Source organism: Xanthobacter sp. BG11Y11_SDJG (genome assembly GCF_057364445.1).
Genome location: NZ_JBNFNU010000005.1, coordinates 1 through 41696, shown reverse-complemented (window position 1 = coordinate 41696; position 41696 = coordinate 1). Strand labels below are relative to the sequence as shown.

Below are 41696 nucleotides of genomic sequence, written 5' to 3'. Positions count from 1 at the left end.
GCACCTGCTCTTACGCACCGCGAGGCCAGCGCGCCGGCGCCCGCGAGCGCAGCACCTCCCGCAGCAAGGCCGGTCCCAACGGCTGCACCCGCGCCCAGCTGCGGCGCGCCGGTGATCAGGCCGGTGGCAATCCCAGGCCCGAAGATGCCGAGACCGAGCAGCGCCAGTGCCGCCAGCACGGCGGACAGGGCCTGGCTGATGGTCGGCTGGGCATCGCCATAGGAGGTTGTGAACTCAGAGAACAGCCCGGAGCCGATGCCGACGATGACGGCGAGAACCATCACCTTGACGCCGGAGGCGACGATGTTGCCGAGCACTTTCTCGGCGAGGAAGGCGGTCTTGCCGAAGAAGGCGAAGGGAATGAGGACGAAGCCGGCGAGCGTCGTCAGCTTGAACTCGATGAGGCTGACGAAGAGCTGCACCGCCAGGATGAAAAAGGCGATCAGGATCAGCAGCCAGGAGATCAGCAGAACGGCGATCTGCACGGCATTGACAAAGAGCGCCACGGGTCCGGTGAGCTGGCTCGCCGCATCGAGCAGCGGTTGGCCCGCGGTGAGCCCCACTTCCGCGAGGCGCCCCGGCCGCAGGAACTCCGCCGTGCTGATAGTGGAGCCGCCGGCCTTGAGGCCGAGCCCAGCGAAGCTCTCGAACACGATCTTGGCGAGTGCGTTGAAGTTGCCGATGATCCAGGCGAAGAAGCCGATAGCGAGGGTCTTGCGCACCAGCCGGCGCATCACGTCCTCGTCCGCGCCCCAGGCCCAGAACAGGCCGGCGAGGGTGATGTCGAGGGCGATCAGGATGGAGGAGAGGCCCGTCACTTCGCCCCTGATCAGGCCGAAGCCGGAATCGATGTAGCTGGTGAAGGTGTTGAGGAAGGTATCGATGACGCCGACATCGTTCATGGCGCAGCTCCCTCCACGGGCTTGCCGAAGAAGCGGCGGCGGTTGGCTTCCCAGAGCGCGGCGCACCGCGGGTCGATGGCATCGGCCATCTCAACCGTGGCGCAGCTCTTGAGATCGGCCGAGGAGACGTCACCTGCCTTCACGCTGATCGCAGTGACCGGCTCCGTCTCCCGGCCGGCAGCCATGGCCAAGGCCGCGATCACCGACCCGACCAGCCCGGCAACGACGAGGGTTCTGAGTGCGGTGCTTTGGTCCATGGCCGCCCCTCAGTTCCCGCGGAACATGGTGACGGCGGAGGGCTGGTAGCTCGACCGGGTGGAGAAGCGCCGGTAGCGCTCCTGGCCCTCCGAGACCGCGGTGGCGCGCTCGGCCTCGGACAGGGCCTGTGCCCGGCCATTGGCAGCGACCACGGCGGTGAGGTCGGAGAGCTGCTGCGCCTGGAGCGCCTGGAGCTGGTTGCCCGCCTGCATGGCCTGCAGGGCGCCGCTCGCCGCCTGGCTCTGGCCGACCAGTGTCGAGGCCTGCGAGCGGCCGATGTCGAGATTGCCGACGACGCCCGCCTGCACCCGCAGCGCATCCTGGAGGCCGGCGACCGTGGTCTCCCAGCGGCTCTTCGCCTGGGTGACAAGGGCGGCATCCGAACTGCTCAGGGAGACCGAGCCATACTGGCCCTGAAACGCCCGGTCGATGGCGGTGACGTCATAGGCGATCTTCTGGGCCTGCCCGAGCAACTGCTGGGTGCGCTGGGCCGACTGCTGGAGCGCGCTGAGGGAAGAGTATGGCAGGCTCGCAAGATTGCGGGCCTGGTTGATCAGCATCTGCGCTTCGTTCTGCAGCGAGGTGATCTGGTTGGTCACCTGCTGGAGGGCGCGGGCCGCCTGAAGGACGTTCTGCGCATAGTTGGAGGGGTCGTAGACCACATATTGTGCCGCGGCCGGCGCGAGCGGACACACAAGGAGCGGCGCGGCGACGAGCGCCGCCCGCAATGAGCCGCGGATCATGTGCGTGTCTCCAGATTGTCGAGGGTGGGAATGAGGTCGGCGGCCCAGCCGAGGCCGCGATGGCGCAGCCAGGCGGCAAGGAAGCCGTCGCGCCCGTACTCGGCAAAAATCTGCGAGAGCGCGGCCTGATCGGTCTTGGACGAGGTGGCACACAAAGCGAGCGCCACCTGCGACAGGCCGAGCTCGAACAGGCGGTTTCCGCGCCGGGACTGGCAGTAATAGTCCCGCTTCGGCGTCGCCCGTGCGAGGATCTCGATCTGCCGGTCGTTGAGGCCAAAGCGCCGGTAGATGGCGGTGATCTGGGGCTCGACGGCCCGCTCGTTGGGGAGCAGCAGGCGGGTCTGGCAGCTCTCGATGATGGCCGGGGCGATGGCCGAGCCGTCGATATCCGAGAGGGACTGAGTGGCGAACACCACGCTGGCGTTCTTCTTGCGCAGGGTCTTGAGCCATTCCCGCAGCTGGCCGGCGAAGCCCGGGTCATCGAGGGCGAGCCAGCCCTCGTCGATGATGAGGAGGGTTGGCGATCCGTCGAGCCGGTCTTCGATGCGGTGGAACAGGTAGGAGAGAATGGCCGGGGCCGCGCTGGTGCCGATCAGCCCCTCGGTCTCGAAGGCCTGGACGGACGCCTGCCCCAGATGCTCGGCCTCGGCATCGAGCAGCCGGCCATGGGCACCGCCGATGCAATAGGGCCGCAGGGCCTGCTTCAGGACATTGGATTGGAGCAGGACGGCGAGACCGGTCAGGGTGCGCTCGTCTACCGGGGCCGAGGCCAGCGAGGTGAGCGCCGACCAGACATGCTCCTTCACCTCCGGCGTAACCGAGAGGCTTTCGCGGGTCAGGATCGTTACGATCCAGTCGGCAGCCCATGTCCGCTCGGGCAGTTCGTCCACACGGGAAAGTGGCTGGAGCGCGATGCTCTCCTCGGCGAGGCTTCCGCCTAGATCGTGCCAGCCGCCACCCATGGCGAGGGCCGCCGCCCGGATGCTGCCGCCGAAATCGAAGGCGAACACCTGCGAGCCGGCATAGCGCCGGAACTGCAAGGCCATGAGCGCCAGCAGCACGGACTTGCCAGTGCCGGTCGGCCCCACCACTAGGGTGTGGCCGACATCCCCGACATGGAGGGAGAAGCGGAACGGGGTCGAGCCTTCCGTCTTGCCGTAGAACAAGGGCGGCGCCGCAAAATGCGCGTCCCGTGCATCGCCCGCCCAGACCGCGGAGAGCGGGATCATGTGTGCGAGGTTGAGGGTGGAGACGGGCGGTTGGCGGACATTGGCATAGACGTGCCCCGGGAGGCTGCCGAGCCAGGCATCCACCGCATTGAGAGTCTCGACCATGACCGTGAAGTCCCGGCCCTGGATCACCTTCTCCACCAGCCGAAGCTTCTCATCCGCGATACGCGGATCGACGTCCCAGACCGTCACCGTGGCGGTGACATAGGCGATGCCGCCAAGGTCGGCGCCGAGCTCCTGCAGGGCGAGGTCGGCGTCCTCCGCCTTGTTGGCGGCATCCGAGTCCACCAGCACCGAGGCCTCGTTGGTCATCACCTCCTTCAGGATGGCGGCGATGGACTTGCGCTTGGCGAACCACTGCCGGCGGATCTTCGTGAGGAGCCGGGTGGCGTCGGTCTTGTCGATGAGGATGGCGCGGTCGACCAGCGATAGGGAAAGGCGAGCCGATTGAGGTCGTCGAGGATCCCCGGCGTCGTCGCCGTGGGAAAACCCACGATGGTGAGGACACGCAAGTGCTCCGTGCCCAACATGGGCTCCAGCCCGCCGGTGAGCGGCTGATCGGCGAGGAGCGCGTCCAAGTACATAGGCGTCTCGGGGACACGGACGCGCTGGCGCCGGGTCGAGACGCAACCGTGGAGATAGGTTAGGGTCTCGGCGTCATCGAGCCATCGGCACTCCGGCATGAAGGCTTCGACCAGCCGGAGTACCCGGTCCGTGCGGTCGACGAAGGCGCTAAGAGCCTCATGCGGATCGACGCCGTCGTGTGCGCGGCCCTCATAGAGCCAGCGCTCCGCCCGCGCCGTATCCTCCGCCGGCGGCAGCCACGCGAAGGTGAGGAAATAGCTCGACTCGAAGTGGCTGCCGGCCTCCGCGAAGCTTGCCTTGCGCTCGGCATCGACCAGCGCCGAGGCGGGATCGGGGAAGATGCTCTCAGGATAGGTCCCCGCCTCATGCCGCTGGGCTTCCACGAACAGTGCCCAGCCGGAGCCGAGGCGGCGGAAGGCGCTGTTAAGGCGGCCAGCCACCGCCACCAGCTCGGCCGGCACAGCGGAATCAAGGTCCGGGCCGCGGAAGCGCGCCGTGCGCTGGAAGCTGCCATCCTTGTTGACGACGATGCCTGGGGCAACGAGGGCCGCCCACGGCAGGTAGTCCGCGAGCCGGCTCCCGCGTCGGCGATACTCGGCGAGGTTCATCATGGTGTGCGCCCTCAGACCGACAAATGGGAGGGGATGCGCAGATGCCGGCGCACCACGTCGACGAAAAGCGGATCGCGCTTGGCGGCCCAGACCGCGGTGAGATGACCAATCGCCCAGAGCGCGAGGCCCACGAGCCAGAGCCTCAGCCCCAGCCCGACGGCGCCGGCGAGCGTGCCGTTGAAGATGGCGAGCGCCCGTGGCGCGCCGCCCAGTAAGATCGGCTCGCTGAGCGCCCGATGCACCGGGACGGAGAAGCCCGGCACATCGCCGGCATTGCCCGCCATCAGACCAGCGCTCCGCCGCTGAAGGAGAAGAAGGACAGGAAGAAGCTGGAGGCAGCGAAGGCGATGGAGAGGCCGAAGACGATCTGGATCAGCCGCCGGAACCCGCCCGAGGTGTCGCCGAAGGCGAGCGCGAGACCGGTCGAGATGATGATGATCACCGCGATGATCTTGGCCACCGGCCCCTGGATGGACTCCAGGATGGACTGTAGCGGCGTCTCCCAGGGCATGGAGGAGCCGGAGGCGTGGGCGGCAGACACCGCGCAGGCGAAGGCGGCGATTGCAGCAGCGATTCGCAGCAAGCGGCGATGGAGGGAAATCGGGATCGGCGTCACGGGGAGGTTCCTTCTTCGGCAGGCGGGGAGGCGGGAGAGACCCGGTAGTCGCCGTCGGGGCCGAGCCCTTCGACGCGGGCGAGCTCGGAGAGCCGGCGCGCGGTGCCGCGACCGGAGAGCACAGCGATGAGGTTGATGGTCTCGGCGATCAGGGCCCGAGGGACTACAACGACAGCTTCCTGGATGAGCTGCTCCAGCCGGCGCAGGGCGCCCATGGCGCTGCCCGCATGGATGGTGCCGATGCCACCGGGATGGCCCGTCCCCCAGGCCTTCAGGAGGTCCAGGGCCTCCGCACCTCGGACCTCACCGATTGGGATGCGGTCGGGCCGCAGCCGGAGCGACGAGCGCACGAGATCGGAGAGCGAGGCGACGCCGTCCTTGGTGCGCAGCGCCACCAGGTTGGGCGCGGCGCACTGGAGCTCGCGCGTGTCTTCGATGAGGATGACACGTTCGGAGGTCTTGGCCACCTCCGCGAGGAGGGCATTGGTGAGGGTGGTCTTGCCGGTGGAGGTTCCGCCGGCCACCAGGATGTTGGCACGGGAAGCGACCCCGTGACGGAGAGCCTCGGCCTGCTGCGCAGATATGGTGCCGGCGGCGACGTAGTCGTTGAGGGTGAACACGGCGACGGCTGGCTTGCGGATCGCAAAGGTCGGGGCGGCCACGACGGGCGGGAGCAGACCTTCAAAGCGCTCTCCCGTCCCGGGGAGCTCGGCAGAGAGCCGCGGGGCACCGACATGCACCTCGGCGCCGATATGGTGCGCGACGAGGCGGATGATGCGCTCGGCGTCGCCGGGGGCCAGCTTCTGGCCTGTGTTGGCGAGACCTTCGGACAAGCGGTCGACCCAGAGCCGCCCGTCCGGGTTGAGCATGACCTCGACGACAGTGGCGTCATCCAGAAGGCGGGAGATCACAGGGCCGAGCGCGGTGCGCAGCATGCGCACCCCGCGTGTCAGGCTCTCCGGATTGTGAGCTGAAGCCGCCATGTCATCCCCGCCGACGCCGGGAACGATGCAGGGGCTTCCCGGACGGGGACGATTAAAGAAGGGGGAATTGGAGGAGATTCAACAACGGAACGCCGGCATCGCAGTCTGGCGTGCGATTACCTAAAATCGGAGTGGCGCGCGTCCTCGGCACTTGACGGCAGCTACCGGAGTGACCTTAGGGGACGTTGGGAAAGTCCGCCTTTAGCGCAGAAGCTGGCGTCTTAGGACCGCCAGATATCAGAATCAGAAGGCTGGCCGCTCGTAGAGCGAAAAGCCTGGCGGCAGCGAGGCTGCTTTCCAGTCCATGGCGATGGCTACGCTGTGTCGGGCGCGGGTGATGGCAACATAGAGCCTTGCCCGGCTCTGCGCGGCCAATGCGGTTTGGGGATCGGCAAGCCACTTCTGCATCGGGCCCGTTGGGAGGATCACGACGTGATCGAACCCGCGCCCTTTAGATTCTCCGAAGTTCATCACCGGCGACGCCGGGTCGACGCCGCTGCTGGTGATCTTGTCGCGGAGCTGCATCGGCCTGACGGTCGCCAGGTACTCGGCATAGTCAGCTCTCCGCAGCAGGAACATGCCCGCGTGCGCAGGCGGCGACTGCCGACACGAGGCACAGTCGCAGGCCTGCGTGGCCGCCAAGGCTGGAAATAGCCGCGAGGAGACCGCGCAGATGACGGCGCTGTTGCGATGCGAACGGTTCAGGCTCGTGTCGTCGATTTCGATCTTTAGCTTTTGAGGGAGCGTCTGCAGGAAGTCGGCGATGCCGCCGTCGGCGTATCTCGCTAGCCGGCGCTCGTTGTGGGTCAGGTAGGTCACCTGTCGGGGATCACCAACCATCAGCAGACGGACACGGCTGCGCGCCAGCGCCTCCAGGATGTCGAGGTCATAGCCGGCGAGGTCCTGGACCTCATCGACGAAAACGTGGGGAAACACCCGGCTGAGCCTGTCAATGACCGCGCCCCCGCTCCTCTCGTTGCAGCGGATCACCAGCTTCGCCAGTTTGTCGGAGTAGACTTGCCTCCGGGGATCGAAATAGTGCCTGGCGATGTCATTGTCGGGCCAGCACACCGCAATGCCCCGGCGATCGACGAAGCGGACTGCGGATTGAGACTGGACCAGGAGCATGCCCCTGACCGGAAAGTCGAACACGCCGCCTTGAAACGGCAATACTCCGTGGGTGATCAGAAGGCTGAACCAGGTCGTGATCACGACGTTCGCCGGGATGCGGCCAGCCAGGTCGAAGAACTTCTGACGAATCTCCGCCTCGTTGGACTCGGTGTAGGTGGTGATCAGAACGCGCTGGTCCCTGATCTTCAGCGCCTGCTCGACGAGATAGGTGGTCTTGCCTGAGCCGGCCGCCGCGATGACGAGCCTGTTCGCGCCGATCACGGCGCGATGGCCTGCAAAATGTAGTCCGGATAGGCGATCACCGAAGTCGCGCTAAAGATCGCAAGCGCGCTCTCGGTCTTGTTCGAACGCATATAAAGGCGAAGGTCGTCCTCGGACTTCGCGTCGGTCTCCAGGATCGTGTTGAGGGTCTCCAGGCTGTTCGCCTTCAGGATCTTTGGCTCTAGGGTGTTGTAGTTGAAGGCCTTGTCCTTGACCTTCAGCGTCCCGGTGTCGACAACAGGGTCGAAGCAGATTCTGATCGAGGCCTCGTCCTTGAAGGCGGCGTATTTCTTGTCGAGTGCTGCAGGATCACCGTCGTTGTCGGTGACGACGGCCACCGGAATCTTCAATTCCTTGGCCAGCTCCAGGAAGCGCAGGAAAGCCGTGCCGACCGAGATGACGTCGATCCCGTCCTGGATGGGAAGGCGTCGGTCGTTCGCGTCCATATAGGCCCGTTGCACCACCAACTCGTCGGAGTCGCCTTCCACCAGGATTGCCTTCTTGGCCAAGGTCAGGCGAAGGGTGTCGTACCCTGCCAGCTTTTTAAAGAAGTCGCTGGCCTCCAGCTCCGAAATCCGGACCACCTTGCCGTCGCGCAGCACGATCAGGTGGTCGAGACCGAGCTTGTTGGCCACGAAGCTGCTGTGGGTCGAGACGATGATCTGCTTTTCGCCGTGCTGCGCGGTCAGGTCCGCGATCAACTCGTTGAGCCGCGCGTGCGACAGGTGGTTTTCCGGCTCCTCCAGCAGGATGGCCGTGGCCTCGGCGCTCTTCTTGGTGCTGAGGGCCAGCTTGGTCTTGATGACGCATTGCTCGCCCTTGCCGATGTACTGGAAGGGGACGAAGTCGATGTAGGTCATCAGGCTGCTCTCCCAGGCGGTCTGGGACGATAGGTCGACCGAGATCGAGACCGACTTCTGGCTGATCTTTGCGGCCTTGGTGATGCGCTCATTGATCAGCTGCAGGTTCTCGTCCTTGACGAAGGCCTCCTTCAGCTTCCGGTGTGCCTGTGAAATCGAGGCGCGCTCGGTCTCCTCCAGCACATCGCGGATGATCCGCGACACATAAACGTCGGACCCGTTTTGCAGCCGGGTGCTCGATGAATCGATCAGGGCGGACTTGATCGGGATGTTGCGCGCGGTAATCCCCTTCCGCGCAAACGACCGCATAGTGGCGGTGTAGTATTCGACCGGGATCGAGGTCAGCTCGCCCGCCGCCACCAGCGCTTCGTAGGGGCCCTTGTAGTTTTCCTCGTCGAACTCCACGCGGTAGACTACGCCACTGGCCGTGATGTTCTCCGAGTTGCCGTTGCCTTCCAGCTCCGCCAGTTCGCTCGTGTCCCCTGAGAAGAACAGCTCGATGGTGATCGCCGGCGGCGGCAGGGGTGAGCCGGTCCGGAGGCTCTCGACGTATTTCTGCTGGGCCGCCAGATTGAAGAGGTAGCTAGTCAGGTCATTCTTGAGCAGGCGGCCGTGAAGCATCCCGGTCAGTGCCATGTGGATGGCCTCCAAGATGGTGGTCTTGCCGGACTCGTTGCCGCCGACGATCACGTTCAGGGCGTCGTTGAGCTGGAGAGAAAACGTCTCCTCATAGCACTTGAAGTTGGTGATTTTTACCTTGGCGATCTTCATGCGCGCCCTCGATGCTCAGTTCGTGAAACGCTGCACCCGCGATTCGTAATATACGTGAGGCTACCACAACACCGGCCAATCCGCCGTGGTGTTCAACCCATCATGGCGGGATGAGCCCGTCTGGGCCAGCAAGGAGGGGGGCGATGGCCGCGAACGAAGAACGACCTAACCGCGTCTATAAGTACCGCGCCTTCAGCCACCACACCTTGGACATGCTGGTCGAAGATCGGCTCTATTTCGCCGACCCGAGCACCTTCAACGACCCGCTCGACACCAAACCCACGCTGGATCCGGACATCGACAATGAAGCCCTCGAACGAGTCCTCGAACTCCTGTTGGTCCAGAGGGTCGAGGCGGAGCTGAAGGCCGCGGCCAAGACCATCCGTTACAGGGGGCCAAAGACCCTCGCGCACATCTCGCGTCAGAGCCAATCGGCGTTCAGGCGCCGCGTGGAGGATCTTCGCTACCACGCCACAAACCCCGAGATTACCGCCGACGACCCGCTGCAGCTCTTGTTGGCCGCGGAGGTCGAGGCCGAGCTTCTCCGGCGCTACAACAAGGGGATTGTAGCCTTGGGCACGCGCGCCGACTGCCCGCTGATGTGGAGCCACTACGGCGATCAGCACAATGGCATCTGCATCGGCTATTCGATCCCGGACGACGCCGAGGTGCACAGGGTCCAATACGATGCCGAACCGCTAGTGAAGGCGAGCCTGGTCGAGTCCATGCTGGACGGGGCGGCAGGTGCCCAGGCTCAAGTCGACGAAGCGGTACTGCTGCGGAAGGCGTCTGACTGGAAATACGAGAACGAGTGGCGGCTGATCGGTGACCGAGGGGTCCAGGACAATCCGTTAGAACTCAGCGAGGTGGTGTTCGGGCTCAGATGCCCTAACGCGGTACAGTTCACCGTCTATCGGGCCCTGGAGAAGCGCCAGCAGGGGTTAAAGTTCTCCAAGATTTATCGCAGGTCTGGCACGTTCGACCTTGTCAAGACGTCGTTGGATACAGATGAGCTGTGCGTGTCATTGCCGAGGCGATCACGCGATGTCCTGGATTGGCTTTCGGACCTGGACGTCGAGGAGCCGAAGCATGGGGTCTCTCCGGCACGTTAAGACACGCCGTTGAATGTCGCCTCACCGTCGCCGAGCCAATGGCCGCTCCTGGCGGATAGTGTTGAAAACTCTGATCAGCGTTTGGGGGCGCAATATTCGAACCTGATGGCCGGCCTGCGCGTAACGAATATTTTGCGAATTGAGATCAGATTGAATTTTTGTTTCTTAAGGTCCTCCTCCAAGTAAACGTTCTGGACTTTTTCAACACTATCGGCGCGATCCAGCAGGATCTGGCGTCGGGCGTTCTCGTTCTATCGGGCACGCATCAAACGAAGCGCGCCTTCACATAGTCGGTTACAGCGTTGCCGGATAGCTCAGTGGTTGCGTTGGCTCCTCGGACGAAGAAACGATGAGTGTTGCCGTCCTTCACGAAGCCGCTTTCGGCCCCTTCTCGCACTGGACAATCATGACGCGCCCTCCATCCTGGTCATCGAAATGAGGGTGGACATAAGGAAGGAAAATCTCGCCGAGACGATCTCGGATCAGGTTTACCAAGTGTAGGGCCATTTTGTCGTCGTTCGGAAAATTATCCGCCGAAAGGCCGAGAACTTTACCGCCATCCGCAACACCGATTACAAGCGAGCCACCCTTAGCGTTCAGGAAGCCCGCAATCGTCTTAAGTGCGGCGAGATGCATTTTCTCGTCAACCTGGCCCGTGTGGAGGTTCGTCCGCAGCGTCGATTTAAACTCGACCGAATCACTCTCACCGGAAGCAATCAACTCCTCGACCGATACTTTGGCGGCGGGAACAGGCTTTGCATCTCCGCATAGGGTCCGATAAGCGTCGCGGACCAATCGCGCCATTAGCACCCGCCGCTCTCGCAGGAAATCTTCGAACCGCATCTCCCACCAATTCAATGGCAAAGCATGCCAACGCATCATATCGTCCCTTTCTTGGGGAGATAGCTTGCTATGTAACTCGGGAGCGTAGTCGGAGGGTGCCTGATCACTAATCTTAAGGTTGGCGGGCCATTCAACCAGCGCGAAGTTGGCGATCTGGTTTACTTGCCTGAGGTCCTTGATGCCAAGCTTTTCAAGATAGCCCCTGGGGAAGAGGTGATGCTGCTCAAAGGTTGATTTAGTCCCCTTCACTGCCGGATCGACCATGTCGGCAATCTTGAGCGGACTGTAGAGCGCCCGAGCTCCTAGTAGGATCAGTGACGCCTGATAGGCGAAGCGCGATGGGCTGCGTGCTGCCGACGTGGCGAGATCATTGGGAAGCGTGATTTCCCAATAATCGTTCGTAAGTCTGGTCGCGCAAATCTCGTGTAGGCGCGTAAGATAGGCCTCACCTTGGGACAGTCCGCGTAGTTGGGCTAGATCGAAGTCGAACGTCGTCTCTGGGCTGCTAGTGTAGCGACCCGTCAGCGACGCCATGAAGAAAACTCCGCAATTGCCTGGCGCAATTGCTGCTGGTCGATCCGATGGTCGACGAGGCCGATGAGATAGAGGACGTATGAATAAATGATCGCCGTCTCGGACGAAATCATGCCCTCGTAACGATATCCGGCCAGCGTAAGTGCACTTAGAAAATGGTGCCAGTTGGCAAGGTTCAGCGACTTCGCCTGCGCTGCGGTCAATTGGGCGAACTGAGCATCGCGTTTGGCCTCATCGATCTCACCTGTCGCTGCATCCCGCCCTCGCAACGCGCTGTAGACATTCTGGAGCCGGGCACGCTTCAGGCCCAAGCCAATCGTAACCCTGAGTAGTTGATCGGGCGACGGTTTCAGGAAATTATTGTAGCCTGTGGGTTCGCCCTGTCCCGATGCCGCAGCCATTTGCGCGAAATTTTCCAGCTCTTGGCGGCCCTTATCCCAAAAGACTGACATCAATGTCATGATAAAGTCAGACTGATTAAGTTTCTTTCCCTCGCCGTTTATCCGGACAAATATCTCTGCAACCATTTCGGCATCTACGCTTGCGTTCAGCGTCAAAGCCGTGAATGAGTATCCGGGTAAGTTCTTTAGTCGCTCGATGGCCGACATAATCCGCTCAATCTCGCCATGAGTGAGTTCCCTGACTGCAGATAGTTCGTCCACGAATGTCTTCGCGAAGCTAAATAGGCTGAATCCCTTGCTCCACAAAACAGTGATGTCAGGTATGTACGCCTTGTCCTTAACGATCGAGGCGTCCGTCACGTCGAAGCGCTCTTGTAGCGGGTTGAACGCGATCTTGATGCGCTCCTTCTTGAAGCTGGCCCGCAGCACTTCTCGGCCTTTAAGCACGGCGAACAATGATGTAAGCCGCTGTTGCCCATCGACAATCGCAACGGTGGGAGGCTTTTGGTGGTCTTTCGTTCCTATGGTCCGCGTTGCACTGTCGGCACCAGTCTCCCAAAAGAGGAGGTAGCCTGCAGGGTAGCCCCTATAAAGCGAGTCGAAGAGGTTTCGGACGTTCTTGTTTGGCCAAACGAAGGGGCGCTGGATGTCTGGAAGCCCGATTTTGCCTTGCTCAATGTCCTCGACCAACGAGGACAACGGGTACGCTGTGGTCCGAAAAACTTCCACTGTCACCCCCATGCTTTTCCCTACTGCTAAGAGGTGTGATGCGCTGAGGTCAATAGGCTGGGACCACTGAGGTCCGGGATAGCGGGCCGACCTATCAGTGTCTTTCCGGAGCATATTGCACGAGACAGAGGGAGTGCCGTCGGCCATTCGGAGCGCGTTGCGGGACAATGCGGTCGCCAATCTCGGTCGATTCTCGAAATCGGCTGCCTCAATCTTTCGATCGCAGTCGACCGACCAAGTGGTGGCTCCAACGGCCTTCCGCGGGTCTCACAGGAGGGCACGTGTGCTATATAGGGCGTCGTCGAACGTCCGGTCTTTGCCCAGGCGGCAACGTCCGGAGTTGGCGCCCAAGGGGCTCCGCTTTCGGAGCGGAGCCCCTTCATCCGCGACTTCGTCAGAGCGCCCGCTTGATCTCGGTGTAGCTTCCGCTGGTGCGCAGGGTCACGGTCACATCCGTAGTGCCGCGGTTGCGCCAGAACCAGCCGTGGTTGCCGTCGAAAGCCGCTTCCAGCACGCCCTCCGCACCCGGCACGCCGCGGCCCTTCTGGTAGCTCGTCTCCTGCACGCCGCCGTCGCCATGGAGGTCGTAGTTCACGACGCCCCCAGTGACGGTCCAGGAAAAGTTCACCTTTGCACCCTGCGCCATCACCATCTTCACCTCGGCACCTTCGCCGGGCTTCAGCGTGATGGACATTTCGTCGCTCCGGCGTGCCGGCGTGGTCTCGGCCGCCGCAGGGCCGATCAGGAGTTCGGCAAAGATCCGGTCGAGGAGGCCGGAGCGCCGGTCCGGGGTGGGAGCGGCAACGGGAGCCGCCCCCTGCTGGCCCGCCGCGCGGTCCTTCTGCGCCTCTTCGGCAAGCTGAGCCTTGATCTCGCCCATCTCGGCGAGCCCCAGCATGCGGCCGATGCCGGTCGGGTCGATGGCGTATTCCGCCGGCAGCACGATGGTGACGAGGATCGCCGCCGCGGCAAAGATCGCGATGACGGTCGAGCGCAGGAGCTGGGCGGAGGTCGGCAGCTCGGCGCGGGTCGGGATGTCGGTGTTGTACATGGTTGGTCCTTTCGGGAAGCTCAGGAAACGAACCAGCCGGTGAGCTGATAGCCGATCAGCACGAACCCGGCGGTCATCATGACGACGTTGGCGGTGTAGGCGTGGCGGAAGAAGCTGGGCGTCCTGCGCCAGAAGCCCATGACGATCAGGATGGCGGCGAGCGCCAGGAGCTGGCCGATCTCCACGCCGACATTGAAGGCGAGGAGGTTCGGCAAGAGGCCATCGGGCGAGATGTTGTAGTCGATGATCTTCGTCGACAGGCCGAAGCCGTGGAAGAAGCCGAAGATCAGGGTCGCAATCTTGGTGTTGGGCTGGAAGCCGAACCACCTCTGGTAGGCGCCCATATTGTCGAGCGCCTTGTAGACCACCGACATGCCGATGATGGCATCGATGATGTAGCTGTTGATGCCGACGTTGAAATAGACACCGAGCAGCATGGTGGTGGAGTGCCCGAGGGCGAACAGGCTCACATAGATGCCGATGTGCTTCATCCTGTAGAGGAAGAAGATTACACCGAGCAGGAACAGGATATGGTCGTATCCCGTCACCATGTGCTTGGCGCCGAGATAGATGAAGGGGAGGATGTTGGTGCCCGTGATTTCCTGGATATAGCCCTTGTCGCCCTCGGCGACGGCGTGCGCGAAGGCCGCGCCGGCGAGGAGCGGAAAGGCCAGGAAAGAGGCAAAGAAGGAAAGGGCAAACCGCCGACGCGCGCATGTGCGCGGCGGGCCCTGATGAACAGGTCCGTGCATGAGTGTTCCAATCTTCGTAGATGAGGGAGGCCGCCTGCGCGGCCGCGATCATGCGAGGAAGATGGAGCGCGGAGGGCGTTCGTGCCGGAACGAGGTGCCGAGATCGGCGAAGACCGGTGGATGCGCGTGCCAGTCACTGCCCGCGGGGACCATGGGCGCTGTCATCAGCGACAGCGTGCCAGGCGTCTCGTGCGAATGGTCGGCCGGGTTATGGCCATGGGAATGGCTAGGGCTTTTTTCGCCCTCCGATCCATCGTCATGGACATGGCCGTGGTCCGCGATCTGAACCGCCAGCTCGGCATGCCGCGCAGCCTCGGCGGCCGCCAGCGCGATTGGGTCGTGGGAGGCAGAGCGGCCGACGGACGACAGCAACAGGCCGAGCGCCATCGCGAACGCGATGACGAGGCGAAAAGCTGAGCTGCGGGTCCAATTCAGCATGTCCTGGGACTATCCCTGAAAATCCTAACAAAAGGTTGTCGAACAGAGCCGCTGCCCAACCGTCTTGTGATATCCCCTCCAGGGGGATAGTATCAAGCCATGACCCAGCAGGCCCATCTCCACGAAACCCATCCGGACATCGTCAAGCGGCTGAAGCGCGCCGACGGCCACCTGAAGGGCATCATCGAGATGATCGAGACGGGCCGCCCTTGCCTCGACATCGCCCAGCAGCTCCACGCTGTGGAGAAGGCCATCGCCCAGGCCAAGAAGACCCTGATCCAGGACCATCTCGACCATTGCCTTGAGGACGTGGTGGGCCCACTCGGACGGGAGCAGCGCCGCTCCATCGACGAGTTCAAGGAAATCACCAAATACCTGTGAGAGCCGCATGCCCTCCTTCGCCGACCTGATCCAGCAGGGCTCCGCCCATGCCTGGCTGTTCATCCCGAGCGCGATCCTGCTCGGTGCGCTGCACGGGCTGGAGCCGGGCCATTCCAAGACCATGATGGCGGCCTTCATTGTCGCCATTCGTGGCACCGTGGCGCAGGCTGTGCTGCTCGGGCTCGCGGCAACGGTGTCCCATACCCTCGTGGTCTGGGGCATCGCGCTCGGCGGGATGTATCTGTGGCAAGGCGTCGACGCCGGAGCTTTCGAGCCGTATTTCCAGCTTGCCTCGGCGGCCATCATCATCGCCATCGCCGTGTGGATGCTGTGGCGGACCTTCTCGGAGCAGCGGCGCGCGCAGGCCGCCGCCGGCGATCATGAGCACGGCCATCATCACGGGCGCGCCCACCATGCCCATGGGGAGGACGTCCGCCGCATCGATACTGGCCATGGGGTGATCGCCGTCGAGGTGTTCGAGGATGGCGTTCCGCCGCGCTGGCGCATCCGCACCGAGAGCGGCCACGCCTGGGCGGCCGATGAGGTGACGGTCGCCACCGAGCGGCCCGACGGGACGCGGCAGGCCTTCACCTTCGCCGACCGCGGCTCCTATCTCGAATCCCTCCAGGAGATTCCCGAGCCGCACGAATTCATGGCGCGGGTCAGCCTCGGCCATGGCGGCCACACCCACGACTACGACCTCTCCTTCGTCGAGGGCGAGGGTCACGACCATATGCATGAGGAGCTGGAGGGCCTCGATGTCGCCACCGGCGGCTACCAGGATGCCCACGAGCTAGCGCACGCCAACGACATCCGCCGGCGGTTCGCGGACCGCAACGTCACCACCTGGCAGATCGTCATGTTCGGCCTGACAGGCGGGCTCATTCCCTGCCCGGCGGCCATCACGGTGCTGCTGCTGTGCTTGCAGCTGAAGGCTTTCACCCTCGGCTTCGCTTTGGTGCTGTGCTTCTCCATCGGGCTTGCGCTGACCCTCGTCACGGTGGGTGCGGCGGCGGCGCTCAGCGTCCGCCATGCGGCGAAGCGCTTCTCCTGGTTCGGCGCGTTCGCACGGAAGGCGCCCTACTTCTCCGGTGTCCTGATCGTCGCCGTCGGCCTCTATGTGGGCTGGCACGGCTGGACGGGACTCTCCGCCCATGCGGCGCCTGCCTCGACGACAATTCGGACCAATGGTTGAGCGAGGTGCGACATGAGCGCCGTGGAAGTCGCCGAAGGTTTCTCCCCTGACCCCGTGGAGCCAGGCATTTTGAGCTTGATGACGCGGGAGCGTTGGATCGAGGTCGGGCGGATCGTGCTGACTGGCTTCATCGCGCTTCTGTACTGGCAGAAGCTCGTTCCGCTTTATGTGCTCTGGGCGGCGGTTGCCGTCGGTCTCTACCCCCTCGTCAAAACCGGCCTGACCGACCTCTTCACCGAACGCAAGATCGGCACCGAGATCTTCGTGACCATCGCGACGCTGGTGGCCGTGTTTGGTGGGGAAACGGTGGCGGGCGCGGTCCTCATGGTGATCATCCTGATCGCCGAGTTCATCGCCGAGCTCAACACGGACCGGGCGCGGGCCTCCATCAAGTCGCTCATCGGCTCGGTACCGCAGACCGCCCTGGTGCGTGATGATCGCGGCGAACACACGGTGCCCATCGCACAGGTGAAGCCCGGCGAGGTCGTCCTGGTCCGCACCGGAGAAAAAATCCCGGTGGACGGTATGGTCGTCGGTGGCAGCGCCGCGGTCAACCAGGCGCCCATCACGGGCGAGAGCGTGCCTCAGGACAAGGCGGAGGGCGCGCAGGTCTTCGCCGGCACCATCGTCGAATCCGGCGCGATCGACGTCCGCACCGACAAGGTGGGTGGCGACACCATCTTCTCGCGGATCATCGCCTTGGTGGAGGACGCCGAATCCGAACGAGCGCCGGTCCAGAAGCTGGCGGACCGGGTCGCGGGCTGGCTGATCCCGGTGGTGCTCGTCTTCCTCATCGGCGTGTTCCTGGTCACGCGCGATGTCTCGAAGGTCGTCACTCTCCTGATCTTCACCTCGCCGGCGGAGCTCGGCCTGGCAACGCCGCTGGTCATGATCGCCGCGATCGCGCGCGCCGCGCGCAGCGGCATCCTGATCAAGGGCGGCCTCCATCTGGAGCTGCTCGCCAAGGCCGACGCCATGGTCTTCGACAAGACCGGGACGCTGACGGCGAACAAGCCCGAGGTGGTGAAGGTCCAGCCGTTCGATGTGGCCATCTCCGAGGCTGATCTCCTGCGGCTGGCGGCAGCGGCGGACCGGCGCTCGGCTCATCCGCTTGCCAAGGCGGTGGTGGAGGGCGCGGCGCGCCGGAACATAGAGGTTCCCGAGCCGGACGGCTTCGAGCAGCTGCAGGCGCGCGGCGTCAAGGCGACGGTGGAAGGCAAGCGGGTGCTGGTGGGCAATCCGGCCCTGCTGCGCGAGGCGGGCGTTTCCATCGACCGGGCCGTAGAGGATGCCGCCAGCACACCGGTCTACGTGTCGGTAGACGGCAGGGTCGCGGGGGTGATCTTCATCGCCGACACCGTGCGCCCCGGCGCGCGCGCGGCGCTGGCCGCGCTCAAGCAAGGCGGGGTGAAGCGCATCGTCATGCTGACCGGCGACAACGTCGCCACGGCGCGGGCCATCGCTTCGGATATCGGCGTCGACGAGGTCAAGGCCGACCTCATGCCGGAAGACAAGGTCACGGCCATCGCCGGATTGCAGAAGCAGGGCTACAAGGTCGCCATGGTCGGCGACGGCGTCAACGACGCCCCGGCACTCGCCCGGGCCGAGGTGGGCATCGCCATGGGCGGAGGGGGCACCCAGGCGGCACTCGAGGCCGCCGACATCGCGCTGATGACGGATGACCTTGGCAAGATCGTCGCGGCACGCAGCATCGCCCGGCGCGCCTACCGGACTATCCAGGAGAATCTCTGGGTGGGCGTCGGCGTGGTTCACCTGCTCGGCATCACGGCCGCGCTGATGGGCTGGATCGGCCCCATCCAGGCGGCGTTTCTGCATCTCGGACCCGATGTCCTGGTGTTCTTGAACTCGGTGAAGCTGCTCCGGGTAAAGATCCCGGGGGCCTGAGCCGGGAGGTTCTCCCTTTCACCGGTACAACACCTCAGACCGAGCGGGGCCGTCACGAGACAGCCATCGGCAGTTGGCAAGACTCCTTCTGATGGGAACACTTCTCGATCTGCAGCGCTGGCTCTATGGCGGCGCCCTGGACGCGCTGAACGCTCTGCGCACGGTGGGCGTCGGCGGACTGCCGGCGCTCATCGGCGCCGCCTTCGGCTTCGGCATGCTGCATGCTCTCCTGCCGGGCCATGGCAAGGCCGTGCTCGCCTCCCATTATGCCGGAGATGGACGCTTCCTAGGAGCGCTCGGCGCCAGCACGGTTCTCATTCTCACCCATGTGGGCTCCGCCGTCCTTCTCGTGCTTGGCGGCTTCGCCGTCCTGCGCAACACCATCGGCGGCGCCGGCCGCGCGCCCCTGCTGGAGCAGGCGAGCCAGATGCTGATCGTACTGGTGGGCGCATGGCTGCTTTGGCGCGCCGTGCGACCGCACTCGCATGATCACGACCGGTCCGGCCCTGCACTGGCCTTCGTCACCGGGCTCGTGCCGTGCCCGCTCACCACTTTCATCATGACCTATGCGCTGGCCCATGGTGCGCTGGTGTCGGGGCTCGTCCTGTCCGGCACTTTCGCCGCCGGCATGGTCGTCACGGTGGCGTCGTTCCCGCTGCTGGCTGTGCTGTTGCGCACCCGGCTCCTTCCGCTGTTGGCGCGTACCGAAGTGCTGCGGGCGCGGACCGGGCACGTCCTCGAGGTGGTCGCGGCCCTGGCGGTAATCCTGCTCGGCCTTTGGCCGCTCATCCGCTAAGCCGGTCGAGGCCGGGGCGTCATGGCCTGTGTGCTATAGATCGATCGCATTTCAACAGCCCGCGGCATCCTCGCCGCTTGAGGGGAGACCATGCCCAGTTCCGATGGCAGTAGTATCGCCGACCTTGCCGGGATCGTTGCCGTGCTTGTTCTCGTGGCCGCCAATGGATTTTTCGTCGCGGCTGAATTTTCTCTCGTCGCCGTCCGCCGCAGCCGGGTGGCGGAACTCGTCGCTATCGGGCGGATGAACGCCTCGGCCCTGCAGCGGGCGGTGGACAATCTCGATGCCAATCTGGCGGCGACCCAGCTCGGCATCACCATTTCTTCCCTCGCCCTCGGCTGGATCGGCGAGCCGGCGATCGCCCACCTGATCGCGCCGTTGCTCAGCGCGTTGCCGGGCTCGTTCGCCACCGCCGGCTCCCATGCCGTCGCCGTGGTCATCTCCTTCGTCATCATCACCACGCTGCACATCGTGCTCGGCGAGCTGGCGCCCAAAAGCCTGGCGCTCCAGCGCAGCGAGGGCACGGCGCTGTGGGTGGTCCGACCGCTTGGCCTGTTCCTATTCGTGCTGCGCCCGGCCATCGTCACTCTCAACGGCCTCGGCAATCTCGTCCTGAGGTTGGTGGGACTGCGTCCGGGGACGGGCGAGGATTCGCTCCACTCCCCCGAAGAGCTGAAGCTGCTGGTGACGGCGAGCCAGGAGGCGGGCCTGCTCCAGCACGCCCAGCAGGAGGTGGTCGAGCGCGTCCTGACCATCGGCACCCGGCCCATCGGGGACATCATGACGCCGCGCCGCGACGTGGAATGGGTCGATGCCGACGATCCCGAGGACGAGATCCTGCGCACCATTCGCGCCTGCCGGCACGAGCAGTTGCTGGTGGGGCGGGGAGACATAGACGAGCCGCTTGGCATGATCCTGAAGAAGGATCTCCTCGACCAGGTGCTGGATGGCAAGCCGCTCGACCCGCTGGCGGCCATGCGCGAGCCGGTTGTAGTCCAGGAGGGGACGCCGATCTTCCGCGTGCTGGAGCGGTTCAAGACGGCGCCGGTCCGTCTCGCCCTCATCATCGACGAATATGGCGGCCTCGACGGCATCGTCACCCAGACCGACCTCCTGGAGGCGATCGCCGGCGATCTTCCGGCTACCGAGGATGAGGAGCCGGACATCATCGCGCGGGACGATGGCTCCCTTCTGATCGACGGCATGATGCCGGCCCACGAGGCTTTTGAGCGCCTCGGCTTCCGCTCGCACGCCGGGGCTGGTGACTTCCACACCATCGCCGGTTTCGCCCTGGCGCGCCTCGGGCGCCTGCCTGAGACCGGAGAACAGTTCGAGCATGAGGGCTGGCGCTTCGAGATCGTCGACATGGACGGCCGGCGGATCGACAAGCTGCTCGCACAGCGGATCGCGCCGCCAGGCGTCTAGCCTGCGCTGCTACTGCTCTTCCGGCGGCCTGATGTGCCGGAAGGCCCAGAGCAGAGCGAAATCGTAGAGGATCTTCAGCACCCCACAGAGGATGAATGGCCATGCCTCATGGCCGGCGGCGAACAGGGCGCCGGCCAGCGCGGGGCTTAGGGCCGCCGCAAGGCTGCGCGGCACCGAGGTGATGCTGGCGGCGGCCGGACGCTCGGGTGGTGTTACCACCGCCATCACGTAGGACGAGCGGGTCGGAACATCCATCTGCGACAGAGCGGAGCGCACCAGCAGCAGGCCGAGCGCCACCTCGAGGCTTGGCACCACTGCGGCCAGGATCAGACATAGGCTGGAGGGAATGTGGGTGAACACCATGGTGTTCACGAGCCCGATGCGACGGGCAAGCCACGCCGCCACCGGGAAGGAAAAGGCGGACAGCACGCCGGAGACGAAGAAGAACGTGCCCGCCTCGGCGAGCGACAGGCCGAAGCGCGTGAACAGCCAGAGTGCGAGCAGCGACTGGACTGCGAGCCCGCCGGCAAACGCATCGATGGAGAACAACGCCGCAAGCCGGTAGACGATGCCGCGCGACGGACCGAGCGCCGCAGCAGGCCTGTCCTCGACAGCGGGTGCGCGCGGGATGCGAGCATAGAAGAGCCCGCCGGCCACGCCCAGCAGCGCATAGAGCGCGAACATGGCTTGCAGTGCGCCGAGGCGCGAGAGGCCGAACTGCGCCATCAGGTCCGGGCTCATGGCCGCCAGCGCGCCCACCGCGGCGGCGAGGGCCCCCACCAGGCTGTAGCGCGCGAAGGCCGAAGTCCGAGCCTTATCCGACACCAGATGGGACAGCGTCGCGTGCTCGATGGGCACGAAGATGCTCACCGAGCCGGACGACGGGTTGATGGTGCCGCAGAAGGCCACCAGCAGCACGGCCCCGTAGCTTGCCGACTGGGTGAAGGCGAGCCCCGTCGTCACCATGAGCCCCGACGCGGCGATCAGCAGCGTGCGCCGGTCGATGCGATGGCCAAGGAGGCCGATGGCGAGCGTCATCAGCGCCGAGCCGAACAGCGCGGTGGTCGCCACCACGCCGATCTCGAATGCGCCGAGCCCGAGCGCCGAGAGATAGACCGGCAGGAGAACGGCGACGAAGCCGTCGCCGAAATCCCTGAGCGCCCGCGCGGCATAGAGGGACGAGACGGGAGAGAACAGGCCTTCATCTTCGGCCGCCGGATTGTTCAGGGCTCGGGGCACCGCACCAATTCCTCTTCAGGCCGCAGCCGGATACGTCGCGCTCTTTCCGCCGGCCCAGGCATAGAGGGCATCGTAGATGACGAAACCACGCTTCAAGAGGTCGTGGTCGTCCGGCGTCACCTCGCGCAGGCCCTTGGAGATGGCGAGCAGGCCCGCCGACTGGGGCGTGAGGTCCGGGCGGCCGGTGTCGGCGCCGCGCACGATGTCGGCGAGGGTGGCAATCGCCGGGTCACGATCGAGCCCGTACTTTGCGACGAAGGCGTCGAAGCTGCATTTGTCTCCCACATGGCCGAGTTCGACGCCGGGCACATCGAAGGGCGTTGCCCCGATCTCCTCTGCCAATCGGATCACCTCGTCCGGCGGGGCGAAGACAAATTCCGGCGCCTCGTCGATGAAGCGCATGATCAGCCAGGGGCAGGCGATACGGTCGATGACCGGGCGGGCGCGGGTGATCCATTTCATGGGCAGTCTCCTATTGGATGCTTCAATCGCGGCTTTGATGCCTCTCCACGACGGCGTCGAGGGTTTCTTCCCCCTTGTCTCCTCGGAGCCGGATCGTTGCGCCGGACATCCAGACTTCGTAGCAATCAAGCGTGGCACTGGTCGGATTCGACATGCAGAGCCTGCCTTTCCGGATTTCCCAGACCCCGCTCCACGTGCGACCCATTTCATCGCTCAGGAGCTTGCCATCCGGGCGGAGATAGCTTGCCCAATGCGAGGAATCGGTGATGTCCTTGCCGACGACCCGGGCCCGAATGTCCTTCTCGCCCAGCAGCTTGAAGTCGGCCTGCGCATGTGCGGCCGATCCATGAGCCAGTGTGATCACGACCACGGTGCCAGTGATCGCCAGCGCGCAAGCCGGCCATTTCATGATGCGTTTCCTGATCGAGCCCAAAAGGGCAGTAGTGGTGCCGGCACACGGCGCCGGCGCCGGATGCCATTGCGAGAGGCGAGATTCACCCGCCCGGTAAGAACCGGTCAGTGTTGTCCGGCGGGCGGGCGGAGGATGCCTTCGTCAATCACAGGGTGACCAGGCTGGCGAAGCTGTACCGACTTGCCTGAAATCCAGACCTCGTAGCAGCGCGTCTCCTCATCCTTCCATTCGAGACAGAGGCTGTCCCCATCGAGCCGCCAGCGCCCCGTGCGTTTCAGCCCCATCGAAGCCGAGGAAAGCGTTCCGTCGCGGCGATAAAGATCGACCCAGTGCACCTCGTCGGTGAACTCCATTCCGGAGAACGCGGCCCGGATCCGCGCCCCCTTGAGCTGCCGGAAGGCGTCGCCGGCATATGACGGGCCTATGCCGACGAAGACGGCCAGCAGGAGCCCGGCAGTTGCGGCCCACGCCGGAATTGGGGCCCGGGGGCTCTCGACACGAGATCCACTCTGCCCCCTCATGGCTTCGCTCCATCGGCCAGCGGCATGATCTCGATCCGGTCGAAGCGGGTCACGCTGTCCGCCTTGGTCCACAGGGCAACCTGACCTGGCGTCGAGAAGGTCTCGTCCCGCGCGTCGATCAGCACCGTGCCGTCGAAGGAGGCGATGAACCGGCTCCCCTGCGCCCAAAGCGACAGGGTATGCCACGCGCCGGCCGTGACCTTGACGTTCGCCCCCGCCAGTTCCTCGCGCCAGCCATCCGTCACACGGTAGAAGCGCACATTGTCCTCGAGCGCGTTGGCCCGGGCGAGATAATAGTTCCGGGCATCCTGGAGCCGGAGCGCTACGCCGCCGGCCCGATCGACCGCTCCGGAAACCGCCTTGAACCGGATGCGGACCTCAAGGTCGCCCGGAAAGGTCGGCGTGTAGATGGCGAGGGGGAAGCGGTTGTCAGTCCTGTCCTCGCTCAACTGGGCCAAGGCCCGGTTGCCTTCGGCCGAGGCGTCCTCGACCACGGCCCAGCGGCCGGGCATGCCACTCCCCGTCAGCGCGGAGACGAATGCCTGGGGGAGAGCGTCAGGCTGCGCGCCGGCGAAGGTGATCGTCTCGGCGGAAGCCGGGCCAGTCACCGCGGCAAGCGCTAGTGCCGATGCGATCACTGTGCGCAGGGTCACGGGCCCTTCCTTCGGCATGGGCACGTGGGTGGTCCATTTCATGATGTGCTCCTCCCGTCGCTGCGAGTGAACGGGACGGTCGGCCCGCCGATGGCGTGCCAGGCGGCGATCCCGCCGCGGAGCATGCGCGCATCGAGGCCACGGCGGCGGAGTTCGGCAACGGCATCGCCGCTGACCTGGAAGCCGTAGAGGCAATAGACGACGATCGGCTTGTCCCTGGGCAGGGCGTCGGCCCAATCGGCGATGGTCTCCGGGGCGCGCAGGAGCGCGCCTGGCAGCATGTCGCTGCGCTTCGGTAGATCCTCGGCGAGGCAGACATCGAGCACGAGGAGATCTTCCCGCCGATCGAGGCGGCCGAGCAGGTCCTCGGGAGCAACGCCGTCGTCGCCCGTCGCTGGCTCGATCCACGGCACCTCGGATCGCCGCTCGGCCAGGCGCCGGAAACGCGCGCCGACCCGCTCCCAATGGATGTTCCTCATGAAGGCGTCCACATACGCCCCCGCCTTGGCCCCGAAATCGAGGTGGTAGGCGTGCTCGTACATGTCGAGCGCCAGGACCGGCACGCTGCCGGCGAGGCAGTTCGTGTGGTCCGCCGCCCATTGGATCATGAGGCGCTGGTGGCGCTCCGACCAGGCGAGCAAGGTCCAGCCCGAACCGCCCGCCTGCGCCTTGGCGCAAGCCGTGAATCGGGCACGCCAGCTGGCGACGCTGCCGAAGTCCCGCTCCAGGGCCGCGGCGAGATCACCGGCCGCATCCCCCGAACCGCCGAGCCCGTCGAAATAGATCTCGTGCAGGATCGCCGAATTGGCCGCGACGAGCTCCTCCCGCTTCAGGCCGTTGATGTCGAAGACCGGAGCCGCCCCCCAGTCCAGCTCGTCTAGTCGGTGCTCGATGGCGTTCAGGCGTCGGACGGCACCGCCGTAATTGTTCTCGTAGTGGCTCGCCAACAGCCGCTCGGAGAGTCCGTCGAGGCGGGGCGGCTTGAAGGGCAATGGTTGGATCCGGTGCATGGCGTCCTCGCTCAGGGCACGCGACGCGACGAACGCTACGCTCCGATAAAAATTGATACAAGTGTTGCATTCTAAATTTCCAGTGATACGATTTTTCCATGAGCGAAGAGAGCGCCACCCCCGAGCAGCTTTGGCTGCTGCTGATCCACCAGCTCCCGACCAAGCCGGCCTACTTCCGCGTGAAGATCTGGCGGCGGCTGCAGGGCATCGGAGCGGTGGCTGTGAAGAGCTCGGTCTATGCGTTGCCGGCGTCGGCCGAGACACAGGAGGATTTCCAGTGGCTCGTGAAGGAGATCGCAGCCGGAGGCGGCGAGGCGATGGTCTGCGAGGCGAAGCTCGTGGACGGCCTGACCGACGCCCAGGTGAGAGCCCTGTTCGATGCGGCGCGGGACACGGACTATGGCGCGATCTCGGAAGAGGCCCGCGGCATCGACGCCGCGCTCGATGCGGACGCCGGCGCCGAGAGGCGGGCCGAGGCGCGGTCCCAGACCGGCCGCCTGCGACGGCGGCTCGCGGACATCGCCTCCATCGATTTTTTTGGCTCTACCGGTCGCATCGTCGCCGAAGGCCTCATCGCTGCCCTCGAGGCCCGAACCGCGGAGGACGCACCCATGGCATCGCCGTCTGCCGCCCTGCCGGCCGTTTCCGATCCTCTCGCCGCCCTCAAGGGGCACGTGTGGGTGACGCGGCGCGACGTGCATGTGGACCGCATTGCCTGCGGCTGGCTGATCCGCCGCTTCATCGACCCCGATGCCCAGATCCGCTTTGCCCCCGGTAAAGGCTATGTGCCGAAGCCCGGAGAACTGCGCTTCGACATGTTCGAGGGTGAGATCACCCACGAGGGGGACCGCTGCAGCTTCGAGGTGCTGCTCGGCCGCACCGGCCTTGCTGATCCCGCTTTGCAGGCGGTCGGAGAGATCGTCCACGACATCGATCTCAAGGACAGCAAGTTCGGCCGCGAGGAGGCCGGCGGCATATCGAGCCTCATTGCCGGCATTGCCTTGAGCGAGCCGGATGACGCCCAGCGCCTCGTCAAGGGCGCCGGGGTGCTCGACACGCTCTACGACTATTTCCGCGCCCGGCGCCCCTAGCGCCGCGCGAAAACCCAGGGAGAGACATCATGGCCAATCTGGACGGCGCCCGAGCGGTGCCGGCCCTGAGCCCGGCTGTGCCGGATCAGGACCTCAACGACGCACCCCCTCAGACCGCTCCTGCGGGGCACGGCATCTCGTTCGGCGAGGCCTGCCGCGTCTGGGCACGCGTCGCCGCCTTGAGCTTCGGCGGCCCGGCGGGGCAGATCGCCATGATGCATCGCATCATCGTGGAGGAGAAACGCTGGATCGGCGAGGAGCGCTTCCTGCACGCCCTCAACTACTGCACCCTCCTGCCCGGTCCCGAGGGGCAGCAGCTCGCCACCTATATCGGCTGGCTGCTCCACCGCACCAAGGGCGGGCTCGTCGCCGGCACCCTGTTCGTGCTGCCCGGCATGGTCGCCATCATGGCGCTGAGCTGGATCTATGTGCTGTTCGGTCACGTGCTCGCGGTTGAGGCTCTGTTCTTCGGTCTCAAGGCTGCGGTGCTGGCCATCGTGCTGGAAGCCGTGTCCCGCGTCGGCAAGCGAGCACTGAGGAACAACGTGATGCTGGCGCTGGCAGCCAGTGCCTTCGTCGCCTTGTTCGTGTTCCAGGTGCCGTTTCCCCTGGTGGTGCTCGCCGCCGGCATCATCGGTTATCTCGGGGGCCGGGCCGGGCTCGCGGCATTCCAGCCGGGCAAGGGGCATGCGAAGTTCGGTGCGACGCAGGTGGCCGATGCCGACACGGCTCTCGGCGAGGAGGTGCCGGATCACGCTCGCCCGCCGGCCAGCTGGTCTCTGAAGATCGGCGCCATCTTCCTCGCGCTCTGGCTGGTGCCGGTGGCGGCGCTGGTGCTGCTGCTCGGCCCCGGCAATGCGTTCAGCGACATTGCGGTGTTCTTCTCCAAGATGGCGGTGGTCACCTTCGGTGGCGCCTATGCGGTGCTGGCCTATGTGGCCCAGCAGGCGGTGGACACCTATGGCTGGCTGAAGCCCGGTGAGATGCTGGACGGCCTCGGCATGGCCGAGACGACGCCGGCCGGTGATCATGGTAGTGCAGTTTGTTGGCTTCCTCGGCGCCTATCGCGATCCGGGCAGCCTGCCACCTCTCCTGGCCGGCACCCTCGGCGGGTTGCTCACCACCTGGGTGACCTTCGTGCCCTGCTTCCTGTGGATCTTCATCGGCGCGCCCTATGTGGAGACCCTGCGCAGCAACAAGGCTTTGTCTGCCGCGCTGGCCGCGATCACGGCGGCGGTCGTGGGCGTGATCCTTAACCTCGCGGTCTGGTTCGCCATGCACGTGCTCTTCCGGGAGATGACCACTCTGGACGCGCTTGGGCTGAGCCTGGACGTGCCAGCGCTCTCTTCGATCCGGCCGGCATCCTTGCTCCTCGCGCTGACCGCCATCATCGCCATCTTCCGCTTCCATCTCGGAGTGCTGACGGTGCTCGCGGGCTGCTCGATGCTGGGGCTTGTCTATGGGCTCCTGGGCGGTTTGGGGTAGCTCTATGCTGCTCCGAGGGGACGCGAATGGCGCGGTCTCAACTTGCACTTGGGAGCCAAGGGGAACGTCCGGAATTGGCGTGCAAGCGAAGGACCGCCATTGGCGCACTCCAGAGGTAATGGCAGCATCGCCCTCTCTCGCGTCAATGCGGCGGGATGCCATCCATCGGAGCGACGCGTTTTGGGGCGTGGAGGTTGAGCCCCTCATCCGCGCGATCGAGAGTGAGAGGTTGGACCGGATTTCCGCGACGGGTTGAGGGCAGGGAGAGAAGCTCCCGGCGGCCGTCGTGGAGTTTGGTCCCATGACTGAGGTTCAGGTTTTAGATGCGGGCCGGGAAGCGGCCGGCGGTTACAAGGTGGATGCGAGCCGCGGCGAGCGGAACGGCCGTGTGTCCTCCGAGTGGTTTTCCCGGCCTGCGGACGAGCGCTATCTGTCCCTGTCTGAGCTGTATGGCGCGGTGCGCGGCCGGTCCGACCGGAGCCGGACGCGCACCGTGGAGAGCGCGGCTATTCGCGTCGAGGCGAGCCGGGAGGCTCCGGACCGGCTGATGCTCGCGCTGCCGGGGGCGGAGGCTCCTGTTGCCCCGACCCATTGGAGCTTCGGCCAGCTCGCGAGCCTCATCGGCGCGCCCGCTGCCTATCTGCGTCAGCTTCCGGCTCCGCTCGCCGGCATCAATCTGCAGCACGGCCTGCTCGCGCATCGCGCTGAGCAGGTCAAGACGCTGGAGGTGGAAGACGGCCGCGTCGAACTCCGGGCAGTGACCGGCCCTGACTACGGCCGCATCTATGACCATGAACTGGTGGACGCCGTGCGCCGCATCGCCGGCAACGGCACCGGCGACACCCGCTGGAAGGTACCCGGTCTGCTCAACTGGTCGACCGGCATCTACAATCCCAACGTCGACATCACGAAGGACACCACCACGCTCTACGCCTCGGACCGGGACGTGTTCCTGTTCCTGGTCGACGATCTCAATCCCATCGAGGCCGGGCGGTTGCCTGATGGCTCCCCGGACCTCTTCTTCCGAGGCTTCTATTGCTGGAACTCGGAGGTGGGTGCGAAGACGCTGGGGATCGCCAGCTTTTATCTCAGGGCGGTCTGCCAGAACCGCAACCTCTGGGGCGTCGAGGATTTCGAGGAGATCACCATCCGACACTCGAAGTATGCCGCATCCCGCTTCGCCCATCAGGCCGCGCCGGCCCTGGAGCGCTTCGCCAACTCCTCTCCTATGCCCTTCGTCAACGGCATCAAGGCCGCACGCGAGCGCATCGTGGCGCGCACAGACGAGGACCGTACCGAGTTCCTGCGCAGCAAGGGCTTCTCCAAGGCCGAGACGCAGAAGGTCATCGACACCGTCCTCGCCGAAGAGGGGAGGAAGCCCGAAAGCGTCTTCGACTTCGTGCAGGGCATCACCGCGGTGGCGCGGGACAAGGCGCACCAGGACGCCCGCCTCGATCTGGAGCCGGCGAAGAAGCTGCTCGATCGCGCCTCCTGAGATCCGCAATGCCGGAGATGCGGAATGTCGTGTCTCCGGCTTCGTGCGGTCCCGGCATTCCGGATCATCGGTTCTGCGGCGCCGTCCTCAGAGGCAGAGGGCGGCGCCGTGCTTCGTGACGGGTGGAAGCCAAAGAGAGGTTCTCGGCCGCCCGTCGCGGAGCAATATCTCATGGCCACGACCGTTCAGAAGATCACCCTTTCGTCCTCCCGCGACATCCCCTTCAACAGGCTGGTGCTCAGCCAGTCCAACGTCCGCCGGGTGAAGGCGGGCGTCTCCATCGAGGAACTCGCCGAGGACATCGCCCGACGGGGCCTGCTCCAGGGCCTCAATGTCCGCGCCGTGGTCGATGCCGATGGCGTCGAGACCGGCATGTATGAGATCCCGGCCGGCGGGCGGCGCTATCGGGCGCTGGAACTGCTGGTGAAGCGCAAGCGCCTCGCCAGGACCGCGCCGATCCCCTGCATTGTCCGTGAGGGCGGCATCCCAGAGGAAGATTCGCTGGCCGAGAATGTCCAGCGCGCCCCTCTCCATCCCCTCGACCAGTTCCGCGCCTTCCTCGCCTTGCGGGAGAAGGGCCAGTCGGAAGAGGAGATCGCCGCGGCCTTCTTCGTCTCGGTGGCAGTGGTGAAGCAGCGGCTGAAGCTTGCATCGCTTTCCCCGAAGCTCCTCGACGCCTATGCCGAGGATGGCCTCACCCTTGACCAGCTCATGGCCTTCACCGTGTCGGGCGATCATGAGCGGCAGGAGCAGGTGCTGGAGCGTCTCGCCCAGGCTTACGACAAGCAGCCCTATGTCATCCGGCGCATGCTGACGGAGGGCGCGGTGCGGGCATCCGACAAGCGGGCCCGCTTCATCGGCATCGAGGCCTACGAGATGGCCGGCGGCACGGTGCTGCGCGACCTGTTCCAGGGGGATGACGGTGGCTGGCTGCAGGATGTGACCCTCGTCGACCGGATGGTGGCGGACAAGCTTGTTGCCGAGGCCGATGGGATCCGAGGCGAAGGCTGGAAGTGGATCGAAGTGGCGCCGGACTTCGCCTATGGCCACACCTATGGCCTGCGCCAGCTGCGGGGTGAGCCGACGCCCCTGACCGAAGAGGAGGAAGCTGCGCGGGTGACCGCCCGAGCGGAATACGATCGCCTCTCCGAAGAGCATGCCGATGCCGACGAACTCCCCCCGGAGGTGGATGCCCGGCTCGGTGAGCTTGAAGCGATGCTGGAGGTCTTCGAGACGCGGCCCCTCACGTTCGATCCGACGGAGGTCGCCAGGGCCGGCGCCTTCGTCAGCATCGCGCAGGATGGCAAGCTCCGGGTGGAGCGGGGCTATGTCCGCCCGGAGGATGAAGTGCCGGTCGAAGAAGTGCATGACACTTCCACCGAGACCGAAGTCTCCACCGATGCGCTCTCGTCCCCTCGCCAGGAGGCGGTAGCGTCCGATACTCGTGCCGTGTCCGAAGAAGAAGACGGCCTCACGTCCATCTCCGACCGGCTGCTCACGGAGCTGACCACCCATCGCACCCTTGGTCTGCGCCATGCGCTCGGCGAACAGCCCGATGTCGCCTTCCTCGCCGCGGTCCATGCCCTGACGCTGAAGGCTTTCTACGCCTATGGCTCGGACAGCTGCCTTGAGCTCGATCTCAAGAGCGTCTCGTTCAATGCCCAGGCGCCGGGCCTCAATGACAGCGTCTCCGCCGAGTCCATTCGTGTCCGGCATGAGAGCTGGGCCAAGGCTCTGCCGAAGGAGCCGGGCACGCTCTGGGACACCTTGAGCGGGTGGGACCACGACAGCCGGGCCGCACTGTTGGCCCATGTGGTGAGTCTCTCGGTCAATGCCATGCACGAGGCGTGGAACCGGCGTCCGCGCGCCTTTGCCCATGCCGACCGGCTGGCGCAGGCGGTGTCGCTCGACATGGCGGCGGCCGGGTGGAAGCCCACCGTGGACACCTTCCTGGGCCGGGTCACCAAGGCCCGCATCCTGCAGGCGGTGACCGAGGCCAAGGGCGAACGCGCGGCCGAGCGGATCGCCCACCTCAAGAAGGGCGACATGGCGCGGGAGGCAGAAGCACTCCTTGCCGACAGCGGCTGGCTCCCGGAGGCGCTGCGGACCCAGCCCTCCGACACCACCGGCGAAGAGACGGCGGAGAAGGACGGCGAAACGCCATGGCCGACAGCGAGGACCTCGCCGACACTGAGGAGCCCGAAGCGATCTCCTCCTCGATCGCTGCCGAATAATCCTCCCCGGGCAATCTGGCCCGCCGCCTGTGGCTCCGCGATCCCCCCTATCGCATGGCCCGGACGGCGGGCCATTTTCTTGGAGCGTCCCCATGACGGATGCTGCGCACGATCTCGCCCGGCGGCTGGGGCGGCAGGCGGAGGCAGTCTGCCGCCATTATCTCTCCGCGGGTCGCCGCCAGGGGCACTATTGGCAGGTGGGCGATGTTCGTAACACGCCCGGGCGCTCCATGTTCGTGCGGCTGCGAGACAGCGCGAATGGCCCTGCCGGAAAATGGACCGATGCGGCCACGGGGGAGCACGGTGATCTCCTCGACGTCATCCGGGAGAGCCAGGGCCTGTCCAGCTTCGCCGACGTGCTCGCCGAGGCTCAAGCATTTCTGCGCCTTCCACCAATCTCACGAGACGCGGAAGCTCCCCATGGCGGAAAGCAATGTTCTTCACGTGATCCGGTCACCTCGGCACGACGGCTCTTTGCAGCCGCGCAGCCGATTCCGGGCACAATCGTGGAGACGTATCTGCGGAACCGCGGCATCACGGCTCTGCACGAAACCGGAAGCTTGCGCTTTCATCCTCGCTGCTTCTATCGCCCGGCTACGCACGGGCCCATTCAACCCCTGCCGGCTATGATCGCAGCCGTTACCGATCTCAGGGAACGGGTCATGGGCATCCACCGGACATGGCTCGCTCCCGATGGGTCGGACAAGGCGGGCATCGCCACGCCCCGGCGCGCCATGGGGCACCTGCTCGGGCACGCGGTTCGTTTCGGTAGTACGGACGATGTGATGGCCGCCGGCGAGGGCATCGAGACCATCCTCTCCCTCCGCTGTGTGCTGCCTAACCTCCCGATGGCGGCGGCGCTCTCTGCCGCGCACCTCGTCGCAATCGCCTTTCCGCCAGGGCTGCGGCGGCTCTACATCGCTCGCGACAATGATACGGCCGGGGACAGGGCGCGGGACAGCCTCATCGCACGAGCGGCTTTCGCCGGAATTGAGGCGATCGTGCTCTCACCAGCTCTCGGAGACTTCAACGAGGATCTGCGCGTCTTTGGTGTCGATACGGTCCGGGCCAGTATTCGAGGTCAGATCGCACCCGAGGACGTTACCTGCTTCATGATGCTGCGCCGGGAATCCAGGGCGCGGTGAAGCGGACTCGCTCTCGCCCTGCGCGTGAATGTTTCCCCGTCATCGGAAAGGTCCCCAGTCAGGCCTTCCAGAGGGCGATCGGCCGGCAGTCGTCCCGGACCGGCAATGGCTCCGGCCGGTGATTTTCCGTCGCCGGTGTTTCCCTACGACGCAGGCGTCGCAGGGCCCCGACACGCGGCGTTCCATCGCGAAGCAAAATCCCCGGCCTCCGCCATCCTCCGCTCGCGCTCCGGCCCCGCGCGTCCCGCGGGGTGCAGGTCCGTCCCGCCCGCCGGGTTCGTCGCCATGAAGGCCGCAAGGCTGCGGTCCAACCGACGGAGCCTCCCATGAGCGCAGAGCACGACGAACCCCACGCCTCTTCTCCCACCGATCACCTGCTGCAGGAACTTCAGCTCTACGGCTACCGCCCCTTCGAGGACGAACCCGATCCCCGGCCCCTTCCCGAGGCCGACCGCATCACCGGCGCCATCGCCGACGTCTTCGATGCTCTCATCGCGACGCTTCAGGATACCCGCCTGGAGCCCGACCTTCCCGATCTCCTGTGGTCGACGGTCCAACTCTTCCACCGTGCCGCCGGCCGGATCTCCGGTGCGCTCGACGACAACGAGCAGGATCAGCGCCGTAGCCAGCAGGAGCAGGACGGCAGCGAGGTGCGCTCGGTGGAACTGGAACGTCTGATCATCGAGGGGCAGAGCCTCATGGAGCGCCGCGATGCCTTCGAGCTGATGCGGGATGAAGCCGCCGATGCCTTCGAGCGGCACACCGGCTCAGCCTGGCGCCCGCGCTCCGGATCGCTGGTGAACCATCGGCATCTCACCGCCGCTCTCATCGACAGCCGCGACTTCCTCACCGCCCGCAGGCGGTCGGAGACCGAGGTGCTGATGCCCGCAGGTCCGAAGATAGCCTTCTCCGGAGGCGACACGGTGGACCACAGGCTCATCTGGGCGAAGCTCGATCAGGTCCGCGCGAAGCACCCGGACATGGTGCTGCTGCACGGTGGCTCACCCAAGGGTGCCGAAAGGATCGCCGCCTGCTGGGCCGATGCCCGCAAAGTACCGCAGGTCGCCTTCAAGCCGGACTGGACGCGCCACGCCAAGGCCGCTCCCTTCAAGCGCAACGACCAGATGCTCTCGGTCATGCCCATCGGGGTCATCATCTTCCCCGGCACGGGCATCCAGGACAATCTCGCCGACAAGGCCCGCAAGCTCGGCATCCCGGTCTATCGGTTCGGGTCGGGCGGCGCATGAGCGCTGCCGTTCCTCCCACTTGGGAATTGGATTTCACGCAGCCTTATCGCTTTTCACGAGAATGCGGTTCCCGTCATCGATTTTCAGCGGACAGGCGAGCGGGACCAACACCCATCACGGGTGGAGCTCAACGCGCCTCCTGAGCCTGACCATGCAGGCAAATGGCTGCACCCGGTGCTCTTCGAGCAAGAGGCCACCCCCGCTTTCCTGCGCAGATCCTTAGGTGCCGGCCGAGGGCCTGGTGCCATCAACCCTCAAGGGGTCGGCTACGCACAGCGTGCCGCCGCTCCCGCTTCGCGATCGCGGTGATCGCGGCCCACGGCCGGACCCATCGGGCGCCTGTCAGCGGGGGATGGTCCTCCGCTTCGAGCAGGAGCCGGACCCCATGTCCTCCACCGATGCACAGGCCTTCGCCTTCAGCCTCGCCAAGACCCTGATGGTCGTCATCGTGATCTTCCGTGCCGGAGACGGCAGCCTGTCGGTCGTTCCTACCGACGAGTTCGATGGCGATGCCTCCCAGATCGTCTGGGAGATTGATCCCTTCGCCAGATAACGGAGGGCGTCCCGAATATTCCGAGCTCAAGGATTCCGGGAGACTTCTTCGGTTGCTATGCTGGTTGTCGCGCCGCGGTGGTGGTGGAGGCGCGACCGCCCCAGCTTTGCGGAGCCACCACCATGATCATTCCCGTTATCATCATCGCCTGCATTGCCGCGGGCCTGTTCTGTTGGCTGCTGTTCGAGCTCGCGACCCTGGCACTCCCCGTCATCATGGGGATCTCGGCGGCAAGTTGGGCCTATCAGCGCGGTGCAGGCGCCATTGGGGCTGTCGTTCTAGGGACCGCCGCCGCCCTCCTTGTCTTCGGCGCCGGTCACTTCCTGATCCTGATGACCCGCTCCCTTTGGGCAAGAGCGATCGTCGCGGTCGCGTTCGTGATCCCGGCCATGGTCTGCGGCTACTGCGTCACCTTCGGCATCGTTCGCTACTTCGTGCCGTCAAACATCTGGCAGGCCGCCTTCGCCGCAATAGGTGCGGTGGCGGTTGGCATTGCGGCGTTCAAGCGGGTCACGAAGGTGCCGGCGCCCGCCCAAACAGCCGGGTCTCCTTCGCGCGCCCAGGCCCAGCTCCCAGGAGAGTATCAGTAGCTCCGGAGGCCCGCCCATTTCGTCCTGGAGCCATTGCGACGAGGGGCTGTGAAGCGCGGGAGCGTTGGTGACCAGCGATTTTCCCCAGCCGAAACGAGGGACAGGCGGTGCCCTACCACGCGCTTACTCTCCGGGCCTCGGAAGCGACCGGTTCAGCATCTGGATCGCGACGAAGGCTCGCCATGCCACCAGCCACCGGGACTTACGCCGAAGTTTCCGTTCCCTCTCTTATGGCACCGACAGCGGCTATCCTCTCCGTCTCGCCTCCGTCATCGCCCGCTCCGTACGGCCTCTCTGATGGGCGGATCTGGCCGCAGGACGGCTGCGCCTCGACCGCCTATGCCGCAACGGCGCATCCCGACTTTCTTCCCCTGGACGACCACCCCTTCGGGGGCCCGGATCGCCCATTCCGCGCGGAACAAGAAAGTCGCTATTGCGCCGTCCTCCGCTGTGCTGCGGCCCCGAGCACCACCATGCGCCAAGCGCGCCGGGGACCCCGGTGGGTGCGGCGTCGGTCGCCTGTGGCCCTTCGATCGCCATCGAGGCTGCAACGGTGCGGGCTCGGAAACGGAAAACGGAGATCGACAATGGCCACCATCGGCACCTTCAAGAAGACCGGCGCGAACGAGTTCACCGGCGAGATCGTCACCCTCAGCGTCCAGGCCAAGGGCGTGCGCATTGTCCCCGACCTGCGCGCCAACGGCGAGAACGCTCCCAGCCACCGGATCCTGGTGGGCCGGATCGAGATCGGCGCCGCCTGGTCCAAGCGCTCCAGCGAGGGCCGCGACTATCTGGGCCTCAAGCTCGACGATCCGAGCTTCAACGCCCCGATCTACGCCAACCTCTTCGACGACGAGGACGGCGACACCTTCTCGCTGATCTGGTCCCGCCCCAGCGGGCGACGCGGCGAGTGAGCCGCCCAACGCCCCGGCCGGCTCCGGCCGGGGCTTTCCCGCGGTTCAGTCCTTGCCGTCCGCACGCACCAACTCCTCGTGGCTGACGCCCAAGGCCTGGGCCAGCTCGTACAGGGTGATGACGGTGGGGTTTCGCCGACCGCGCTCCAGGCCGCTGATGTATTGCTGACTGAAGCCGGAGCGCGCTTCCACGTCCTCCTGGGTCAGGCCCTTCTCCTGACGCAGGCGCGCGAAATTCCGGCCGACCAGCTTGCGCATGTCCATGCGCAGACGGATCGCAATTTACACCCTTGGGTCTTATCAACTATAATATGTATTTGTGTGGCCCGAATGGTTTGGAGCGCCCGGCCGCATTGGCTTGGCGCACTTTCAAAGTGTGCGCTCGCGCACCCATCGTGCCTCAGCTAAAACCGCCGATGACGCTGGGCATGAACAGGCGGGGAGACATGACCGAGGCGTTCGAGGACAACGCACCGACCGGGCCCGAGCTTTCGGACTACGACCGGGCGCACATCAGGCTCTATGCGCGCCTTCTGGACGCGACGGCGGATGGCGCCGGCTGGGAGGAGATCGCCGCGGTGCTGTTCGGCATCGACGCGGCGCGGGAGCCCGAACGCGCCCGTCATGTCCATGACAGCCATCTTGCCCGCGCCCGTTGGGTGGCGGCCGGCGGCTTCAAAGACCTGCTCCGCCGCCCAGCCTGAGGCGGCAGGGGTGATGCCGCCAGCGCATCACGCGATGCCCTCCGGCGAACTTCCCAGACCCTGCTCAATCCCAGATTGTCCTTGCACGACACGCACGCCACTGATGCGGAGCCGAGGGAATGAAGCCGGACACATCGCATTGGCGGGACAACGCCAGCTACGATTACTTCGACGACCTGTCCGTCGAAGGCCTCGCCTGGGAATGCCTGCGCCGGGACGAAGCCTATCAGGGTCATTACCAGTCCATCGTGACCACCGGCACCGACACCGAGCCGCTCCCCCGGGAGGTGGAGCAGCGTTGGGGGCTGCGATTTCGCGGCACGGCCATCTCAAAGCGCCGTGGAGCAGACCGTTCTGTGGTCGGCCCGCGTCAATCCGGCCGTCGTGCTTCTCGGCCCCTCTCCCGATTTCGAGCCTGATACGCAGACGATCGTATTCGATAGCATCTCTACGGTCAGAGAGAGCGCCGAGGCGTATACGCCGTCGTTGGTCGTGCCGATCAGGCGTTCCAGCTTCTTTTCCTGCCGGGCAGTCGTCGTGACACTCCGATGGCCGCGCTCATCCCGCTGGACGCGGACATGATGGGGCGGGTGGAGGTGCTGACCCGTTTCTGGCGCATGGTCGAAGGTCGACCGGCGCTCACTGACACCCGCTTCACCGCACAGCAGCGGCGGCGTCTGCGCACCATGATGCTGGCCGCCGATGGACGCGCTGACGGCGCCAGCTATCGCGACATCGCCTTCGCGCTGTACGGCGAGAGGCGCGTTATCTCCGAGCCCTGGAAAACCTCGTCGCTGCGCGACCAGGTCATCGGTCTCGTGAAGGGCGGCCGCGCCCTGATCGGCGGCGGCTATCTCAAGCTCCTGCATCATCGCCGACGACCATAGCTTCATCCCCGCTGGCTCAGGGGTGGGGATTTTACGCCCCTCAACTTCCCCATCCCCCACGACGGGTGCCCTTCGCCACCGTGATCGCCATCCGCCGCTGACGCCCAGCGGTCCGAGATCGCTCACGGAGGTTCGACCCATGCGTCCCGACGCTGTCCTGCTGCCGCCGCGCTATCTGCGCACCAAGGAAGCTGCCGTCTTTCTCAGCCTGTCGCCCCGGACGCTCGAGAAGCACCGCACCTACGGGACCGGTCCCGCCTATCGCAAGCTCGGCGGGCGCGTCGTCTATTCCGTCGAGGACCTGCAGGCCTGGGTCGCCCGCGGTGCGGTCACCTCCACCTCCGATCCCCGCGGCACCGTCCTGCCAGCGAAGCGTCATTCGATGTCCGGCGTTCTGCCGGGCAGCCTCGCGCGCTGAGCGGCCATTTCGTCATGGCAGCACCGCACCGCTCTCCTCAGCCCGGCAGACAGCTTGAGCTGTTCCGCGCGCTCCCGGGCGTATTCGCGCCCCGCGATGCGCAGGATCTCATGGCCTACCCCTTCTTTTCCCTGGCCAAGACCCACCGGGTCGTCCCCATCGATTTTGCGGCGGGCGACATCGCCATCCGGGTCGAGGCGGTGCCCGACCACGGCATGGCGACCATCTGGGATGCCGACATCCTGATCTGGGCGGCCAGCCAGATCGTCGAAGCGCGCGACGCCGGTCTGCGCACGTCGCGCTTCATGGCAGCCACGCCCTACGAAATCCTCAGGTTCGTGGGGCGCGGCACCTCGCTCCGGGACTACCAGCGCCTGAAGGCCGCACTCGACCGGCTGCAGTCCACCACCGTGTCCACCTCCATCCGCCAGCGGGCGGAGGGGCGGCGTCACCGCTTCTCCTGGATCAACGAATGGAAGGAGCGCATGGACCACGACGGCAGGCCCGCCGGCATCGAGCTCATCGTCCCCGACTGGTTCTATTGCGCCATCGTCGAGGACGCGCTCGTCCTCACCATCGACCGGGCGTATTTCGCGCTGACGGGCGGGCTCGACCGCTGGCTCTATCGGCTTGTGCGCAAGCATGGCGGTCATCAACCCGACGGCTGGCGCTTCGACTTCCATCACCTCCACCTGAAATCCGGCAGCCTATCGCCCTTCAAGCGGTTCGCCTTCGAGCTCCGGGACATCATCCGCCGCCAGCCTTTGCCCGGCTACACCCTGTTCCTGGAGCTCACGGGCGCGCCCGCACGCTGCTCGCCTTCGAGCCGGCCTGTGGACAGACTGTGGATTGTCTCGTGCCATCAGGAACCCCAAGGCACGTGCCATCAGGAACCGCACCCTCGTGCTATCGGGAACCGAAACCCGACTTAAATCCATGCACCGAAAATGAAAATCGCGCCCTTAACTTAGAGTCTAACGTAGATTCTAACTTTTCTGCGCGCGAAGCCGATGTGAATAGCCGCTCCGCAGCGGCCTCGCTCGAGGATGAGCACGGTCAGGCTTTCCGTAAAGACGCGATTCTGGTCGGAAAATCCCTCGTAGCTGCGTCCGGTCGGTCGGGAACGCCCCGATGATCGTCGCTCTGCTCAACCAGAAGGGCGGTGTCGGCAAGACGACGCTCGCTTTACACCTCGCCGGCGCGTGGGCGAGCCGCGGCCTGCGCGTCACCCTCATCGATGCCGATCCGCAGGGCTCTGCTCTCGACTGGTCGCAGCAACGCAGCCGCGAGGGTCTGCCGCGCCTGTTCGGCATCGTCGGCCTCGCCCGCGACACGCTGCACCGGGAAGCTCCCGAGCTGGCGCGGGACGCCGACATGATCGTCATCGACGGCCCGCCCCGCGTCGCCGGCCTGATGCGCTCGGCCCTGCTCGCGGCCGACCTGGTGCTGATCCCGGTTCAGCCGTCTCCGCTTGATGGCTGGGCCTCGGCCGAGATGCTCGCTCTCCTGAATGAGGCCCGCATCTATCGGCCGGAGCTCGCCGCACGGTTCGTGCTGAACCGGTGCGGTGCCCGCACGGTGCTCGCTCGTGAGACCGCCGAGACGCTGGCGGATCACGATCCGCCTGTGCTCGCCACCACCATCGGCCAGCGCGTCGCCTTCGCCATGTCAGCGCAGTCCGGACGGCTTGTCGGTGAGCTCGACGCCGGCGGGCCGGCGGTGCAGGAGGTGACGGCCCTCGCGGCGGAGATTGACCACCTCGCCGGTCCGGGATCTGCGCCATGAGCACACGACCCACCCGCCAGGGCTTTGCCGCCCGGCCGGCCGATCCAGAGCACTGGATCAAGGCCGCGGAAATGAAGCCGTCGAGCGACGGTGCCTTCACCGCGCGGCTCACCATCGACGTCACGCCTGACCTGCGCGGGCGCATCAAGATTGCCGCCTTCGGCCGCGGCCAGACCGTCGCGGACATGCTCCGCGATCTCCTCGCCCGCGAGTTTCCTCCCACCTCAGGAGATGCGTCATGACCGGCTCGTCCGTGTCGTCCTGCGTGCCCCGCACAGTCGCCCCGGCGCCGGCTGCGCCAACCGCCGACCCGCTCACCCATGTGGAACTGACCTGGATCGAGAAGCGCATCGAGAACTGGATCCGCTTCGGCCGGCCAGTCCATGCGCAGACACTCGACCGCAGCCGCCGCATCGTATCGTTCGCGCCGAACTCCATCTTCGCCTTTGTCCGCTGGGCGGCGAACGACTTTGGCACCGTGGTGTCGCGCATCGACATCGTGCGCGCGGTCGCACCGGGAGAGGCCTACCAGACGCTGCCCTTCGTACGCCCCGGCGGAGAAATCCTGCTGCGCGCCGACGGCTGGCCGAAGGTGGAGAAGGTGCTCCAGCACATGGATGCCGTCGACACCCTCGGCATCCATGGCGCGGACGTGGCACCGGACCATTGGCGCCATGTCCACAACCGCCTGGTAGCCGGTCACATGCCGCGCGCGTACTCGGTCGAGCACCACGAGGCATGGCTCAAGCGCCGGGAGTGCGAGGCATGACCCGCTTCGGCTATGTGATGGTCACGTACTTCTCGGTGATGGGGGTCGCGGCCGCTTCGTTCATTCCGACACCGCTGAAGCTGGTGTGGAACGTCTCCGCCAGCGCGCCCATCGGGCTCTACGCTATCGAGCCGGCGCGCAGGCTCGAGGTTACGGACCTCCTCGCTATCAAGCCGCCGGCTGCGCTCGCCCGCTTCCTGGTGGAGCGCGGCTATGTGGGCACCGGCGTGCCGCTGATGAAACGCGTGGCGGCGCTCCCCGGGCAGGAGGTCTGCCGCAGGGAGCGCATCATCACCGTGGATGGCGTGGCCTACGGCGAGGCGCTGGAGCGTGACCGCATGGGCCGTCCACTGCCGGTCTGGCGCGGCTGCCGGCGCGTCGCCGAAGGAGAACTCTTCCTCATGAACTTCGACGTGCCCGACAGCCTAGACGGGCGTTACTTCGGACCGCTTCCGGCCAGCACCGTCATCGGCCGCGCCATGCCGATCTACACCGACGAGGCGGGCAACAGCCACTTCGTCTGGCGCGCGCCGACGCGTTGAGCGCGATCCGTCCCTCCACCTTCATGAGCTTCGCGAGAACGCCATGCCGCGGACCAGATTGACTTCGCCTGTCGCCCGCCGGTTTCTCAAGTTGCGTGGAAGCCGCCGTGCCGCCGTCATCCTTCTCCTTTCCGGGATGCCCTTGAGCTGGGCGACGGCTACACTCGCGACGGACGCTCCGGCAACACAGAAATCCCCGTCTCCCATCGATCGCTACGCCGATCTCATCGCGGAAGCCGCGGAGCGCTTCGACATACCCGCCCCCTGGATCCGCTCTGTACTGCGCGCGGAGAGTGACGGGGACGCGCGCTCGACGTCGCCCAGGGGCGCCATGGGGCTGATGCAGATCATGCCCGAGACCTGGGGCGAACTGCGCATCCATTACGGCCTCGGCGACGATCCTTTCGATCCCCATGACAACATCATGGCCGGGGCCGCCTATCTGCGGGAGCTGTTCGATCGCTACGGCAATCCCGGCTTCCTTGCCGCCTATAATGCGGGGCCTGGCCGCTATGAGGCCTCGCGAAAGGGGCGTGCCCTGCCACCGGAGACGCGCGCCTATGTCGATAAGCTCGCGCCGGACATCGCGCGCGGCGAGGCCGAGCCGTCTGCACTGAAGTCGCCCGCTCCGCCGGCGGTCGAGACACCGTCCTGGGTTCAAGCTCCGATCTTCGCAATACAGCTGGAGCGCACGTCGACCGTAGATCCGGTGTCAACGGATTACGCTCGGCCGACACCTGATGTGCACGACGTCTCGGCAATCGCTCCGCACGCGGAAGGCCTCTTCGTCGCGCGCGCCGGCTCCGGAGGTGCGCGATGATCACGAACAGACGCATTCGCACCCTGTCGGGCTTTCTGCTGTTCGAGCGAACGGCGGGACGGAAGGGCTGGGAAACGACCGTTCGATTGCCGCCCGTAATCGGCAGGACGGTTCCCCGCCGAAGAGCGCGCCACCAACAGCTTCGCCGCCCGGTAAAATCTCCCGCGTTACGCAACGCAGGAGGCGGGTGATGGACTTCTTTTGCGGG

Annotated in this window: 43 protein-coding genes and 3 pseudogenes; 25 read left to right on the top strand and 21 right to left on the bottom strand. The window is 65.6% G+C overall.

The genetic code is table 11. The features are described from left to right. The 9 genes and pseudogenes from trbL to AC2W7M_RS01770 form a co-directional block, all read right to left on the bottom strand. The coding region (trbL, locus tag AC2W7M_RS01810) for a P-type conjugative transfer protein TrbL (protein WP_486129586.1) at positions 1-902 on the bottom strand (902 nt) is incomplete at its 3' end. Next, positions 899-1159 (bottom strand): putative entry exclusion protein TrbK-alt, encoded by a 261-nt coding sequence (gene trbK-alt / locus AC2W7M_RS01805; RefSeq protein WP_486129585.1) that lies wholly within the window; start codon positions 1157-1159, stop codon positions 899-901. The genes trbK-alt and trbL, both read right to left, overlap by 4 nt. 9 nt (positions 1160-1168) lie before the next feature. Beyond that, positions 1169-1903 carry a P-type conjugative transfer protein TrbJ gene (gene trbJ / locus AC2W7M_RS01800; RefSeq protein ID WP_486129583.1) on the bottom strand — a complete coding sequence of 245 codons (735 nt, stop codon included), beginning with the start codon at positions 1901-1903 and terminating at the stop codon, positions 1169-1171. After that, positions 1900-4328: pseudogene (trbE, locus tag AC2W7M_RS01795) on the bottom strand (conjugal transfer protein TrbE). The gene trbJ and the pseudogene trbE overlap by 4 nt, the downstream one beginning before the upstream one ends. Before the next feature lie 11 nt (positions 4329-4339). Beyond that, complete coding sequence (locus tag AC2W7M_RS01790) at positions 4340-4612, bottom strand: VirB3 family type IV secretion system protein (protein WP_486129581.1); 273 nt, start codon at positions 4610-4612, stop codon at positions 4340-4342. Then, positions 4612-4911 carry a TrbC/VirB2 family type IV secretion system protein gene (locus AC2W7M_RS01785; protein WP_486129590.1) on the bottom strand — a complete coding sequence of 100 codons (300 nt, stop codon included), beginning with the start codon at positions 4909-4911 and terminating at the stop codon, positions 4612-4614. The genes AC2W7M_RS01790 and AC2W7M_RS01785 overlap by 1 nt, the downstream gene beginning before the upstream one ends. A 29-nt stretch (positions 4912-4940) precedes the next feature. Then, complete coding sequence (trbB, locus tag AC2W7M_RS01780; protein WP_486129579.1) at positions 4941-5927, bottom strand: P-type conjugative transfer ATPase TrbB; 987 nt, start codon at positions 5925-5927, stop codon at positions 4941-4943. A 243-nt stretch (positions 5928-6170) separates the two neighbouring features. Then, a complete protein-coding gene (locus tag AC2W7M_RS01775) occupies positions 6171-7319 on the bottom strand; it encodes a UvrD-helicase domain-containing protein (protein ID WP_486129577.1) in 1149 nt (382 codons plus the stop codon). Then, complete coding sequence (locus AC2W7M_RS01770) at positions 7316-8950, bottom strand: ATP-dependent nuclease (protein WP_486129576.1); 1635 nt, start codon at positions 8948-8950, stop codon at positions 7316-7318. The genes AC2W7M_RS01775 and AC2W7M_RS01770 overlap by 4 nt, the downstream gene beginning before the upstream one ends. 143 nt (positions 8951-9093) lie before the next feature. Here AC2W7M_RS01770 and AC2W7M_RS01765 point away from each other — a divergent pair, with 143 nt between their 5' ends. Further along, positions 9094-10062 carry a DUF2971 domain-containing protein gene (locus tag AC2W7M_RS01765; protein WP_486129574.1) on the top strand — a complete coding sequence of 323 codons (969 nt, stop codon included), beginning with the start codon at positions 9094-9096 and terminating at the stop codon, positions 10060-10062. Between the two features lie 366 nt (positions 10063-10428). Here AC2W7M_RS01765 and AC2W7M_RS01760 read toward each other — a convergent pair whose 3' ends face one another. From AC2W7M_RS01760 to AC2W7M_RS01740, 5 genes are all read right to left on the bottom strand, one after another. Then, positions 10429-11439, bottom strand: coding sequence for an AlbA family DNA-binding domain-containing protein (locus tag AC2W7M_RS01760; RefSeq protein ID WP_486129572.1), 1011 nt, complete (start codon positions 11437-11439; stop codon positions 10429-10431). After that, positions 11427-12581 carry a DUF262 domain-containing protein gene (locus tag AC2W7M_RS01755; protein WP_486129570.1) on the bottom strand — a complete coding sequence of 385 codons (1155 nt, stop codon included), beginning with the start codon at positions 12579-12581 and terminating at the stop codon, positions 11427-11429. Before AC2W7M_RS01755 ends, AC2W7M_RS01760 begins: the two co-directional genes overlap by 13 nt. A 382-nt stretch (positions 12582-12963) precedes the next feature. Next, positions 12964-13620 (bottom strand): transmembrane anchor protein, encoded by a 657-nt coding sequence (locus AC2W7M_RS01750; RefSeq protein ID WP_486129568.1) that lies wholly within the window; start codon positions 13618-13620, stop codon positions 12964-12966. Between the two features lie 20 nt (positions 13621-13640). After that, the gene (locus AC2W7M_RS01745) at positions 13641-14372 is read right to left on the bottom strand and encodes a HupE/UreJ family protein (protein ID WP_486129566.1); all 732 of its coding nucleotides are present in this window, start codon (positions 14370-14372) and stop codon (positions 13641-13643) included. 48 nt (positions 14373-14420) lie between these two features. Next, positions 14421-14810 carry a hypothetical protein gene (locus AC2W7M_RS01740; RefSeq protein ID WP_486129564.1) on the bottom strand — a complete coding sequence of 130 codons (390 nt, stop codon included), beginning with the start codon at positions 14808-14810 and terminating at the stop codon, positions 14421-14423. 99 nt (positions 14811-14909) lie between these two features. Between AC2W7M_RS01740 and AC2W7M_RS01735 the strand changes: the two genes are divergently transcribed. From AC2W7M_RS01735 to AC2W7M_RS01715, 5 genes are all read left to right on the top strand, one after another. Next, positions 14910-15191: a metal-sensing transcriptional repressor gene (locus AC2W7M_RS01735; RefSeq protein ID WP_486129562.1), complete on the top strand. Its 282-nt coding sequence runs from the start codon at positions 14910-14912 to the stop codon at positions 15189-15191. A gap of 7 nt (positions 15192-15198) precedes the next feature. After that, the gene (locus AC2W7M_RS01730; RefSeq protein WP_486129560.1) at positions 15199-16386 is read left to right on the top strand and encodes a nickel/cobalt efflux transporter; all 1188 of its coding nucleotides are present in this window, start codon (positions 15199-15201) and stop codon (positions 16384-16386) included. Positions 16387-16398: 12 nt separating this feature from the next. Further along, positions 16399-18291, top strand: a complete 1893-nt coding sequence (locus AC2W7M_RS01725) for a heavy metal translocating P-type ATPase (RefSeq protein ID WP_486129558.1) — start codon at positions 16399-16401, stop codon at positions 18289-18291. Between the two features lie 91 nt (positions 18292-18382). Beyond that, positions 18383-19087: a HoxN/HupN/NixA family nickel/cobalt transporter gene (locus AC2W7M_RS01720; RefSeq protein WP_486129557.1), complete on the top strand. Its 705-nt coding sequence runs from the start codon at positions 18383-18385 to the stop codon at positions 19085-19087. 90 nt (positions 19088-19177) lie between these two features. Next, entirely contained in the window at positions 19178-20512 is a 1335-nt protein-coding gene (locus AC2W7M_RS01715; protein WP_486129555.1) for a hemolysin family protein, read from the top strand. Between the two features lie 9 nt (positions 20513-20521). Here AC2W7M_RS01715 and AC2W7M_RS01710 read toward each other — a convergent pair whose 3' ends face one another. From AC2W7M_RS01710 to AC2W7M_RS01685, 6 genes are all read right to left on the bottom strand, one after another. Then, a complete protein-coding gene (locus tag AC2W7M_RS01710) occupies positions 20522-21751 on the bottom strand; it encodes an MFS transporter (RefSeq protein WP_486129553.1) in 1230 nt (409 codons plus the stop codon). A gap of 15 nt (positions 21752-21766) precedes the next feature. Continuing rightward, a complete protein-coding gene (locus AC2W7M_RS01705; protein ID WP_486129551.1) occupies positions 21767-22213 on the bottom strand; it encodes a chromate resistance protein ChrB domain-containing protein in 447 nt (148 codons plus the stop codon). A gap of 22 nt (positions 22214-22235) precedes the next feature. Continuing rightward, positions 22236-22622, bottom strand: a complete 387-nt coding sequence (locus AC2W7M_RS01700) for a hypothetical protein (protein WP_486129549.1) — start codon at positions 22620-22622, stop codon at positions 22236-22238. 107 nt (positions 22623-22729) lie between these two features. Next, positions 22730-23146 carry a hypothetical protein gene (locus AC2W7M_RS01695; RefSeq protein ID WP_486129547.1) on the bottom strand — a complete coding sequence of 139 codons (417 nt, stop codon included), beginning with the start codon at positions 23144-23146 and terminating at the stop codon, positions 22730-22732. Continuing rightward, positions 23143-23841 carry a hypothetical protein gene (locus AC2W7M_RS01690; RefSeq protein WP_486129545.1) on the bottom strand — a complete coding sequence of 233 codons (699 nt, stop codon included), beginning with the start codon at positions 23839-23841 and terminating at the stop codon, positions 23143-23145. Before AC2W7M_RS01690 ends, AC2W7M_RS01695 begins: the two co-directional genes overlap by 4 nt. Then, positions 23838-24809 (bottom strand): Fe-Mn family superoxide dismutase, encoded by a 972-nt coding sequence (locus AC2W7M_RS01685; RefSeq protein WP_486129543.1) that lies wholly within the window; start codon positions 24807-24809, stop codon positions 23838-23840. Before AC2W7M_RS01685 ends, AC2W7M_RS01690 begins: the two co-directional genes overlap by 4 nt. A gap of 98 nt (positions 24810-24907) precedes the next feature. Here AC2W7M_RS01685 and AC2W7M_RS01680 point away from each other — a divergent pair, with 98 nt between their 5' ends. From AC2W7M_RS01680 to AC2W7M_RS01640, 9 genes and pseudogenes are all read left to right on the top strand, one after another. Further along, positions 24908-25900, top strand: coding sequence for a chromate resistance protein ChrB domain-containing protein (locus tag AC2W7M_RS01680; RefSeq protein ID WP_486129541.1), 993 nt, complete (start codon positions 24908-24910; stop codon positions 25898-25900). A 77-nt stretch (positions 25901-25977) separates the two neighbouring features. Beyond that, a pseudogene (gene chrA / locus AC2W7M_RS01675) lies at positions 25978-27385 on the top strand (chromate efflux transporter). 301 nt (positions 27386-27686) lie between these two features. Continuing rightward, the gene (locus AC2W7M_RS01670) at positions 27687-28880 is read left to right on the top strand and encodes a DUF932 domain-containing protein (protein ID WP_486129540.1); all 1194 of its coding nucleotides are present in this window, start codon (positions 27687-27689) and stop codon (positions 28878-28880) included. A 171-nt stretch (positions 28881-29051) separates the two neighbouring features. Then, positions 29052-31328 (top strand): ParB/RepB/Spo0J family partition protein, encoded by a 2277-nt coding sequence (locus tag AC2W7M_RS01665; protein ID WP_486129539.1) that lies wholly within the window; start codon positions 29052-29054, stop codon positions 31326-31328. Further along, a complete protein-coding gene (locus tag AC2W7M_RS01660) occupies positions 31240-32259 on the top strand; it encodes a DUF7146 domain-containing protein (protein WP_486129588.1) in 1020 nt (339 codons plus the stop codon). Before AC2W7M_RS01665 ends, AC2W7M_RS01660 begins: the two co-directional genes overlap by 89 nt. Positions 32260-32585: 326 nt before the next feature. Next, on the top strand, positions 32586-33506 hold the full coding sequence (locus tag AC2W7M_RS01655) for a DUF2493 domain-containing protein (RefSeq protein ID WP_486129538.1): 921 nt from the start codon (positions 32586-32588) through the stop codon (positions 33504-33506). 385 nt (positions 33507-33891) lie between these two features. After that, complete coding sequence (locus AC2W7M_RS01650; protein WP_486129537.1) at positions 33892-34059, top strand: hypothetical protein; 168 nt, start codon at positions 33892-33894, stop codon at positions 34057-34059. Between the two features lie 122 nt (positions 34060-34181). Beyond that, entirely contained in the window at positions 34182-34649 is a 468-nt protein-coding gene (locus tag AC2W7M_RS01645) for a hypothetical protein (protein ID WP_486129536.1), read from the top strand. A 587-nt stretch (positions 34650-35236) separates the two neighbouring features. Continuing rightward, on the top strand, positions 35237-35563 hold the full coding sequence (locus tag AC2W7M_RS01640; protein WP_486129535.1) for a DUF736 domain-containing protein: 327 nt from the start codon (positions 35237-35239) through the stop codon (positions 35561-35563). 45 nt (positions 35564-35608) lie between these two features. Here AC2W7M_RS01640 and AC2W7M_RS01635 read toward each other — a convergent pair whose 3' ends face one another. Beyond that, positions 35609-35827: a helix-turn-helix domain-containing protein gene (locus tag AC2W7M_RS01635; protein ID WP_393986146.1), complete on the bottom strand. Its 219-nt coding sequence runs from the start codon at positions 35825-35827 to the stop codon at positions 35609-35611. A gap of 182 nt (positions 35828-36009) precedes the next feature. Here AC2W7M_RS01635 and AC2W7M_RS01630 point away from each other — a divergent pair, with 182 nt between their 5' ends. The 10 genes and pseudogenes from AC2W7M_RS01630 to AC2W7M_RS01585 all read left to right on the top strand — a co-directional run bounded on the left by AC2W7M_RS01630 (position 36010) and on the right by AC2W7M_RS01585 (position 41488). After that, the gene (locus AC2W7M_RS01630) at positions 36010-36267 is read left to right on the top strand and encodes a DNA -binding domain-containing protein (protein ID WP_486129534.1); all 258 of its coding nucleotides are present in this window, start codon (positions 36010-36012) and stop codon (positions 36265-36267) included. Between the two features lie 119 nt (positions 36268-36386). Beyond that, positions 36387-36686 carry a transcriptional regulator domain-containing protein gene (locus AC2W7M_RS01625; protein ID WP_486129533.1) on the top strand — a complete coding sequence of 100 codons (300 nt, stop codon included), beginning with the start codon at positions 36387-36389 and terminating at the stop codon, positions 36684-36686. 129 nt (positions 36687-36815) lie between these two features. Further along, positions 36816-37154 carry a DUF2285 domain-containing protein gene (locus AC2W7M_RS01620; RefSeq protein ID WP_486129532.1) on the top strand — a complete coding sequence of 113 codons (339 nt, stop codon included), beginning with the start codon at positions 36816-36818 and terminating at the stop codon, positions 37152-37154. A 139-nt stretch (positions 37155-37293) separates the two neighbouring features. Then, entirely contained in the window at positions 37294-37572 is a 279-nt protein-coding gene (locus tag AC2W7M_RS01615; RefSeq protein ID WP_486129531.1) for a helix-turn-helix transcriptional regulator, read from the top strand. A 14-nt stretch (positions 37573-37586) separates the two neighbouring features. Further along, positions 37587-38707, top strand: a pseudogene (locus AC2W7M_RS01610) (replication initiator protein A). Continuing rightward, a complete protein-coding gene (gene parA, locus AC2W7M_RS01605) occupies positions 38704-39357 on the top strand; it encodes a ParA family partition ATPase (protein ID WP_486129530.1) in 654 nt (217 codons plus the stop codon). Before AC2W7M_RS01610 ends, parA begins: the two are co-directional and overlap by 4 nt. After that, the gene (locus tag AC2W7M_RS01600) at positions 39354-39599 is read left to right on the top strand and encodes a hypothetical protein (RefSeq protein WP_486129529.1); all 246 of its coding nucleotides are present in this window, start codon (positions 39354-39356) and stop codon (positions 39597-39599) included. The genes parA and AC2W7M_RS01600 overlap by 4 nt, the downstream gene beginning before the upstream one ends. Next, entirely contained in the window at positions 39596-40126 is a 531-nt protein-coding gene (locus AC2W7M_RS01595; protein ID WP_486129528.1) for a DUF2840 domain-containing protein, read from the top strand. The genes AC2W7M_RS01600 and AC2W7M_RS01595 overlap by 4 nt, the downstream gene beginning before the upstream one ends. Beyond that, positions 40123-40668, top strand: a complete 546-nt coding sequence (locus AC2W7M_RS01590) for a S26 family signal peptidase (protein WP_486129527.1) — start codon at positions 40123-40125, stop codon at positions 40666-40668. Before AC2W7M_RS01595 ends, AC2W7M_RS01590 begins: the two co-directional genes overlap by 4 nt. Before the next feature lie 43 nt (positions 40669-40711). Further along, a complete protein-coding gene (locus tag AC2W7M_RS01585) occupies positions 40712-41488 on the top strand; it encodes a lytic transglycosylase domain-containing protein (RefSeq protein ID WP_486129526.1) in 777 nt (258 codons plus the stop codon). Positions 41489-41696 lie beyond the last annotated feature (208 nt).

Excerpts from the sequence above, each read along its gene's own strand:
- trbK-alt (WP_486129585.1), bottom strand. The coding sequence starts at position 1,159 with ATGGACCAAAGCACCGCACTCAGAACCCTCGTCGTTGCCGGGCTGGTC.
- trbJ (WP_486129583.1), bottom strand. The coding sequence starts at position 1,903 with ATGATCCGCGGCTCATTGCGGGCGGCGCTCGTCGCCGCGCCGCTCCTT.
- AC2W7M_RS01790 (WP_486129581.1), bottom strand. The coding sequence starts at position 4,612 with ATGGCGGGCAATGCCGGCGATGTGCCGGGCTTCTCCGTCCCGGTGCAT.
- trbB (WP_486129579.1), bottom strand. The coding sequence starts at position 5,927 with ATGGCGGCTTCAGCTCACAATCCGGAGAGCCTGACACGCGGGGTGCGC.
- AC2W7M_RS01770 (WP_486129576.1), bottom strand. The coding sequence starts at position 8,950 with ATGAAGATCGCCAAGGTAAAAATCACCAACTTCAAGTGCTATGAGGAG.
- AC2W7M_RS01765 (WP_486129574.1), top strand. The coding sequence starts at position 9,094 with ATGGCCGCGAACGAAGAACGACCTAACCGCGTCTATAAGTACCGCGCC.
- AC2W7M_RS01760 (WP_486129572.1), bottom strand. The coding sequence starts at position 11,439 with ATGGCGTCGCTGACGGGTCGCTACACTAGCAGCCCAGAGACGACGTTC.
- AC2W7M_RS01755 (WP_486129570.1), bottom strand. The coding sequence starts at position 12,581 with ATGGGGGTGACAGTGGAAGTTTTTCGGACCACAGCGTACCCGTTGTCC.
- AC2W7M_RS01750 (WP_486129568.1), bottom strand. The coding sequence starts at position 13,620 with ATGTACAACACCGACATCCCGACCCGCGCCGAGCTGCCGACCTCCGCC.
- AC2W7M_RS01745 (WP_486129566.1), bottom strand. The coding sequence starts at position 14,372 with ATGCACGGACCTGTTCATCAGGGCCCGCCGCGCACATGCGCGCGTCGG.
- AC2W7M_RS01740 (WP_486129564.1), bottom strand. The coding sequence starts at position 14,810 with ATGCTGAATTGGACCCGCAGCTCAGCTTTTCGCCTCGTCATCGCGTTC.
- AC2W7M_RS01735 (WP_486129562.1), top strand. The coding sequence starts at position 14,910 with ATGACCCAGCAGGCCCATCTCCACGAAACCCATCCGGACATCGTCAAG.
- AC2W7M_RS01730 (WP_486129560.1), top strand. The coding sequence starts at position 15,199 with ATGCCCTCCTTCGCCGACCTGATCCAGCAGGGCTCCGCCCATGCCTGG.
- AC2W7M_RS01725 (WP_486129558.1), top strand. The coding sequence starts at position 16,399 with ATGAGCGCCGTGGAAGTCGCCGAAGGTTTCTCCCCTGACCCCGTGGAG.
- AC2W7M_RS01720 (WP_486129557.1), top strand. The coding sequence starts at position 18,383 with ATGGGAACACTTCTCGATCTGCAGCGCTGGCTCTATGGCGGCGCCCTG.
- AC2W7M_RS01715 (WP_486129555.1), top strand. The coding sequence starts at position 19,178 with ATGCCCAGTTCCGATGGCAGTAGTATCGCCGACCTTGCCGGGATCGTT.
- AC2W7M_RS01705 (WP_486129551.1), bottom strand. The coding sequence starts at position 22,213 with ATGAAATGGATCACCCGCGCCCGCCCGGTCATCGACCGTATCGCCTGC.
- AC2W7M_RS01700 (WP_486129549.1), bottom strand. The coding sequence starts at position 22,622 with ATGAAATGGCCGGCTTGCGCGCTGGCGATCACTGGCACCGTGGTCGTG.
- AC2W7M_RS01695 (WP_486129547.1), bottom strand. The coding sequence starts at position 23,146 with ATGAGGGGGCAGAGTGGATCTCGTGTCGAGAGCCCCCGGGCCCCAATT.
- AC2W7M_RS01690 (WP_486129545.1), bottom strand. The coding sequence starts at position 23,841 with ATGAAATGGACCACCCACGTGCCCATGCCGAAGGAAGGGCCCGTGACC.
- AC2W7M_RS01685 (WP_486129543.1), bottom strand. The coding sequence starts at position 24,809 with ATGCACCGGATCCAACCATTGCCCTTCAAGCCGCCCCGCCTCGACGGA.
- AC2W7M_RS01680 (WP_486129541.1), top strand. The coding sequence starts at position 24,908 with ATGAGCGAAGAGAGCGCCACCCCCGAGCAGCTTTGGCTGCTGCTGATC.
- AC2W7M_RS01670 (WP_486129540.1), top strand. The coding sequence starts at position 27,687 with ATGACTGAGGTTCAGGTTTTAGATGCGGGCCGGGAAGCGGCCGGCGGT.
- AC2W7M_RS01665 (WP_486129539.1), top strand. The coding sequence starts at position 29,052 with ATGGCCACGACCGTTCAGAAGATCACCCTTTCGTCCTCCCGCGACATC.
- AC2W7M_RS01655 (WP_486129538.1), top strand. The coding sequence starts at position 32,586 with ATGAGCGCAGAGCACGACGAACCCCACGCCTCTTCTCCCACCGATCAC.
- AC2W7M_RS01650 (WP_486129537.1), top strand. The coding sequence starts at position 33,892 with ATGTCCTCCACCGATGCACAGGCCTTCGCCTTCAGCCTCGCCAAGACC.
- AC2W7M_RS01645 (WP_486129536.1), top strand. The coding sequence starts at position 34,182 with ATGATCATTCCCGTTATCATCATCGCCTGCATTGCCGCGGGCCTGTTC.
- AC2W7M_RS01640 (WP_486129535.1), top strand. The coding sequence starts at position 35,237 with ATGGCCACCATCGGCACCTTCAAGAAGACCGGCGCGAACGAGTTCACC.
- AC2W7M_RS01635 (WP_393986146.1), bottom strand. The coding sequence starts at position 35,827 with ATGGACATGCGCAAGCTGGTCGGCCGGAATTTCGCGCGCCTGCGTCAG.
- AC2W7M_RS01630 (WP_486129534.1), top strand. The coding sequence starts at position 36,010 with ATGACCGAGGCGTTCGAGGACAACGCACCGACCGGGCCCGAGCTTTCG.
- AC2W7M_RS01625 (WP_486129533.1), top strand. The coding sequence starts at position 36,387 with ATGAAGCCGGACACATCGCATTGGCGGGACAACGCCAGCTACGATTAC.
- AC2W7M_RS01620 (WP_486129532.1), top strand. The coding sequence starts at position 36,816 with ATGGCCGCGCTCATCCCGCTGGACGCGGACATGATGGGGCGGGTGGAG.
- AC2W7M_RS01615 (WP_486129531.1), top strand. The coding sequence starts at position 37,294 with ATGCGTCCCGACGCTGTCCTGCTGCCGCCGCGCTATCTGCGCACCAAG.
- parA (WP_486129530.1), top strand. The coding sequence starts at position 38,704 with ATGATCGTCGCTCTGCTCAACCAGAAGGGCGGTGTCGGCAAGACGACG.
- AC2W7M_RS01600 (WP_486129529.1), top strand. The coding sequence starts at position 39,354 with ATGAGCACACGACCCACCCGCCAGGGCTTTGCCGCCCGGCCGGCCGAT.
- AC2W7M_RS01595 (WP_486129528.1), top strand. The coding sequence starts at position 39,596 with ATGACCGGCTCGTCCGTGTCGTCCTGCGTGCCCCGCACAGTCGCCCCG.
- AC2W7M_RS01590 (WP_486129527.1), top strand. The coding sequence starts at position 40,123 with ATGACCCGCTTCGGCTATGTGATGGTCACGTACTTCTCGGTGATGGGG.
- AC2W7M_RS01585 (WP_486129526.1), top strand. The coding sequence starts at position 40,712 with ATGCCGCGGACCAGATTGACTTCGCCTGTCGCCCGCCGGTTTCTCAAG.